Annotated in this window: 46 protein-coding genes (1 of these 46 cut by a window edge); 16 read left to right on the plus strand and 30 right to left on the minus strand. The window is 43.0% G+C overall.

The features are described from left to right. On the minus strand, positions 1 to 696 hold the start of the coding sequence (katG, locus tag LZT22_RS10715) for a catalase/peroxidase HPI (RefSeq protein WP_233925221.1). Its footprint begins 1,500 nt before the window's first position; 696 of the gene's 2,196 nt are visible here — the first part of the coding sequence; the start codon lies at positions 694 to 696; its stop codon lies off the left edge, out of view. 45 nt (positions 697 to 741) lie between these two features. Continuing rightward, positions 742 to 1,248: a DUF1993 family protein gene (locus LZT22_RS10720; protein WP_233925222.1), complete on the minus strand. Its 507-nt coding sequence runs from the start codon at positions 1,246 to 1,248 to the stop codon at positions 742 to 744. A gap of 155 nt (positions 1,249 to 1,403) precedes the next feature. Between LZT22_RS10720 and phnD the strand changes: the two genes are divergently transcribed. From phnD to LZT22_RS10750, 6 genes are read left to right on the plus strand one after another with little or no spacing between them, the layout of a single operon-like run. Further along, a complete protein-coding gene (gene phnD / locus LZT22_RS10725) occupies positions 1,404 to 2,411 on the plus strand; it encodes a phosphate/phosphite/phosphonate ABC transporter substrate-binding protein (protein WP_255696516.1) in 1,008 nt (335 codons plus the stop codon). After that, positions 2,412 to 3,179 carry a phosphonate ABC transporter ATP-binding protein gene (gene phnC / locus LZT22_RS10730; RefSeq protein ID WP_233925223.1) on the plus strand — a complete coding sequence of 256 codons (768 nt, stop codon included), beginning with the start codon at positions 2,412 to 2,414 and terminating at the stop codon, positions 3,177 to 3,179. A 29-nt stretch (positions 3,180 to 3,208) separates the two neighbouring features. Beyond that, positions 3,209 to 3,967: a phosphonate ABC transporter, permease protein PhnE gene (phnE, locus tag LZT22_RS10735; protein WP_233925224.1), complete on the plus strand. Its 759-nt coding sequence runs from the start codon at positions 3,209 to 3,211 to the stop codon at positions 3,965 to 3,967. Next, positions 3,964 to 4,773, plus strand: coding sequence for a phosphonate ABC transporter, permease protein PhnE (gene phnE / locus LZT22_RS10740; protein ID WP_233925225.1), 810 nt, complete (start codon positions 3,964 to 3,966; stop codon positions 4,771 to 4,773). The genes phnE (LZT22_RS10735) and phnE (LZT22_RS10740) overlap by 4 nt, the downstream gene beginning before the upstream one ends. A gap of 19 nt (positions 4,774 to 4,792) precedes the next feature. Then, entirely contained in the window at positions 4,793 to 5,635 is an 843-nt protein-coding gene (locus LZT22_RS10745) for an HAD family hydrolase (protein WP_233925226.1), read from the plus strand. 1 nt (position 5,636) lies between these two features. Next, the gene (locus tag LZT22_RS10750; protein ID WP_233925227.1) at positions 5,637 to 6,629 is read left to right on the plus strand and encodes a tripartite tricarboxylate transporter substrate binding protein; all 993 of its coding nucleotides are present in this window, start codon (positions 5,637 to 5,639) and stop codon (positions 6,627 to 6,629) included. Positions 6,630 to 6,788: 159 nt separating this feature from the next. Here the strand turns inward: LZT22_RS10750 and LZT22_RS10755 are convergent, their stop codons facing one another. Both LZT22_RS10755 and LZT22_RS10760 read right to left on the minus strand, forming a co-directional pair. Next, entirely contained in the window at positions 6,789 to 7,763 is a 975-nt protein-coding gene (locus LZT22_RS10755) for a tripartite tricarboxylate transporter substrate binding protein (protein ID WP_233925228.1), read from the minus strand. An 8-nt stretch (positions 7,764 to 7,771) separates the two neighbouring features. After that, a complete protein-coding gene (locus tag LZT22_RS10760; RefSeq protein WP_233925229.1) occupies positions 7,772 to 9,085 on the minus strand; it encodes a sulfatase-like hydrolase/transferase in 1,314 nt (437 codons plus the stop codon). A gap of 224 nt (positions 9,086 to 9,309) precedes the next feature. On the opposite strand from LZT22_RS10760, the gene LZT22_RS10765 reads away from it, so the two are divergent. Together LZT22_RS10765 and LZT22_RS10770 are read left to right on the plus strand one after the other, a co-directional pair. Beyond that, complete coding sequence (locus LZT22_RS10765) at positions 9,310 to 9,786, plus strand: fasciclin domain-containing protein (protein ID WP_233925230.1); 477 nt, start codon at positions 9,310 to 9,312, stop codon at positions 9,784 to 9,786. Between the two features lie 54 nt (positions 9,787 to 9,840). Beyond that, positions 9,841 to 10,737 (plus strand): histone deacetylase, encoded by an 897-nt coding sequence (locus LZT22_RS10770; protein WP_233925231.1) that lies wholly within the window; start codon positions 9,841 to 9,843, stop codon positions 10,735 to 10,737. 129 nt (positions 10,738 to 10,866) lie between these two features. On the opposite strand, the gene LZT22_RS10775 is transcribed toward LZT22_RS10770, so the two are convergent. The 3 genes from LZT22_RS10775 to LZT22_RS10785 all read right to left on the minus strand — a co-directional run bounded on the left by LZT22_RS10775 (position 10,867) and on the right by LZT22_RS10785 (position 12,993). After that, the gene (locus tag LZT22_RS10775) at positions 10,867 to 11,421 is read right to left on the minus strand and encodes a DUF427 domain-containing protein (RefSeq protein ID WP_233925232.1); all 555 of its coding nucleotides are present in this window, start codon (positions 11,419 to 11,421) and stop codon (positions 10,867 to 10,869) included. 11 nt (positions 11,422 to 11,432) lie between these two features. After that, positions 11,433 to 11,831, minus strand: coding sequence for a VOC family protein (locus LZT22_RS10780; RefSeq protein ID WP_233925233.1), 399 nt, complete (start codon positions 11,829 to 11,831; stop codon positions 11,433 to 11,435). 94 nt (positions 11,832 to 11,925) lie between these two features. Then, entirely contained in the window at positions 11,926 to 12,993 is a 1,068-nt protein-coding gene (locus LZT22_RS10785) for a TauD/TfdA family dioxygenase (RefSeq protein WP_233925234.1), read from the minus strand. Positions 12,994 to 13,113: 120 nt separating this feature from the next. Here LZT22_RS10785 and LZT22_RS10790 point away from each other — a divergent pair, with 120 nt between their 5' ends. Next, positions 13,114 to 14,763 carry a thiamine pyrophosphate-binding protein gene (locus LZT22_RS10790; protein ID WP_233925235.1) on the plus strand — a complete coding sequence of 550 codons (1,650 nt, stop codon included), beginning with the start codon at positions 13,114 to 13,116 and terminating at the stop codon, positions 14,761 to 14,763. Positions 14,764 to 14,840: 77 nt separating this feature from the next. Continuing rightward, the gene (locus LZT22_RS10795; RefSeq protein ID WP_233925237.1) at positions 14,841 to 15,128 is read left to right on the plus strand and encodes a hypothetical protein; all 288 of its coding nucleotides are present in this window, start codon (positions 14,841 to 14,843) and stop codon (positions 15,126 to 15,128) included. Between the two features lie 6 nt (positions 15,129 to 15,134). Here the strand turns inward: LZT22_RS10795 and LZT22_RS10800 are convergent, their stop codons facing one another. Genes LZT22_RS10800 through gspG form a run of 12 tightly spaced genes read right to left on the minus strand, consistent with a single transcriptional unit; the run spans position 15,135 to position 26,900 of the window. Next, positions 15,135 to 16,028, minus strand: coding sequence for a M23 family metallopeptidase (locus LZT22_RS10800; protein ID WP_233925239.1), 894 nt, complete (start codon positions 16,026 to 16,028; stop codon positions 15,135 to 15,137). A gap of 18 nt (positions 16,029 to 16,046) precedes the next feature. Continuing rightward, on the minus strand, positions 16,047 to 17,267 hold the full coding sequence (gspF, locus tag LZT22_RS10805) for a type II secretion system inner membrane protein GspF (protein ID WP_233925241.1): 1,221 nt from the start codon (positions 17,265 to 17,267) through the stop codon (positions 16,047 to 16,049). 23 nt (positions 17,268 to 17,290) lie between these two features. Continuing rightward, the gene (locus LZT22_RS10810) at positions 17,291 to 18,727 is read right to left on the minus strand and encodes a GspE/PulE family protein (protein WP_233925243.1); all 1,437 of its coding nucleotides are present in this window, start codon (positions 18,725 to 18,727) and stop codon (positions 17,291 to 17,293) included. Next, the gene (gspD, locus tag LZT22_RS10815) at positions 18,727 to 21,045 is read right to left on the minus strand and encodes a type II secretion system secretin GspD (RefSeq protein WP_233925245.1); all 2,319 of its coding nucleotides are present in this window, start codon (positions 21,043 to 21,045) and stop codon (positions 18,727 to 18,729) included. Before gspD ends, LZT22_RS10810 begins: the two co-directional genes overlap by 1 nt. A 29-nt stretch (positions 21,046 to 21,074) precedes the next feature. After that, complete coding sequence (gspN, locus tag LZT22_RS10820; RefSeq protein ID WP_233925247.1) at positions 21,075 to 21,863, minus strand: type II secretion system protein N; 789 nt, start codon at positions 21,861 to 21,863, stop codon at positions 21,075 to 21,077. Further along, complete coding sequence (locus tag LZT22_RS10825; RefSeq protein WP_233925249.1) at positions 21,860 to 22,513, minus strand: hypothetical protein; 654 nt, start codon at positions 22,511 to 22,513, stop codon at positions 21,860 to 21,862. The genes gspN and LZT22_RS10825 overlap by 4 nt, the downstream gene beginning before the upstream one ends. Then, complete coding sequence (gene gspL, locus LZT22_RS10830; RefSeq protein WP_233925251.1) at positions 22,510 to 23,865, minus strand: type II secretion system protein GspL; 1,356 nt, start codon at positions 23,863 to 23,865, stop codon at positions 22,510 to 22,512. Before gspL ends, LZT22_RS10825 begins: the two co-directional genes overlap by 4 nt. Then, positions 23,862 to 24,836 carry a type II secretion system minor pseudopilin GspK gene (gspK, locus tag LZT22_RS10835; RefSeq protein WP_233925252.1) on the minus strand — a complete coding sequence of 325 codons (975 nt, stop codon included), beginning with the start codon at positions 24,834 to 24,836 and terminating at the stop codon, positions 23,862 to 23,864. Before gspK ends, gspL begins: the two co-directional genes overlap by 4 nt. 1 nt (position 24,837) lies before the next feature. Further along, positions 24,838 to 25,560: a prepilin-type N-terminal cleavage/methylation domain-containing protein gene (locus LZT22_RS10840; RefSeq protein ID WP_233925253.1), complete on the minus strand. Its 723-nt coding sequence runs from the start codon at positions 25,558 to 25,560 to the stop codon at positions 24,838 to 24,840. Next, entirely contained in the window at positions 25,557 to 25,970 is a 414-nt protein-coding gene (gene gspI / locus LZT22_RS10845; RefSeq protein ID WP_233925254.1) for a type II secretion system minor pseudopilin GspI, read from the minus strand. Before gspI ends, LZT22_RS10840 begins: the two co-directional genes overlap by 4 nt. Further along, positions 25,967 to 26,503 carry a prepilin-type N-terminal cleavage/methylation domain-containing protein gene (locus LZT22_RS10850; protein ID WP_233925255.1) on the minus strand — a complete coding sequence of 179 codons (537 nt, stop codon included), beginning with the start codon at positions 26,501 to 26,503 and terminating at the stop codon, positions 25,967 to 25,969. Before LZT22_RS10850 ends, gspI begins: the two co-directional genes overlap by 4 nt. Further along, complete coding sequence (gene gspG / locus LZT22_RS10855) at positions 26,445 to 26,900, minus strand: type II secretion system major pseudopilin GspG (RefSeq protein ID WP_255696520.1); 456 nt, start codon at positions 26,898 to 26,900, stop codon at positions 26,445 to 26,447. The genes LZT22_RS10850 and gspG overlap by 59 nt, the downstream gene beginning before the upstream one ends. Positions 26,901 to 26,983: 83 nt before the next feature. On the opposite strand from gspG, the gene LZT22_RS10860 reads away from it, so the two are divergent. After that, positions 26,984 to 27,751, plus strand: a complete 768-nt coding sequence (locus tag LZT22_RS10860) for a hypothetical protein (protein WP_233925256.1) — start codon at positions 26,984 to 26,986, stop codon at positions 27,749 to 27,751. Between the two features lie 51 nt (positions 27,752 to 27,802). Continuing rightward, positions 27,803 to 28,273: a hypothetical protein gene (locus tag LZT22_RS10865; RefSeq protein WP_233925257.1), complete on the plus strand. Its 471-nt coding sequence runs from the start codon at positions 27,803 to 27,805 to the stop codon at positions 28,271 to 28,273. Here LZT22_RS10865 and LZT22_RS10870 read toward each other — a convergent pair. Continuing rightward, complete coding sequence (locus LZT22_RS10870) at positions 28,270 to 28,917, minus strand: TetR/AcrR family transcriptional regulator (RefSeq protein ID WP_233925258.1); 648 nt, start codon at positions 28,915 to 28,917, stop codon at positions 28,270 to 28,272. The genes LZT22_RS10865 and LZT22_RS10870 overlap by 4 nt on opposite strands. A 196-nt stretch (positions 28,918 to 29,113) precedes the next feature. On the opposite strand from LZT22_RS10870, the gene LZT22_RS10875 reads away from it, so the two are divergent. The 3 genes from LZT22_RS10875 to LZT22_RS10885 all read left to right on the plus strand — a co-directional run bounded on the left by LZT22_RS10875 (position 29,114) and on the right by LZT22_RS10885 (position 32,954). Beyond that, positions 29,114 to 31,183 (plus strand): glycoside hydrolase family 5 protein, encoded by a 2,070-nt coding sequence (locus LZT22_RS10875; protein WP_233925259.1) that lies wholly within the window; start codon positions 29,114 to 29,116, stop codon positions 31,181 to 31,183. Between the two features lie 82 nt (positions 31,184 to 31,265). After that, a complete protein-coding gene (locus LZT22_RS10880) occupies positions 31,266 to 31,715 on the plus strand; it encodes a DUF2844 domain-containing protein (RefSeq protein WP_233925261.1) in 450 nt (149 codons plus the stop codon). A gap of 30 nt (positions 31,716 to 31,745) precedes the next feature. Beyond that, positions 31,746 to 32,954, plus strand: a complete 1,209-nt coding sequence (locus LZT22_RS10885) for a DUF3443 family protein (protein ID WP_233925263.1) — start codon at positions 31,746 to 31,748, stop codon at positions 32,952 to 32,954. Positions 32,955 to 32,993: 39 nt separating this feature from the next. Here the strand turns inward: LZT22_RS10885 and LZT22_RS10890 are convergent, their stop codons facing one another. From LZT22_RS10890 to LZT22_RS10915, 6 genes are all read right to left on the minus strand, one after another. Beyond that, positions 32,994 to 35,105 (minus strand): alkyl/aryl-sulfatase, encoded by a 2,112-nt coding sequence (locus tag LZT22_RS10890; protein ID WP_233925264.1) that lies wholly within the window; start codon positions 35,103 to 35,105, stop codon positions 32,994 to 32,996. A 76-nt stretch (positions 35,106 to 35,181) separates the two neighbouring features. After that, entirely contained in the window at positions 35,182 to 35,487 is a 306-nt protein-coding gene (locus LZT22_RS10895; protein ID WP_233925265.1) for a hypothetical protein, read from the minus strand. A gap of 8 nt (positions 35,488 to 35,495) precedes the next feature. Then, the gene (locus tag LZT22_RS10900) at positions 35,496 to 35,750 is read right to left on the minus strand and encodes a MoaD/ThiS family protein (protein ID WP_233925266.1); all 255 of its coding nucleotides are present in this window, start codon (positions 35,748 to 35,750) and stop codon (positions 35,496 to 35,498) included. Positions 35,751 to 35,768: 18 nt separating this feature from the next. Beyond that, on the minus strand, positions 35,769 to 37,028 hold the full coding sequence (locus tag LZT22_RS10905) for an NAD(P)/FAD-dependent oxidoreductase (protein ID WP_233925267.1): 1,260 nt from the start codon (positions 37,026 to 37,028) through the stop codon (positions 35,769 to 35,771). Between the two features lie 8 nt (positions 37,029 to 37,036). Further along, positions 37,037 to 38,884 (minus strand): aldehyde ferredoxin oxidoreductase family protein, encoded by a 1,848-nt coding sequence (locus tag LZT22_RS10910; RefSeq protein WP_233925268.1) that lies wholly within the window; start codon positions 38,882 to 38,884, stop codon positions 37,037 to 37,039. A 20-nt stretch (positions 38,885 to 38,904) separates the two neighbouring features. Next, positions 38,905 to 39,381 carry a 4Fe-4S dicluster domain-containing protein gene (locus tag LZT22_RS10915; RefSeq protein WP_233925269.1) on the minus strand — a complete coding sequence of 159 codons (477 nt, stop codon included), beginning with the start codon at positions 39,379 to 39,381 and terminating at the stop codon, positions 38,905 to 38,907. Between the two features lie 177 nt (positions 39,382 to 39,558). Between LZT22_RS10915 and acsF the strand changes: the two genes are divergently transcribed. Beyond that, positions 39,559 to 40,635 (plus strand): magnesium-protoporphyrin IX monomethyl ester (oxidative) cyclase, encoded by a 1,077-nt coding sequence (gene acsF, locus LZT22_RS10920; protein WP_233925270.1) that lies wholly within the window; start codon positions 39,559 to 39,561, stop codon positions 40,633 to 40,635. A gap of 2 nt (positions 40,636 to 40,637) precedes the next feature. On the opposite strand, the gene hemN is transcribed toward acsF, so the two are convergent. From hemN to LZT22_RS10940, 4 genes are all read right to left on the minus strand, one after another. Further along, a complete protein-coding gene (gene hemN, locus LZT22_RS10925) occupies positions 40,638 to 42,074 on the minus strand; it encodes an oxygen-independent coproporphyrinogen III oxidase (RefSeq protein ID WP_233925271.1) in 1,437 nt (478 codons plus the stop codon). Positions 42,075 to 42,128: 54 nt separating this feature from the next. Beyond that, positions 42,129 to 43,400, minus strand: coding sequence for a DEAD/DEAH box helicase (locus tag LZT22_RS10930; protein WP_233925272.1), 1,272 nt, complete (start codon positions 43,398 to 43,400; stop codon positions 42,129 to 42,131). A gap of 51 nt (positions 43,401 to 43,451) precedes the next feature. Further along, positions 43,452 to 44,045, minus strand: coding sequence for a hypothetical protein (locus tag LZT22_RS10935; protein WP_233925273.1), 594 nt, complete (start codon positions 44,043 to 44,045; stop codon positions 43,452 to 43,454). Between the two features lie 38 nt (positions 44,046 to 44,083). Next, positions 44,084 to 44,484, minus strand: a 401-nt coding sequence (locus LZT22_RS10940; RefSeq protein ID WP_233925157.1) for an IS30 family transposase, incomplete at its 5' end; no start/stop codon positions are given.

Here is a 44,484-nt window from a genome sequence, read left to right on the forward strand (position 1 = left end):
AGCTAGTGGATCAGGGTTACCATCAGGGCCCTCAGGATTTACATAGATCAAGCCCATTTGTACTGCAGCGAGTGGCTTTTCTAATTCTCGGTCACCGCTATAACGCTTATCGGCTAGCCACTGTCCTTCTGAACCCCAATAAATGTCTTCACCTTCCCAGACATCTTCGCGCCCACCGGCAAAACCAACAATCTTTAAGCCCATTGACTGCAGCGCAATCGTACCGGCAAGCACCATGAGGTCAGCCCAAGAAATTTTACGACCATACTTTTGCTTAATAGGCCAAATCAATCTGCGTGCCTTATCGAGATTGCCATTATCAGGCCAGCTATTTAGTGGCGCAAAACGTTGTGTGCCAGAACCTGCGCCTCCACGACCATCGCCAATGCGATAAGTGCCTGCACTATGCCATGCCATGCGAATAAAGAATGGGCCGTAGTGCCCATAGTCAGCGGGCCACCATGCTTGTGAGTTTGTCATCAAAGCATTGAGATCTTTGATAACAGCATGTAAATCTAGGCTTTGAAATTCTTTGGCGTAATTAAAATCCTTAGGCATCGGATTCATTAGCGGTGAGTGTTGATTTAAAAGCTTGAGATCCAATTGATTGGGCCACCAGTCGGCATTCGTGGTGTGTCTGGCTAAGGCACGATCATCCGCGCTATCAGAAAACGGGCAAGTGGCTGCAGGTGACATGAAGCTTTCCTAAGAATATGAAATAAAAAAGGGTTGAATGCGCAGTTAAATGCTACCTAAATAATCGCGTTTACCAATCTCAACGCCGTTATGACGCAAAATATTGTACGCAGTGGTGACATGAAAATAGACATTAGGTAAGGCATGCCCTAATAAAAACTGGAGGCCTTTGTAATGGGTCTCTTTATCGCCTCGCTTGGTAATAATATCTTTATCTTCGGTGCCATCAATCTGCTCAGGTTTAATGCCTTCGATGAAAGCAATTGTTTTAGCAATACGTAACTTCAAATCTGCAATAGATTGCTCATTATCTTCATACACCGGAATTTCTACTCCAGCCAATCGGCCAACTAAGCCCTTTGCTGTATCAGTTGCAATTTGGATTTGTCGCGTGAGGTTAAGCATATCGGGAAATAAACGAAACAAAGTAAAGGCGGTGACATCTAATTTTTTAGCCTCGATATGGGCTTGAGTCTTATCTAATATAGCCGATAGATTCTTTAAAACATGGATGAATCGTGGTGCGCTAGCTTGGTACATTGAAATCGTCATCATTAGCCTTTAGGAAGAGAAAAATAGTAATAAGGATTCTGATGTTACTCTTGTAATATTAGTTTTGCAGAACTACCAGCGGCCATTTAGATCGGCTATATTTAGGGGTCTAAAATAAGATAATTACACTAACTAGACTTACAGGGAGAATTAGCATGAAGCGCATTATATTTAGCTTGCTAGTGTTGATGTCATACGCTGTTTTTGCCCAAACTGCATGCAAAAGCAGTGGGGATCTTGACCCCCAATATTGCGACCAAAATGGCGATATGGTTGCCGATACCCCAACCGACCCTAAATTACTTAAAACCCCATCTACGATTGTTTTCACCTATACCCCCGTTGAAGACCCGGCGGTATATGAAAAGGTGTTCAAACCCTTTACCGACCATTTAGCCCAATGCACCAGTAAAAAAGTCATTTTTTACCAAGTGCAGTCGAATGCTGCAGAAATCGAAGCTATGCGCTCAGGCCGCTTACATGTGGGCGGGTTTTCAACAGGCCCAACCGCCTTTGCTGTCAATATTGCCGGCGCTGTTCCTTTTGCTGTTAAAGGTACCGAAAAAGAATTTCAGGGATATAACTTGCTAGTGGTTGTTAAAAAATCTAGCCCTTATCAAAAGCTGGCCGATTTGAAAGGCAAAAAATTTGCCCATACATCCCCATCCTCAAACTCTGGCCATATGGCTCCAATGGCTTTATTTCCAAAAGAGGGTCTTGCGCCAGGAACCGACTACAACATTCTCTTTTCTGGTAAACATGATCAATCAATTTTAGGGGTTCGCTCAGGTGATTATGATGGTGCAGCAGTTGCCTCAGATGTATTTCATCGCATGGCAGTGAGAGGTCAAATAAATGAAGATGACTTCCGCATTATTTATAAAAGCCCTAAATTTCCAACTTCTTCTTTTGCATATGCTTATAACTTAGAGCCAAAGTTTAGAGATCAACTACTTAAGTGCTTCTTCGATTACCGTTTTACGGATGATATGAAAAAAGCCTTTGATGGTGCCGATCGTTTTTTCCCGATAACTTATAAAAAAGATTGGGCCATAGTACGCCAAGTTGCTGAAAATGGCGGGGAGAAATTTAATCGCTCTGCTTACGATAAAGAGACTTCCCGCGAAGAAGAGGCTCGCAAAAAAGCTGCTGCTAAAAATTAAATGAGTTTAAGTGTCACCACGCTAAAGATTGAAAATCTTTATAAGGAGTATGTCCCAGGTAAATTGGTATTATCAAATATCAATATTTTTGTGCAGGGAAGTGGGCTCATAGCCATCATTGGCCCTTCTGGTACAGGTAAGTCAACCCTGATTCGCTGCATTAATCGTCTAGTTGAGCCCACTCGAGGAATAATTAATTTTTGTGGTGAGAATTTAGTCACACTTAACTCTAGCTCGCTTAGAAAGGCACGGCGTCAAATTGGGATGGTTTTCCAGGAATTTAATTTAGTAGAGCGTCTGACCGTAATGGAAAATATTCTCTCTGGACGCCTCGGCTATATTTCAGCATTAAAAGCCTGGCTCAGAATTTACCCGCCGACCGATATTGAGCAAGCCTATCAATTATTAGATTTGATTGGCTTACGGGGTTTTGAAAATCAACGGGCTGATTCTCTATCTGGGGGTCAGCGCCAACGGGTTGGTATTGCTAGATCAATTATGCAAAGCCCAAGATTATTATTAGCCGATGAGCCTACATCTTCTTTGGATCCAAAAACTTCTGTAGAGATAATGAAATTGATGCAAGAGTTAGGTAATAAGCTCAATATTCCAGTAATAGTCAACATGCATGATGTTGAATTAGCAAAACGATTTGCTACCAGAATCATTGGCATGTCTGAAGGCAAAATCATTTATGACGGCTCGCCAGAACAATTGAATGATTCGGTTTTAAGGTCTATATATGGTGGCAAGGATTGGCTTCAGTAGCATTCTCCCCATCCTATAAAACAAAAATCATGTGGGCGATTTTTTTTGCTTATGTGATTTACGCTATGTCTAGGCTTGACTTTACTTGGGATCGCTTTGTCCTCGGCATCCATAATGGTGCACAATTTTTAAGTCGGATGTTTCCCCCACATGTAATGCAACCAGAGTCGATGTTTAAAGGCTTACAAGAAAGTCTGGAAATTGCTATATTGGCTTCCTTTTTCGGGGTGATTCTTTCATTACCACTTAGCATTCTAGCAGCGCGCAACTTAATGCCCAAATGGGTAACGTGGATTGCGCGTACGGTGATTGCCCTTTGTCGCAGTTTTCATCCTTTAATCGTTGCTATTCTCTTTGTTAAAGCAGTTGGCTTTGGTGCATTAGCAGGCATCTTGACCCTAATTGTGGCTTCAATTGGATTTATTGCCAAACTCTTTGCTGAAGCAATTGAAGAAATATCGCCAAAACAAGTTGAAGCCATTAAAGCAACAGGTGCGCCATTTTTAAGCGTGCTAGATTATGGCGTCTTCCCCCAAGTGATGTCCCGCTTTATTGGCTTTGTTACTTACCAAATCGATTCTAATTTAAGAAACTCAACAATGGTGGGAATTGTGGGTGCTGGAGGTATTGGAGGTACTTTATTTGCCGCCTTCCAACGCTTCGACTATGACTTTGTATGCGCTATTTTGCTCGCCATCATCGCAATGATTATGACTGGCGAATTATTAGCTAAATTGATTCGTATTCTACTTACCGGAAAACAAAGTCGAATTGAAAACGAATCATGATTACATCCCAAAAAGAATACCCTAGTACTTGGTCGCGTTATAGCTTTATTCAAGTACAACTTCGATTTTTTTTATCGCTTATAGCCATCGCACTAATTATTTTCTCAGCTAAAAATGTTGAAGTTATCCCCGAGTTTTTATTAGATGCTCCAGAACAGGTGCAGGATCTATTTTTGCGTATGTGGCCAATTGATTTTGACTACTACCCAAAGGGAATTCATGAAGCCTTGTTGGATACAATCCATATTGCAACTTTAGGCACTATTATTTCATTAGCAATTGCCTTTCCCATTGGGCTTTGCGCCTCTTATCGCTTAATACCTTTTCGCATTATTAATTTAATCGCACAATTTATTTTAGTTGCCTCAAGATCAATTAATTCAATTATTTGGGCCTTATTATTTGTGGCGATTTTTGGTCCAGGAGCTCTAGCTGGCACTCTTGCAATTGCTTTTCGATCAATTGGTTTTGTTGGTAAGTTACTGGGCGAGTCAATTGATACTGCTGACATGAACAGCATTGAAGCATTAAAAGCCTGTGGTGCACCTTGGCTTTCAATTTTTACCAAAGGCTATTGGCCTCAGATTGCGCCAAGTTTTTGGTCAATTGCCTTATTTCGTTGGGATATTAATATTCGCGAATCTTCAGTCTTGGGCCTAGTTGGTGCTGGGGGTATTGGGATGGCACTCGATTCTGCACTAAATCTATTTCAGTGGACTCGTGTTTCATTAATACTATTATGTATTTTTATTATCGTTGTAATTGCTGAAATTATCGTGACACAAATCCGCAAAAAATTAATTTGACTTTTTGAGCAATTATTCCTTGAGCCGATTAATCAATCCCAAGCCAATTGCTGATCTACCTACAAAGGTTGTCGCAGAAATTGAGTATGTATTTACAGATATAGATGACACTATTACAGACGGGGGGAAATTACTTCCTGAAACTTTTACTGCAATAGCCGCCCTTCAAAATGCGGGTTATAAAGTAATCCCAGTTACAGGAAGACCGGCTGGATGGTGTGACCTAATTGTCAGACAGTGGCCAGTAGATGCTATTGTTGGCGAAAATGGAGCCTTTTATATGTGGCAGGATAAAGTCTCAAAAAAACTTTGCACCCATCATGTTCTCCATCAAAACCAAAGGAATATTTATGCTCAGCGCCTTTTAAAAATAAAAGAGTTATTAATTAAAGAATATCCAGAAATTATTTTTGCTTCAGATCAGTTTTCACGCCTTTACGACTTAGCTATTGATGTTAAAGAGGATGTGCCACCATATTCAGCTCAAGACTTAGAAGCACTTCTACAATTTCTTGCTTCCTATGATGTAACAGCTAAATTAAGCTCGATTCATGTCAATCTTTGGTTGGGTCAATGGGACAAGCTAAGTACCACTAAACTAATGATGAAAACCCTCTTTCATAAAGACTTGGAAACTTATAATCAAGCTTGTCTCTTTATAGGCGATTCTCCAAATGATGCTCCAATGTTCTCTTATTTCAGACATTCCTTTGGAGTTGCTAATGTATTAGACTATCGGGATAGAATAGAGTTTATGCCCAAATGGGTTACTAGATCTAAGGGGGGCAAAGGTTTTTCTGAGTTAAGTGAAGTCCTGATCAGATTAAAATCTTCTGCATCAACTATCGTGAATGGATCTTGAGATGATTACTAGAAAAATTTTTATTGTAAAAATTGCATTAATGTTGAGTACGGGTCTTTTTTATTTGCCTAGTAACACTAATGCCCAAGCAAACCCGGTACCCGACTACCCTTCCAGACCAATCAAATTAGTCATTCCCTTTCCTGCAGGCGGCAGTTCTGATGGCATTGGCCGGCAAATTGCTGATAAATTATCGGGCGTATTAAAACAAACTGTAGTAGTTGATAACAAAGGAGGTGCAGGAGGGATTATTGGCACCGATTACGTCGCTAAAGCTTCGCCCGATGGCTACACCTTAGTTCTAGTCGATGTATTCCATACTAGTACGCCCATCTATACCCGTAAGATGCCTTATAACGCACTTAAAGATTTCACACCGATTTCACTAATTGGTCGATCGCCAGCATTTTTAGTTGCAAGCCCCTATTTTCAAGTTCAAACTGCTCGTGAAGCTATTACTTTTGCAAAAGCCAATCCTGGCAAAATGACCATGGCAATTGCTGGAACTGGTAGCGTTGTCGTTGATCTTTTTAAAGCACGCTCTGGGCTTGATTTTATTAGTGTTCCCTATAAAGGATCTTCACCAGCGATGATTGATTTAATGAGTGGGCAAGTAAACGTCATGATTACCACCATGGCTAGCGCAGGAACCCACATAAAAGCTGGAAAACTACGCCCATTAGCTGTGACTGGTAACAAGCGGAATAGTGATTTTCCCGAAATACCTACCTTTGCTGAATTGGGAATTAATGGCATGGACTATGAACAGTGGTTCGGCATTATGGGGCCAGCTAATCTACCAAAACCCATTATCGATAAAATCTCTTTAGCAATGAAGCAGGTATTAAATATGCCTGATGTCCGAGAGCGCTTGAGTGGAATGGCGCTTGAGGTTGCATCCCCTACCCCAGAAGAAATGAAGCGTAAGGTTGAAGAAGACAGCAACCGCTGGCAAAAACTAGCTGTAGAGCTAGATATAAAGCCGATTGATTAATTAATCTCGGTATTTTCTAACAAAGTGCGAATAAAAACTAGGTTTAACAAGCTAAAATTTCTATTTATTAATCTAATCTCAGTAGTGCTTTCTTTCAAGATGATCTTTTATGGGTATAACCCTAGATTCATATACTGAGCCGATTAAATAAGCTACTACTTACTGAGCCTCGATACCAGCAAACTGTGCGATCTTTTCATATTTTGTCATTTCTGTACGCACAAATTTTTTAAACTCATCTGTTGTCATTTGCCTTGAGCGAATGCCCGCCTTTGCATACGCGTTCTGTACTTCTTTATCTTGCATGGCCAAATTAATATCAGAATTAATTTTTTGAATGATTGCTACCGGTGTTGCGCTAGGGGCCCATAAGCCAAACCACAGACTCATGTCATAGCTAGGGTAGCCCTGTTCAGCAATCGTTGGAATATTAGGAGCAGCCTCTGAGCGTGTTTGGGTCGTTACCCCTAAGGCCTTTAATTTGCCAGAGTTAACTTGTGTAATTGCGGTATCAAAAGCAATCATAAAAAAGGCAACCCGATTACTCATCAGATCTTGCATGGCATCTGGCCCACCCTTGTATGGCACATGGACCATTTTAATGCCGGCAATTTGATTGAAATATTCTGCCGCTAAATGGGTTGAACTGCCAATGCCTGCAGAGGCGAAGGGAATTTCTCCTGGCTTGGCTTTGGCTGCCAAGACCAGATCCTTAAGAGATTGATACGGCCCACTAGGAGAGGTGGACATTAAATAGGGGGTAATTCCTAAAATATTGACATCTACTAAGGCCTTTAAAGGATCGTAAGGTAATTTTTTATAAATTGCGGGATTAGCCGCATAAGAAGCGGACTGAACTAAAAGTGTATAGCCATCAGGTTCCGCGTTCACTACTGCGCCCGTTCCAATTAAACCGCCAGCTCCAGGGCGATTTTCAACTACTACCGGCTGCTTCCAAGTTTCACTTAAATTCTTGGCCACAATACGCGCCACAATATCAACCCCAGAACCAGGCGTTAGGGGCACAATTAATTTAACTGGTCGATTTGGGTAAGACTGTGGCGACTGCGCCATACTGTACGAACTAAATAAAATAAAAATGCAACACAATATTATTTTGATTTTTTGCTTCAAGTTTTCACCTATCTCTGGGGCATATTTTGAATTGAATAACCTATGCTGATATTAGCACCCTGCGGAATTTCTGGCATCGTTAAATTCCAACTTAGCCAAGATTCTCGCATTGACCTTAACTGCTCAGGAAAATATTCGGCTAAATTTGCCCGCTCACGCTCATCTGCTCCAATATTAAAAAGGTACTCATTTTCATCGACCTTAAGATACTTCCATTCATCTACACGATAAGCCCGCTGGCCTCGATAATTCATGCGCCAAAACAGAGGCCTTTCAAATAGGTGATTAGCATTTTTTAAAATAGGCAGCATTGAGACGCCATCGAGGGGATATTCTGGGTCTATATGAGCGCCAGCAATATCCAATATCGTTGCCGTCCAGTCCATCGTGATACCAATTTGCGTACTCACTTTATTTTGAGGAATGAGGGCTGGCCAATGCACAATCCAGGGAACGCGAATGCCCCCCTCAGTCAAATCCATTTTCCCGCCGACTAAAGGCCAGTTATCAGAAAACCGCTCGCCACCGTTATCGCTAGTAAAAATAATCAAGGTGTCATTCAACAAATTTTCTGCTTGAAGTGTGGCAACTATTTTGCCAATACCTTCATCCATATGATGGATCATTTGCTGATAGGTTTTTACATTACCGCCATGCAGATGAAATAAATTATTCTTTACTTCACTTGCCAGATGGGCATCATCTCTTGTTTCCCAGGGCCAATGTGGGGCAGTGTAATGAAGGCTAATAAAAAAAGGGGTTCCTGCCCTTGCCACAGCAGATTTTTTCTGAATATATTCAATAGTTTTATTGGAAAGCAAATCTGTTAGATACCCTTCTTCGGCGGTCTCCTCGCCATTGAGCCAAAGATCATGAATTCCCTGTGAGTCACAATGGGTAAAGTAATCAACCCCACCTGCCATTGGACCAAAAAATTCATCGTAGCCCGAAAGTAAAGGTCCAAATTGTGGCGGAAAGCCTAGATGCCATTTACCAAATAAGGCAGTTTGGTAGCCCACCTCGCGGAGCATCGATGGCAAAGTGGGGATATCCACTGGCAATCCTAAAGTTGTATTGCCTCTACTTTTAAAATTAATTGGCTCCTCTGCTGCCCCACGCAAGCGATACTGATATCGTCCAGTCATCAAAGCAAAGCGCGTTGGCGAGCAGACTGGAGAATTCGAGTAACCCTGAGTAAAAAGGAGACCATTGAGTGCTAACCGATCAAGCGTGGGTGAAGCGTTTGACTTCGCGCCATAACAGCCTAGGTCTGCATAACCCAAGTCATCAGCAACAATAAAAATAATATTAGGGCGATTCACAGATTCTTTACCCACCAAATAATGCAAAAGTTAAGGGCAAATAGTATCAATAAAAAGGGGTTAATCAAGCCTAAAGCGGGAACTACAGCCTTAAAGATCAGGATTAATTGGTAAAGCTATTTTAATAGTAGGGTAATTTCACCTTTCAACAGCCTTATTCCAAAGGGCGTATATTTATTTAGGGTATTCCCTAACTTTTTTTATCAATCCATTCTTAACTGTATTTGCAACTACAAAATAAGGTTCTAAAGATGAGCTCTAGCACTTATGAGCATTTTGAAGGATGCGTTTTATGTGGGCTAATTGATACTGCAATTAGCTCTGGAATTTTTAAAATCTGGACAAAACTAATCAAAAAATCAGAATGGTTTCAGTTACTCGATAACGGTGGATTTTTTACACTTTTTATCCCTACTGATGCTGCCTTCAGTAGAGTCCCCCCAGAATATCTTCAAGCGCTTGAATCTAATCCCGAGGAATTAAACGATTTTATTGATCACTTTATTGTTCCTGAGTTTGCCTCAACTAAAGTTCATAATTCCCACTATTCCTCCATTGCTGGTGATGATCTTTTAATTGAATCCAATCTGAGTGGCCCGAGTGTAAATCGAGTCAGCATAAAAATAGAAAATATAATTGCTACAAATGGCATGATTCATGCTGTTGATTCAATTGATATTTTTAATACGAAGAAGAATTAATTCATAACTTTTTCAGTTTTTAGTAAATACCTTACTAATCAGGGCTAATTTCTGGTGAAAGCGTTTTATAGCGATCACTTTGTCTTGCCACTTCCAAAAGGGCATCGCTTCCCAATGGAAAAATATGCTCTACTGCGACAATCAGTCCAATCATTAGCCGATTTAGAGCTGCTTGAGGCTCCAAGCGCTACTGATGCGCAGCTACTTCTTGCTCATGACACAAAGTATGTTGAAAAAATAATTAGCGGGCAACTTAATGCAGCTGAACAAAAAGAGATTGGCTTTCCATGGAGTCCGCTAATGGTTGAGCGCTCTAAAAGGTCAGCTGGAGCAACTGTAGCAGCTTGTAATGCTGCACTTATGGACGGAGTCAGTGTAAATTTAGCTGGCGGAACTCACCATGCTCATCGCGACAAAGGAAGTGGGTTTTGTGTTTTTAATGATGTTGCAATCGCTGCTAAAAATTTACAGGCCATCAAGGGCAATCATTTCCGTGTTGCTATTATTGATTTTGATGTTCATCAAGGTAATGGTACCGCTACCATCATGCAACACAACGATTCAATTTTTACTTTATCAATTCATGGTGAAAATAACTTTCCCTTTAATAAAGAGCAGAGCGACCTTGATATTGGCTTAAAAAATCAATGTGCAGATAGCGAATATTTAAATGCTGTTGCTTATGCACTTGATGAGCTTGAAAAAAGATTTAGTGCAGACTTTGTGATTTATTTAGCTGGTGCAGATCCGCATACTGATGATCGCCTAGGTAAATTAAGCCTGAGTAAAAAAGGTTTGTTATTGCGTGATCAGGCAGTATTCGATTTTGCAAAGATTAATGGAATTCCAATTGCGGTTGTAATGGCAGGTGGTTACGGAAAAAAAATCGAGCAATCTGTTGAAATTCATCACCAAACTATTGCCCTAGCGATCAAATATTCTCATAATTAAATGATTAATTCCAATCTACTGTTAATTGCAGCATTTATCATTCTGTTTGTCAGTATTGGTTTGGGATTAATGTATCAAGAATTCAAACAATGGCTAGCCGACCTCTGGTCGGATTAAAATCAACTTTACTCACCATGATTCACTTCCGGGCTCACCTTTAAATGGTCCAACTAGCTCTGGAGTAACCCAGCCACCATAAAAGCCGCTAGGCTGAGGTAAAACCTGTTCTCCATCAACAGTACAGTGCAGCTGAGTAGGGTAAAAAGCAATGTGATCGGCAATCATCTTTGCTTCATCAAAGGGTTGGGCATAGCTCCATGCAACTTTTTTGAGTTGATTAACACCATCATTTATATCCCAGTATTGAGCGGGGCCTTTCCACTCACAAAAAGAATTGCCGGTAGATGGCTTCAAAAATTTGAAGTTGATATCCTTTGGTGGGATATAAAAACTCGGTGGATGAGAAGTTTCTAATACCAAAATAGCATTTTTTGTGCGCGCAATTTCTTGCCCATTAAAGCAAATAACAACCTGCCTACAATCCTCAACATACTTTGGGGGACGTGGAAAATCCCATACCGAAATTTGTGACGCATTGGGTACAACTGCAAATGGTGGTCTTGTGGCTCCTCGCCAATTCCATTGCTCTTGTGCAAGCTTGACCCAATCCGGTAACTGACTCATAAACAATGAAATTAAATATACTCAGACACCTCTACCAAGTTCCCATCAGGATCGCGTAGATAGACTGACCGAATTGGGCCCAAGGCACCCCGTCTAGCAACGGGCCCAACATCAATCGCAATATTATTAGCTGTCAAATGGGTGATCACATCATCAAGCGGAATGGCAGCAATCAGACAAAAATCACCAGCACCAATCGTGGGTACTTTTGCTTTGGTCGGTGTTTCAGTGGCACGATCTTGTAAATTAATTTTATATTGCCCAAAGCGCAAGGCGTAACGCGGCTGCCCTTCAGGTCCAGTGAAAAATTCACGTTCAAAGCCAAGGGCCTTTTCATAAAACTGGGTAGAAGCCTCAATATCGGTAACAGTTAATACTAGATGATCAATGCGATCGATAATACTTTTCATTTTTTTCCATTCAACTTTTTAAAAAATACTTAATTTTTATCTGTATTAGGAGACCTTAAGCCCTAAACAATCTCGCTCTATTGGGTCTCAAGCTCTACTGATAATCAAGCTCTACTGATAATTTAGTGCCAGGCACAATAATACCGCCTCGCTCACCTGCTTGGGTTGAGCCCCAGCGGGCTTTAAAATAATCAGGTAATGGTCTACCCTCTTTAGGGGCCATCCATAGCCGTAATAAATGCCGCTGACGCTCCCGTTCGGGCCAATTTTCAAAATCATTACGGGAATGCAAGATTTGATGATTATGCAAAAGTTGCATATCACCAGGCTCAAAAGCCATAGGCAAAACAAAGCCAGGCTCAGCTAAAATTTCATCGATTAAATCCATGACTGCAAGTTGATCGGTAGTTAAGCGCTTCGCTTCAGGAAAATTATTTTGTGCCGCTTCAATATATTGACGAATATAAACACAAGATAAATGATTTTCATACCAAGTAAAAATAGGCATATCAAACCAAGGGTGCAGTCCCTCCGGCACTTCGCCACGCCGATCCGTTGGATAAGGCATAAATAACGCCTCAACTAAATCAGGGCGCCGGCGCACCACTTCGTTATACAACTTCATCGAGCTAGCTATAAAAGATTCACCGCCCGCTTTAGCCTTTTGTAAACATAGCAAGCCCACAAGATCAGCTGAATCTGTATGAAAATCAAGTTTTTTATTCGTTTGATAAAAACGTCCACCCGTCTTAGTAATGTCGACACCTTGGTCGCAAACATGACCCAATAAGTGGCCTTTGCCATTACTACTTCGCAAGGTACCTAAATGAACGCCTAAGCCCATATAGATGATGGCAGCAAGCTCAATACCCAAATCTTGTACTGGTATACCGCGTAGCAATACAAACCCTCTGCCATGCAGTAATTCAGTCAATAAACGACCCAAAAATGGCTTAAGTTGTGTAAGCGGAAAATTATCAGGTGAAATTTGCTCAAAAGGCAAATTGAGTGCCTGAAAGTGCAAAGCCGCGGCACGCATTTCAGCTAGCTGCTCTGGTTTCCAAGGGACAATCCATAACGGCTCAGCCAACATCTCGGCCCCAGTCCAGACGCTTGGTCCCTCAACAGCTATCGGCGGTGGCTCTAAAGCGAATATAGACATCCAACCCTCAAATGATTTTTACCTCAATTAAGATTAAACTCTTTATACCTTTTAAGCCCTTAGTGTTATCCCTTAATTGATCAATCGATAGCTAGTAATTCACCAGAAAGTACTGTTTTTATGCCAAATAATTCCTCACCAGTGCTAGGTGCCAATGCTTTAGTCGCAGCCTTAAAATTAGCTAAAGTGAAAACAATTTTTACGCTTTCGGGCAATCACATCATGCCAATATTTGATGCGATTCTCGATAGCGATATCAAATTAATCCACACCCGTCATGAAGCTGCCGCAGTGCACATGGCAGATGCTTATGCGAGACTGACAGGTGAAGTTGGTATCGCACTCGTTACTGGTGGCCCAGGCCACGCGAATGCAATAGCAGCGCTTTACACCGCACAAATGGCTGAGTCGCCGGTAGTCTTAATTTCGGGTCATGCGCCCCTTGCACAATTGGGTACTGGTGCTTTTCAAGAAATGGCGCAAGCTGATTTGGCTGCGCCGCTTGTCAAAGCAGCCTTGACTTCGAACTCGATTGAAGCAATTCCTTTTGACCTAGCCAAAGCAATCAATCTCGCGAAATCGGGGCGTCCAGGGACTGTGCATTTAAGCCTGCCTTCTGACTTATTAGAAGGCCCCTACCCCAGTGTAAAAAATTTGCCTACAGAGCAGACGTTTACCGCTAAAGAAACATCGGCGGCAAGCGAGGCTATTGAAACGATCTTGCAAGCGCTACAAGTTGCCCAACGCCCCATCATCTTAACTGGGCCACAAATGCAATCACAAGCGGGAAGAAAACAACTGGCGACTCTAGAGCAGGCATTAGGAATTCCCGTGGTGGGCATGGAAAGCCCTCGCGGCATCAATGATCCGTGTTTGGGCGCCTTTCCGGAAGTGCTGGCAAAAAGTGATTGTGTGTTACTCCTTGGGAAAAAATTGGATTTCACTTTAAAGTTTGGGCAATTTCCAAGCTTTGCTAAAGATTGTCAATTTTTACAACTTGATCCAGAGGCTGCTGAAATTCAACGCGCAAGTGTTAGCTTAGGCAAAAGCTTGCAACTCTCTGCACTTGGTGATGTGCACTCCAGTATTACTTTGCTAATAAATTCAGCGCGTACTATAAACTTTAAAAGTAGTTCCCATCAAGTCTGGTTGCAAGAAGTTCAGACCGCAATTAACTATCGCCCTAATGATTGGCAATCGGCGACTGTTGAGCCTGGCCGGGTTCATCCAGCGCAAGCATTTGCCGTATTACAAACAATTCTCGATAGTCACCCAGATTCAGTCCTCATTAGCGATGGTGGCGAGATTGGACAATGGGCTCAAGCTTGTCTGCAAGCGCCAAACCGAATTATTAATGGTGTGGCTGGCTCAATTGGTTCTGGCCCACCCTTTGCAAGTGCAGCTAGCCTTGTCAAACCGAATGTGCCTATCGTGACAGTGATGGGAGATGGTAGTTTTGGCTTTCATTGCGCAGAAATAGATACTGCAGTTCGTTATAAATTGCCCTATCTTTTGGTCATCGGTAATGATGCTTGCTGGAATGCCGAACACCAAATCCAATTGCGCGACTATGGTCAAGAACGGCTCATTGGCTGCGATCTGCTACCAACTCGATACGATAAAGTCTGTGAAGGATTTGGTGGTCATGGAGAATTAGTTACGGAACTAGGCGCCTTACTGCCCGCTACAAAAAGAGCGCTCGCGAGTAACTTACCGGCCTGTATTAATCTGCTGATTCCGAGTTTAGCGGCGCCGAAGATGCAGAGATAAGCAATGACATAAATAGGTTAATATTTACTATGAACATCACAATTCTGTACCGAAAATTATTTTTACTGCTTTGCCTCATGTCAGCTTTTTCTGCGCATGCCCAAATTGGTACCGCTTGGACACCTGGCAGCTGTCAGTGCCCTAACGGGTTTATTTTTGCGCAAGCTACTGCACCCAATTGCACGCAGACATTTAATTATGAGGGTTGCATTAACCCGAACGTTGGTGCGAATGGTACTTGTTTCGAGTGTGGGCAAGGCGGCACGCGTGCGCTCAATACCTATGGTTGCATGGGCGGCCTACAAAACCAAGAATGGCGCCCCGCATTTAATGCTGGTACCGTCGATTGCGCTGCCCAAAACTAAGTCTTGCTAACTAGCAGGCGCGCCATCGCGCAAAATTTCATAATGCAAATGTGGGCCAGTCGAGCGCCCCGTAGAACCAACCTTAGCTAAGGGTTGGGATTTTTTCACTTTTTGCCCTACTTGTACCATCAGCTCTTGAGCGTGGGCATAGCGCGTTACGGTGCCATTGCGATGCTGCACATCAACTAAATTACCGTACTCACCACTCCAACCTGCTTTAATCACAATACCGTCGGCGGTTGCCAAAATAGGCGTACCATAAGCAGCCGGAAAGTCGGTGCCATCATGCCAAGCAATTTGTCGCGTAAAGGGGTCAATGCGATAACCGAGGCCACTCGATGGCGCAACCTCAAAGGGTAATGGTGATCCTGCAGGGACCCCACTCATTGAAACTTGGGTTTCAGCAAAAGCCCGCTGTAAAGTCAAAACTTGGGTTTGCAAACTAATGGAGTCTTGCAAGGTCCGATCAAGGCGAACGCCATAAGTCTCATCGGGTGAAAAAATCTCGCTTGATAGTTTTAGTGGGCCACCTAGTGCAAGGGGCGTCTCTGGCAGTAGCTCTTTTTGAATAACTTTGGGTGAACTATTTAATAGTAATAATTGGTTTCTGAGGGAATCTAATTGTCCCAAACTTTGCTGGGCTTGCGCTAAACGCGCTTGTAACTCGTGCAGCTTATATTCATAATCAGCCTCGGCTAAAGTGACAATTTTTTTCTCCTGTAGCTCTGCTTGACCTAGAGTAAATAGAGTATCTCGAGTTAAATTAACGCTAGCAGCTACTAGCCAGTTCACTGCCACCAAAGCCAGGAATACTGCCATTGCGCCAAGCAAAAGATGCATTTTCGATATATGAAATTCTTTGACGCGACTGGTTGGACTAGTAATAATTAAAATTTGCATGTTTACCTCACTAAAAAATCAATGAATTCCAGAATTCATTTCCAAAATTGGTTGCATTACTGCCATCACAATACCTAAAACCATCAGCCCCATAAATAATATTAATACAGGCTCTAATAAGCTGGTAAAAATTTTTGTTTTTTGCTCAGCTTCTAACTCGGCATTTTCAGCGCCATATTTAAGCATCTCAGCAAGCTGACCAGAAGCCTCTCCAGAACGAATTAAATGGATCAAAATAGGAGAGAAAACCCCTTGACTTCCTAATGATCGAGACAAGCTAGAGCCTTCTCGTAAGCGCGCTTCAGTGGAGTCAATGGCCTCCTTCAAAACTTCATTGCCCAAGGTACTACGCGCGCTATGTAAGGCAGTTAAGATCGGCACATTGGCGGCAACCAGCATCGCCATGGTGTTGGCAAAACGGGCAGTTTCAAAACCCAATAACAAGGGACCCAAAAAAGGTAAATTAAGGATGAAGCGATCAAAGCGCAGCCGTATTTCGATTTGCTTTAAAGCCCGGCGACCAAAATAAATACCTAGAGCAATAACTAAAGCCAACAACCAACCCCAATCAACTAAAAAATTAGATAAGCCCAAAATAAAACGCGTTGTAAAAGGTAAAGTTTGTTTAGTACTTTGAAAAACGCGGGCAATTTGTGGTACTACATAGGTCATTAAAAATAGAATGACCATAAATGAAACCGCAGTCAACATCGCTGGATATGCTAAAGCGCCTAAGGCTTTTTGTTTTAACGCTTGCCGCTTTTCTAAAAATTCAGCCAATTGGGTTAAGACTTGACCCATGCGGCCCGATTGTTCTGCAGCACCAACCACTCCTTGATATAAAGGGTCAAAGGTTTGTGGTTGCGTAGCGACTGCGCGCGATAAAGATAAGCCGGCGCGTAATTCAGCAACTACTGACTGTAAAACATTTTTGATGTGGGGTTTTGAGCTTTCATCCGATAAAACAGTGAGGGCTTCATCAATTTGTACACCAGAACGCACTAGCAAAGCAAATTGCTTGGTAAGTACCGCTAATTCATTACGGCTCAGTGGCCTATCTTCAGAGAATAAACGCTGCCAAAATTGTTGCTTAGTCCATTGGTTCTCAAGCTCAATGCGCACGGGTACGAGCTGCTTCGCCATTAACTGCTGCCGAATAGCACGCTCATTCTCGCCATCAACACTACCCCGCTCACTCTTACCGCCATAGGTTAAAGCTTCAAATCGGTAGCGTGGCATAGCTTAGTTGCTCGAAGGCAGAATTAATCAATTTCAACAGCACCAGTGACGCGCATCATTTCTTCTACCGTCGATTGACCTGAATCAATCCACCGCTGGCAATCTTCTGCCAAATTGCGCATCCCATTTGCAGTCGCCTGCTTACGGATTTCACTTTCAGCAGCACGGTTATGAATTAATTCACGAATCGTTTCATTAGTGGCCATTAATTCATAAATGCCTGCTCTGCCGCTATAGCCAGATTCGCCGCAGGCTGGGCATCCCTTACCGCCACAGGCTTTACAAGTAAGGCGAATTAAGCGCTGTCCTAATACCCCTAAAAGCGTTGAAGAAAGTAAAAACGGTTCAATTCCCATATCAATTAAACGCGTTACCGCCGATGGCGCATCGTTGGTATGTAAAGTTGCCAACACCAAGTGTCCGGTAAGAGAGGCTTGAACCGCAATTTGTGCGGTTTCTAAATCGCGAATTTCGCCAATCATCACAATATCTGGATCTTGCCGCAAAATCGCCCTCAAGGCTCGTGCAAAATTCATATCAATCCGCGCGTTCACTTGTGTTTGACCAATCCCATCCAAGTTATATTCAATTGGATCCTCAACCGTCATAATGTTATTGGTTTTATTGCGTAAGCGTAATAAGGCGCCATAAATCGTGGTGGTCTTACCGCTACCCGTTGGTCCAGTAACCAATACAATGCCGTGTGGGCGATGAATCAATTGATCAAAATTAGTAAAGGTATCGTCAGCCATTCCCAGTGCTTTGAGATCAAGGCGATCGTAATTTTTCTCTAATAAACGCATTACCACCCGCTCACCATGGGACGTAGGCAGAGTAGAAACCCGAATGTCAATGGCTTTACCGCCTACCCGCAAAGAAATGCGACCATCTTGCGGCATGCGTTTTTCAGCAATATCAAGCGACGCCATAATTTTGATCCGCGATACTAAAGCAGCATGTAAATCGCGGCGCATATCAACCACATCGCGCAAATTTCCATCGACCCGAAAACGTACTATCGATTTACGCTCAAATGCTTCTAAGTGAATATCAGAAGCGCCATTACGGCTAGCTTGTTTTAATAAACTATTAATCATCCGAATTACTGGAGCGTCATCATTCATTTCCAAGAGATCTTCTGAAATGGGTATCTCTTGCAATAAACGGGATAAATCAATCGTGTCTTCAACCTCATCAACCACTTGCGAGGCGTCTAAATCGCCTTGTGAATAAGCTGCATTCACTGCTTGCATCACCTCATCGCTGGATTTTTCTACTCGCTTTACAGGGCCAACTAGACGACAAATTTCTTGGAGTACTGTTAAATCGGTAGTGGGGCTATGAATGACAATCAGATCATCTTCTTGTCCACCATCTAAAAATTGCTGGCCTTCAGTTACAGGCGCTTTCATTAACAGCACCTGATTATCCCGCGCGTAAACAAAAGGAATACGTAGCATTATTTATTCGCCGGTAATGCGGGGGCTATTGGAGCAATAGAAGGTGGACTTGAGGGTTTTATCGCAGGGCTGGTATTGATGGTGTCAGAGGGTAATCTTGGTGGAACCAGCGGCACTTCGGCATCTTTAACGTTTGGCATATTCTTTTCTGTAGGCAATAACATCGGTAATTGCTTAAACTGATCTTCTTTGGTTTGCATTAGGTCTAAACGATTTTTAGTCATTTGCTCATTTTCATCTTTATCCCGCAAAACATAGGGGCGAATAAAGACTAATAAATTACTTTTGATTCTTTTTTTATTGTCATAGCGAAATAAATTGCCAATAATGGGAATGCTGCTTAAAAATGGAATACCGCTTGTTTGATCTCCGTATTCATCTGTGATCAAACCGCCCAACACAATCATTTGGCCGTCATCAACCAATACATTCGATTCAATATTGCGTTTATTTATAATCGGCCCTGAAGGATCATAAATTGGGACAACAGATGAGACTTCTTGGAAAATTTGCATTCTAACAATACCGTTAGCTGAAATTTGTGGCCGAACCCGTAAAGTTATTCCCACGTCTTGCCGCACAATTGTTTGAAACGGCGTGACCGTTGAGGTGGTCCCCGTTTGCGCATAGGAACCGGTTAAGATCGGGATATTTCGACCGACAATAATGCGCGCTTCTTCATTGTCAAGTGTAATTAAATTCGGTGTTGAAAGAATATTGGTGCCAGTAGCAGTTTCTAGTGCTCTAATTAAAGCCGACATGGCATAAACACCATTAAACCTACTTATCATACCTAAATTTAAGCCAGGCGCTGGTGGTATTTGTACGCCAGTAGCAGGCGTACCTGGATTTGCAATTATGCTCGTATCTCGCCCCAGACCTATAATATTTGCACCAGGGCCTTGATTGGGAACATTAAAGTTAGTGCCACCAAAACCCACGTTTTGATTACCCGAGCCCAATAAAAAATTCCATTGAATACCCAACTCTGCAGCAGTTTCAGAACTCACCTCAACAATAAGTGCCTCAATGTAGACCTGAGTACGTCTTCGATCTAATTCTTCAATGACTTGTCGTAAATTACGATAGAGCGGTTCGTTAGCCGTAATAATGAGCGAATTCGTTGCTGGCTCAGCTTGAATAAATCCGCCTACATTGGGAGTGCTAGTACTAACTAATGCAGAGGTGGCTAAGCTCGTGCCAGAACCCGTTGCCGCAGGATTGGCAGCCGGATTTTGCTGTGGATTTGCTGCTGCGGGATTAGCAGCAGCATTACCGCCAGCAACTTGCGCAGATAAAGCAGCATCAGCTGCCACTATAGCGCGTAAGGTTATTGCTAATTTACTAGCCTCAGCATTCTTTAGTGGCACTACCCAAATATTGCCGTTTTTATTACCTGGAATATCAAGACGGGCCACTAAAATACGAACTTGTCTTACGCGCTCTGCACTCGAGCTACGTACTAAAATCGAATTACTCCGTGGCTCAGCCAAAATAATGGTTTTTAATGCAGGGTCTGCGGTACCCGCTGCGCCTGTATCCAACACCTTACTTAAAATTGCTGCTATATCACTGGCAAAAGCATGTTGTAATTTAATCGTCTGCACTTCAGTTGTAGTTGGTGCATCAATTGCATCAATTAAAGTTGCAATTCGCTGAATATTGCTCGCATAATCGGTTACCACAATCGTGTTATTGCCTGGATAAGCGTTAATCGTATTGTTCGGTGAAACTAAAGGCCGTAAAACTGGTAATAAATTATTGGCTGATTCATAGCTCAACCTAAAAACTCGTGTAATAATTTGATCGCCCTCTTGCTTGGTTTTCCCTGTTGAAACCGATGTACTGACTAATTTTGCATCTGCTTGGGTAACAACCCGATATACGCCGTTAACTTCCACTAAAGCAAAACCCGCTGTTCGCAGGGCGGTAGAAAAAGAATCTAAGGCCTTGGCTTTACTCACTGGTTTATTACTAATGAGATTAATCGTGCCCTTCACTTGTGGGTCAACCAAGATGGTCTGTCCAGTTGCTTTGGCAACTACACTTGCAACTGAGTCAATGTCCGCATTCATGAAAGATAGGGTGACAGTGCCAACCTCACTATTACTAGCAACGTTGGGGGTGGTTTGTGCCATTACCATAGCTGGGGCCAAAACAAAATCACCCATTAAGCAGCAAAGTAAAAATTGTAAACAAGCTTTACGTAAGCTAGTACGCGAAAAAAATGAATAGCCTAATCCGTCACTCGCTCCCTGTGGAGCTAGCTTAGTTTGTTTCAGTGACCCAATTTGCTGAGTCAATTTACTTAGCCGCATACGTCTTCTATTCCGCAGTTCATTGCTATTCAATATTGCATGCGGTAAATTTCACCGTCTTTTTTGCCTAATAAAGACAATAACCCAATCAACGATTCTTCAGCCTCAGCTGAGGCGGTAGCTGCGCCTAAAAAATGTAAGCCTGGGCTAGTGCCAGTACCCATATTACCTTTGCCACTCAACAACAAAGGCCCCACCGTAGTGCTGAGGTTAAACACTGTACCAGCTTGTGCCAAATTAACCTGTATTTCATAGCTACCCAAGGGTTTTACTGGACTAATTGGACTGCTTAGGCTGCTCATCATAAGGCGTATTGTTCCCGCAGTTTCTTTGCCTATTTTAAGCTCAGTCCAGCGGGCAGATAACTGCCCACGGGGTCGCAGCGTACTCCAAGGGTTGCCAACCCCTTCCAATATAGTGGCTGGCAGGCTAATTTCGCCACTGGCAACCGCTACTTGCCCTAATTTCAACAGTATTTGCAGCGGTTGATCGAGCGCTGAAAAACTTATCGACAAGCCACACTCTCCATTAACTGCATTACACTGCGCAGTCCAATGAAAACGTTCGGTTAAAGCGCTGGCCTCGCGGCAGCCTCCCCCTGCTACATTCGACTCCGAAAAGCCAAGCGCTGCACTGCCTTGCCAGATTGTGCCAATTGGTTGATGCAATGTAACCCGACATGCTGTTTGGCTACTAATAAAGCTAGTAAACCAGCTAGCGGGAAGTTGCCTAACAATGACGACTAATACAGTCAATAATAAGGCAACCCAAAGTAACTTTGGTAAATGTCCACGTGTAGAATCTAGCAGTATTTTCATTTTGATAAAGCGCCTGCAAGCAACGAGACATTGCTGGAATAACTAGAGGCACTCGTTTGTACCAGACTAGCGCTTAAGTTAACTACTGCCGTAGCTGGAGTGGCCACCAACTCAATGCGCTCTGGATACAAGCGCCAAGTCATACGTAATTCTTCTAAGACATCAACGACCACAGCAAACATCACATCACTTGCTTGCAATTCAATGCGGGGAGGGTTTTCCACGCCGAGTCTAAGAACACTAGGCTTTAAGCCTCGTGCGACTAAGATATTACGAATTTTTTGTAGCTCTGCCTCATCCACTAAGACTACGGTATTAAGTTGCATAGGCTTGCTTTTAGACAATTTGATTAAATTCTCTAATTGAGCCCACTGCATAGGGCGCAATGAAATTTGCCCCTCTAAGCGGTGCACATAAGGAGTCGCCCAAAATTGCATTAAAGCCCACAGCGCGCCAAGAACAGCTAAGTTTAGTAATAACTTACGCTTAGCGTGAGCAAAGTTCAAGGCGCTAGCAAACCCCCATGCAGCACTAGCTTGTGAGGGTTTTTTTTGTTGTAGTGCGTTGAGCGTCATTTGGCTTGAGCCCATCGCTTGATTTAAAGCAGCGCGACATTTTTTTACTAGCTCTTTTAATGAAAAAGGGGTCATAAGCTGGCCTCCTTAGTATTACTTCCCAATCCCGCATAAGGCTCTAAGCGATAACGATTGTTGCCTAAGTCGATCACCATCATCCCTAGTAATTCTGCTTTTTTAATGATCTCGCTTGCACTAAGAGGAATCGCGCTTGGTTTGAATTCAAAATCTATGCGGTAGCCATCATAAGTAATTTTTTGTAATGTCTCTTTGCCTAAGGCGGCTTTTAATTGCTGTACTTTTGCAGCCATCGGTACAAAATCAGCATCTGTAGTTTGCCCTTTTCTTCGCTCTTCTTGCGTCAACTGTTTAATAAAGGCGCCTGTCACTGAATCATTTGTTTTATTTTGCGCTAGTAACGCAATAGAAGTTGGTGAAATAAATTGCGCTGCAGTTATTTCAAGATTTCTGCCCCAGCGCCAATCATCAACTGCAAGCCAAGCTGCATGCAAACTAAAGCCAATAAAAATACTGGAAATTGCATAAATTGCCCAGCGTGAAGGTGCTACCCATAAATTTTTATCAACCCAGGATTGATATACATTAGCTAGTCCGTTGATGCCTTTAGCTTGCGCCGATTGCCAACGCGCATTTAATTTCAACGGAGTTTTTTTCGCGTTTGGCGCTGCCAATAATAAATTAAGGCTAGCGGCTGCTATATCTGTGCGCCGACTAAATGCTACGGCACTTATCATCAGCCAATTCCATGACCACTCAACTGGTTTGCAGTTCTCCACCATACTAGGTAATTGCTCGCTGGGATTCTGCTCAACCCATGCTAGGCCTAATTGCTCACTCTTACGCCATGTATAAATAATTTCATTTTCAGCAGTTTTAAAAGCAAGGCTAGGAATAGCAATTTCAGGATATTGATCTGCAGTTAATGGCTCTTCTGCCTTAGCGTAAGATAAAAGTAAACAGTCGGGAATAAAACGTATCCGCGGTGCGAGCAAAGCACTCAGTTGTTGATTAAGCCAATAAAACCAAACCCGATCAATAATTGCTAAGGTTCTTTGCGAACCCATTTGTCCGAGAAATGGCGGTAATGCATGCACTAAAACACTATCAGCACCAGCCAATAAATATTCCTCAACTAGGCTCGGTAAAACCTGTTGTAATTTTTTTGCCTTCACTAGAGGAACTTTAGTTTCAATCAGCCGTACATCTAAAGTTGGAATTAATACTAAAACCTCATCTGCGTAAGGCATTGATTCTGTACTGCCAATACCCTGCCGTCCCGCGGTCGGGTCTTCAGCAGGATTTTCGCAAAGACACCAGGCAAATTGGTCGGCGCGCGCGCTCTCCTCACTTTTACTGGATGAACCAGCAAAAGGTTTGAGGGGGCAATGAATTACTAATAAACTCATTCTGGCAACATCCTGACTGATTTATTCCAAATTACTTGGGTAAAAATACCGCTTGGTAATGGCACTGGGGAACGCTGTATTAATGCCGAGTTCACAAATATACCGCTTCCTAGGTGAATTTCGGATTGCGCCAGCCAAAACTGTGACTTTACATTGACCAAAGAGCCGTCAACTGCCACCCCTGCACCCGCACCAGCTTTAGTCAATAAGGTGGTGATTTCATCAAGCGCCTTCATAGGTGCCGCCGTTCGGTATTGCACTAAATTATTTGCTGCACTGCGAGATAAGCCTGCAAATGCAGCCATTAGCACCTCAGCACTTGCTGTATTGACATTAATAGCAGTATTAATAGGCAGGACTGCTACATGAGGACGTAATTTCTCAATTAAGGCGGGGGTATAACCAGGGATGCTGGCTAACCCATCTAAATCAACCAGAGGGATTTGAGTTTGGAGCACGGCTTGGGCAGTTTGCTGTGCTAAATTCGCATCTAGTCCTAAGGCGGCTAATAGGCGACCATAGGCGGATACTCCGCCTGCATTAATGCCTTGAAATTGATTGTTCCATAAATTAGTTAAATTAAATAATCCTTGTGCATCAGTTAGCCTACCCTGTACAGTGACGCTTTGTAATTCGTCTGGAATATCAGCATTTTTCAAAAAATCAGCAACTTTACTATCAGCTAACGGTAAGGCCCAAGATTCTCCCAAGTGATCATATTGACTGGTGCGGCCATCTTGAGCTAAAACCAACCTAGCAAAATCAAGAATGCCGTGCTGCAACCAAAGTACTTGCGTGCGATCGCGTAAATTTTCTAAAGTACGCACCTGCAATTGCTGGCGCCACATTAAGCTAGCCATCAACACCACTGAAACGCCAACCACAATGAGCGCAGTAATTGTCGCCGAGCCGGTTTGCGCGCTGACGCCAGATCGAGCAAGTACATCATTTGTCGGCTTTACATTTTTCATCTTATAAACTAGTTCCCGCTAAACAAGATCTAGTAATAGGAAAGGGCATAGTTTTAAGGCCCCAGCGCATAGCAATACCATTTAATAATTCGTTTTTTTCTGCTGGGTCAGTTGATGTAGTTTGGGTGCCTGGTGGATTAGCACTGGTTGGCGTACCCGACCCACCAGGTGTAGTTGGTGTCGTTGGAGTGGTTGGTGCTGCTTGATTTCCTTGTCCCGCTTGGGTGGCACTTGGGTTACTAGTTAAGACTTGGGCTTGCTGACTAACTACTTCTGGTATCTCAAGACTTACTTTCATTTCGGTTGAAAGTAGATCGGGATCACTCAAAATAGCTTGCCATACCGTCAACGCATCTGCTCTGCCTTTCAGAGGCCTACTAGTCCAACGTTGCAAACCCGCTGGAGTCATGCCAAAACCCACGATCATCCAGGCATCAATATTATCGAGTCGATAGCGGCGTACCCACCAAACATTTTTTGTACCTGCGGCATATGGCTTAACACCCAATTCTGAATTGCTTAACATTTCTTGGCAATCTCGCTCAAACTGCCGAACCAATTGCACATAGCCAGCATCTTGAGTAGATCGACGATCAATCGTCTCGCGTCCGCGAATCATGGCATCCATGCCGCGCCATGCCATTAAGCCAACGACGGCCATAATGATTAGCGCTACCAATACTTCTACTAGCGTAAAACCTGCATCATTAACGCGCAGTTTCACAAGACACCGCCAGTTGGGTTGGCCACCACCGTAACTAACCAAGCTAAGCGTGGGCCATTAGACTCGGTAGCGCTTGCCTGGCTGGCTAGGTAAACCGTAATTTCAACTCGTCGAAAGGCTGGATTGGGGGTGGCCAATACTTTGCGCTGACAAACCAAGATTATTGATACTTGTGGGCAACTAAATGAGCTAGTGCCCAAATCAGGCCAAATTTTTTTCATACGAATTTCGTTTAGTGCATCATCAGCACTCCATAGGGCCATGGTCCGTTGTGAAATTGCCAGCTGCGTATCGGCACTGTATGCCACTGCTCGTAAGGCTGCAATTAAGGCGACGCTTAAAATAATTAAGCCTACCAATACCTCAACTAATATAAATCCATTTTGCTTAGGTGAACTTTGCTGGTTCATGGCGACTCCCAACTAAAACGCCCGTTACTGGCGCGCACTAAGGTCGCAAAACGCCTATCTTGTTGAATTGGAATACGCATGGCTGTGGTCACAGACTCAGCGCCTAAAGTTAGTTGGATTGGACTGACGATCACTGGTTTAGCCCAAACCTTCGCCTTATAGGCATCCGGAATAAATGTGGCAGGAGTATTCGCTTCAGCCATTGGATTTACATTTAGTGGTCGGCTAAAACGCCAACCGGTTTCATCAATTTGCGCCAACATGGAAGACCCACTCATCAGGCTTTCATCCTGAGCTGCATTCAGTGAGGCCACTAATTGATCGAGGTTATCGCGCCAATAACGTTCATCATGATTCGGAATTGTCAGCACTGCAATTCCTAACATCACCGCCACAATTGTGAGGGCTAGCAACAGCTCGATTAAAGTAAATCCACTTTCAGCAGAAGAACACTTAATTAAGCCCCTACTTTTTTTACCAATTCCCAATATCCGCATCGGTTCCGGTTCCGCCCGGCTTGTTGTCTGCCCCATAACTCAAGATATCAACTTCACCTTTAGTCCCAGGGTTACTGTACTGATAAGGATGGCCCCAAGGATCATTTGGTAATAAATCTAAATAGCCACCCGTTTTCCAATTTTGTGGCACTGGCTCAGCACTAGGGCGAGTAACGAGTGCCTTGAGGCCTTGCTCGGTAGTGGGATAGCGGCCAATATCTAAGCGATATAGTTTTAGTGCTTGGGATAAGGTGCCAATATCATGTTTAGCAGCGGTCACGCGCGCCTCATCAGGACGCCCCATAATGCGGGGCACTATTAAAGTAGCCAAAATACCAATAATGGCTATAACAACCATAATTTCAATTAAAGTAAAGCCGGCCTCGCGCTTTTTGCAATCAATACGCGCCTTGTTTAGATTGGGGCTGACCAGTGCTGTAGGTAGTTTAAGTAGGTATTTCAAAAGGGGCTCTCAATCAATTAAACTGAATGAATATTATAAGGATTAATTCTAATTTGAGCGAATTTCTGCATCGTCTTCAAGAGCGTCTAAAAAAGCGCTCTGCTAGCGCTACTGATAGCTCTGGCACAGGGCGCTTACCCTTGTCTTGGGCAGAGCGTTGGGCGTCTTTTAATCACTTCGCCCAGCAACTACTGACCGCAAGCAAACAATCTCTGACTAAAAATGGTTTTAATTCTGATTTAAATAAATCTAGCATTATTTTACAGTTAAAGCTGTTTGCTAAAAATTATCTTAAACCAAGCCCAGTTATTCATAGCCTTACTTATCTGGGCATGTTAATTACTATTGCTTCAGTGACTTATTGGCTGATGCATTTATCACAAATTCCCAGCCCACCAGAGGCTCTAAGCAAAAATGCTAAAGGGGCTGTACTTTATAGTAATCAAGGTAGTGCTGAGAGTTATGCACTGTTTGGTAGCAAACCTATCGCAACCGACAATATCATCTTACGCGGTGTTGTTGTCACTGATAAAAATAAAGATGGTTTACTGCAAGGCTTTGCCCTCTTTGAAATTGATGGCAAACCGACTGGCGCTATTGCAGTTGGTGAAAGTTTAGGCAAAGGACTGATGTTGCAAACTATCACCACAGAAACTGCAACTTTGCTCTATCAAGGCAAGCGGCTCAACTTTAGTCTGAATAAATCAAATAAAGATAAGCAAGCGAATAATTCTAGTAACGGATCTAATAGTGGTACAGCAGCAGTACCCAAGGCTCGTGCAATTCCTAATGTCTCACCAAAAACAGAATTACCAAAATAGCTAGCCCGCTTAATGATCTGTTTACGCTTCGCTATATCTTTTATATTAAGCATGTTAGGCCTATTAGCCTGTAACTCAGTCTATGCGCAAGCCGATACTTTTATTGGACTACTTGAGCCAAGTGCAAAAAACGAATTGTGGCTTAACCCAGGTATGGTCACTTACCACTTTCAAACTGATCAAAACCTCAATGGCGCGAACTGGGGCGCAGGGGCTGAGTATCGCTTCTCTACGGTATCTTCAATCACAGCCGGCCGTTTTTATAATAGTAATAATGCTTATTCTAATTACGCTGGCATCTACTACCAACCCCTAGCGATTGGGCCAATTAAAGTTGGCGCTGTTATTGGTGGCTTTAGTGGTTATTCATCAACGAATAATGGCGGATGGTTTCCAGCTGCAATTCCCGCGCTCACTTGGGAAGGGGATTGGGTTGGGGCTAATGTTTTTATTATTCCTACTATCGGTGATCGAGTGCATGGTGGAATTTCTCTGCAACTGAAATTTAAAGTGTTTAGCTAAGCCTGTCCTATAGCCTTACCAAATAAACCAATTCCAAATTCACAGACATATTTTTTATGCTCTGCTGAACCTGCAATCGGATCATTCTCTAAAAATGGACTCCGAATAACAGCCTGAAATGCCCTAAGGGCTAAGCGGCATTCATTTTCATTCATTATTCTGAACGTATTGGTTACATTATCTTGCGCCAACTGCAGAAGCGCGGGAATGACAGAATCCATCACTTTATTTAATTCTTCAGGTTTTTTAGATACTTTTAATAAAAGTCTCATCAAGAGCTTATATTTTTTACCCGTATGTTTTTTTTTGTTCAGGCGCGCAAAAAGTAGATCAACAATAGTGCCTATAACTGGGCCAATCTCTTCATACGGGGTAAATTGCTGGATGATTTCTTCCGCATGAAGGGCGACCTTACGCAAATGGCGATCAATAAAAATAAATGCAAATAGTGAGTTGAGTGCGCCAAAATAACGGTAAAAGGTGCCAATAGAGTAACCCGACTTAGAGGCCAATTCTCTTGCAGTAGGCATCCCATCACTGTCTTTTTGCATCAAGTCATCAGCGGCTTGAGTAATGTCGATAAAGGTTTTTTCAGCACGTAACTGCAGTGATTTTTTATACTCAAATTCCTGAATTTCTTTCATATTGAGCCATCATAACCAAAATTACGCATATTTGAAGATGAACATGCTGCAGATTAGTGCAAAGAAAGGATGAGAGCCATATATATATTGGGTCTCAGGCCATCAAAAAAAAATGGAAAGTGAACTAGAAAAGCGTTGAAACGCACAAAATTGTAGGTAAATTCGAGGCTAGCATCAATTTTCTAAGGATAAAATCATGAAAAAAACGATCGGTCTTTTGATGTCTTTAGCAGCCTCGCTATTCTTGGTTGCTTGTGGCGGAGGCGACATGGGTTCGGCATCAACAGGTAATTCAGCAACGCCTACCTCAGTTTCAGCAGTTTCTGCGGCAGCAACTAATAGTTGTTTCAGCATTACAGCTCCAAGCACTAATCTGGGTCAATGGTGGACCAGCGGCTCATTTAATGTCACCAATACTTGCGCTACCGTACAAAGTGCTAGTGGTTTGCAAATTAAAATTGCTAGCAGTGGCACTGCTTTGGTAGGCTCTAAGTTTCAGCTGGACTCGATTAATGGCTTATATTTTCCGCCGCCAATCTATTGGGCCCAATCTACAGGGACGTTTATTACCAATAGTGTGGCCGGTAGTAAAGATACGGTCACCTTAACCTTAAATACGACTGGGTCGATTCAACCCAATACTTCAGCCACCGTATTTTATGGCTATAACCCCAATGGTACGACGCCAGGCGCAATCAGCTATACGGTTAATGGTGGTAGTACTCCGGTGACGCCAACCGGTGGTTCAATTGCTTTTAGTATTGATGCCACAGCGTTAAAGGCGGTTTGTGTTAGTGGTACAACCTGCAATATTCCGGTGATGCTGAGCGGGCCTAATAGTTATGCATCGACGGTTGCGACCATCGATAATAATAATGCCGGCACGGTTATTACGAACAATAATTTCACTCGACTAGCTACGGGCTCTTATACCCTTACTGTTGCTAGTAGCGCTTTACCTGCTAATGTCAGCTTTAGTGCTCCCGCAATTAACGTTACTGACAATAATACGGTGAATGAAGCTGCCCTCTTCACGGTTGCTAGTACACCCGTAGTTATCGGTTCTTATAGTGTTGGTGGTACGCTAAGCGGCTTGAATACAGGCTTAACAGTGGCGCTGAATAATAATGGTGCTAATTCACTGAGTCTTAGCTCAAATGGCGCATTTAAGTTTAGTACGCTAGTAGCCAATAACGCTAACTATGCAGTGACAGTTGGCACACAACCTAGCGGGCAAACGTGTACCGTTTCAAACGGTGCAGGTAAGGTAACTGCTAATATTACTACCGTTACTGTTTCCTGCACCACCAACTCAACGGGCTCTACCGGCGCAATTAAATACCGCGGTGTTAATTTAGCTGGCGCTGATTTTGGTGAAAGTAATTTACCTGGCACCTATGGTGTGGATTACACCTATCCAACCAATGCTGAAGCGACTTACTTTAAAAGTAAAGGCATGAATGTCATTCGCTTGCCATTCCGGTGGGAGCGTTTACAGCCCACTTTAAATGCAGCCCTTGACCCAACTGAACTAAATCGGATGCAGACTTTTGTTAACCAAGCAATTGCAGCAGGCCATACAGTTGTTTTAGATCCGCATAACTATGCGCGCTATAAAAACAATATTATTGGCGCCAGCTCGATTACAAATGCTAACTTTGCTGATTTTTGGGGTCGTTTAGCAACAGTGTATAAAAATAATCCAGCTGTCTTATTTGGTCTCATGAATGAGCCTAGCGAGATGTCCACTGAAACTTGGGTGGCAGCCGCCAATGCTGCAATTGTCGCAATTCGTAATGTTGGGGCTAATAATGTGATTCTGGTTCCTGGCAATGGCTGGACTGGTGCCCACAGTTGGGCGCAAAATTGGTATGGCACCGCAAATGCCGTTGCCATGCTATCGATCAAAGACTCTGCCAATAACTTGATGTTTGAAGCCCATCAATATCTAGATTCCAATAGCTCGGGAAATTCAGATATTTGTGTTAGCTCCACCATTGGGGCTGAGCGCTTAGTTACTTTTACCAATTGGCTACGCGCCAACGGCAAGAAAGGCTTTTTAGGGGAATTTGCTGGCGGCAATAATGCTACCTGTAATCAAGGCATTGCTAATATGCTCGCTTATATGGAAGCTAACGCGGATGTCTGGGCTGGCTGGACTTGGTGGGCTGCAGGCCCATGGTGGGGAGGCTATAAATTTACTATTGAGCCGAGTAATGGCGTAGATGACCCCAAACTAACCAATCTATTACCGTATTTGAAATAAGTTGTAAATTCAGCATAAAATCTTAGCCTAAGATCTCATCCTTAGGCTAAGATTAGTTTTTATCTCATTTTGAAGTAATCCTATGAAAATCATACGAACTGCTTTAGTTACTATTTTTAGTATTTTTCTTTTAGTTTTACCGATGGTATCCCAAGCAGAATTAGGCGGTAATCTTGCTAGCATTAATCTAGAACAAAAAACTTTTGGGTCAACTCTGACCTCTTCACCGCAAGCTGGCTACACTATTTATTCGCAAAATATTAACCCCGGCTTAGTCATTAAAGAATATTTAACTAACAATGGCAATGTTTTTGCAGTGACCTGGAAAGGCCCCAACCTACCTAATTTTCAAGTAGTATTAGGGTCTTATTATTCAAACTACCTCACTGCATTGCAAAATAACCCGCGAGCGATTTTTTTTCAAGATGACAACATCGTGATTGAATCGGGCGGCGTGATGGGAGGATATGTAGGGCGTGCCTATTTACCTAAGCAATTTCCAGCGGGTATGACATCTGCAAATATTCAATAGGCCATGCATTTAATGGCTATGGCTTTCCTATTGAGATGGCAATTCATGCGTGGCATGGCAATAATGGTATTTGCAGTCGTTTTAGTTGCCTGTGGTGGCAGTAGTACTAGTAGCTCATCCTCTAGTAGTAATCAAGATTCTCTGCCCAGTATTAACTTAGCGGCTAATTCAATTAGCGTTAATGTTGGTGCTGGGCAAGCAAAAAATATTAATACGCCTTATGTTAGTGTGACTATCTGCCAGCCTGGTACAAGTATTTGCAAGACCGTTGATAACATTCTGCTCGATACTGGCTCAACCGGCTTACGAGTTTTGGCTTCTACCATCACCTCTTTACAGCTCACCCAAGTAGTTGTCAATAATGCCCCTATTCTGGAGTGTGCCTCTTTCATCAGTGGTGATGCGTGGGGGCCCGTAAAGCTGGCCGATGTCAAAATGAGTGCAGAGGTAGCTAGCTCAATTCCGATTCAAATTTTGGCAGACCCTAGTTACAGCACCATTCCAAGTTCGTGTGGCGGTTCACAAGCCACCCAAATTTCAAACACCCTTAAAACTAATGGTATTTTAGGGGTTGGTTTATTCATTAGCGATACCCAAAGCTACTTTAATTGTGTGCCAACCACTTTAAATAATTGTCGAATCAGCCTAAGTCTCAGCCCTAATTTACAAGTTCAGAATCCGGTTTCTGCCTTCCCGGTCGATAACAATGGAATCATTATTAAACTTCCTTCAGTTAGTGCCAATGGCGCAAGCCTCATTACCGGATCACTCACTTTTGGAATCGATACCCAAGCCAATAATTCCTCGAGTGGGTCTTATGTCATCCCCACTAATAGTAGCGGCCTATTTACTACTATTTTTAATAACACTACGTTTACTAGTAGTTTTATCGATAGTGGCTCAAATGGTCTTTATTTTCCATCTGGCAACTTAAGTTCTGTTTTGGTGAATTGCTCCTCGTATTCGTTAGCAGGTTTTTACTGCCCTGCCACCACTCAATCGTATTTGGCCGCCCTCACCTTAAAAAATAATATTCAGGGTAATGTCAGTTTTTCTGCTGCTAATGCGAAAACTTTAGTCGCTAGTGGCAACTATGCTTACAACAATATTACCGGTCAAATTGGTAATAATTTATTTGACTGGGGCCTGCCTTTTTTCTTTGGCCGCAGCGTCTATATTGGCATTACTGGGCGTACGAGCAACGCTGGTATAGGGCCTTATTACGCATATACGTATTGATTGCTACACTCAATTCGCAACATACTTTTAATAAATGGCCTAATCATTTCCAGTAATTGCTAGGTCCTGGACCGCCAATGGATCGATAACCAATGAAGCAGTTGACGGCCGCAATTTAGTGCCAGGCATTAATTCAAAATCGGGGCTAAAAATGGTGAGCGCACTGCGCAGTTGATCGAATGGCTTGCGATCACCAATGAACTGTGCCTTACCCTGTGTCAATAATTGGTCAAAACTAGCCTTACCACCCATTACTAACTCAAGATCACTGCGATTAATGATAATGGTCAGGTGTGGATTGTTGGCTTGCTGACCTTTAATATTAGTTAAAGCGGAATTACTCAACTCAATTACAAATTGCTCACCGTTATCAGGGGTATTTAAATTAATTACAAAATTCATGCCCTTGGCTTTTTTGCTATCAATGCTAATTGCTAAAGCATTTAACCAAAGTTCAGTTGTCATGGCTTTAATCATATCGGGGCCATTTGATTTGGGTGGTACCCCAGCCGGCATGCCATGCCTTAATTCATAGGCTGCACCTAGAAAACTATTGCGCACACTAGGACTTTCTTTTTGATAACCAATTTGCTCAAAAACATTAGCCAGTAAATCTTTAGCCGCCGTATTATTGGGTTGCGCATACACTAATTTATTCAAAATCTCCATGGCCTCGCGATATTTTCCTTGGTTATAGAGCTTTTTGCCTTTAGCCAAAATTTTGCTCGAGCCGCCCATCATTTCCACATACAAGGGTGCAGAATCCTTGGGGGATAATGGCGCCAAGGTAGCGGGGTTCGCATCCCAATAGCCTAAATATCGATTGATTACAGCTCGGCTATTGTGCTCTTCAGAGCCATGGTAGCTATGGGCAGCCCATTGTGCTTTTAGGCTTTCAGGTAATTGATACACATTTTGAATTTCATTAATCGTCACACCCTGATTTGCCAAATGGAGTACCTCATTATTTAAATGTGCATAGGTATCTCTTTGGGTGCGCATCACTTCTTGAATGCGTGCATTACCCCAGCGCGGCCAAGTATGTGATGCAAACATGACTTGGGTCTGAGCGCCATATCGATAAAGGGCTGTATTAATGTGCTTCGACCAAGCCAAGGGATCGCGTACTAAAGCGCCACGTAAGGTATAAATATTATGGATTGTTCCGGTAATGTTTTCTGCCGCCCAAAAGGCTTTAAATTGCGGAAAATAGGTATTCATTTCTGCTGGCGCTTCAGTGCCGGGAGTATTTTGAAACTCCATTGTGACTCCATCGATTGTGAGTTCTTCAAAATCTTTGGTGATATATTTTGTGGGCTCAATTAAGCCTAAATTACCAGCCGCAGTATTTTTACCAATTGATTGATCAACGTGACCAAACGGGCTGCGCGGTAATAAAACGCCATACTGAAAAAACATTCGACGAGTCATCGCATTTCCAGCATAAACATTCTCAGCTACTGCATGCTCCATAAAACCACTAGGTGCAATAATCGGCACCCTTCCACTCTTCACGTCAGCCTCATCTATGACACCACGAACTCCGCCAAAATGATCAGCATGCGAATGTGAATAAACTACTGCGACAACGGGACGTTTGCCAAGCCTTGCGCTTACTAATTCCAAAGCTGCGCGGGCAGTTTCTTTAGCAGTTAATGGGTCAAATACGATCCAACCAGTATTACCCTTAATAAAACTAATATTCGCTAAATCAAAGCCACGCACTTGATAGATTTTATCGGGTACTACTTCATATAGACCATAGGCCATGTTAAGTATGGCTTGACGCTGTAATGAAGGATGTACGCTATCAAAATCTTTACCCTGCAATAGAAAATCATAGCTGCCCATATCCCAAGCTACGTTACCCTCATCAGCCATAATTTTATTAAATGGTGGAGCAGCAATAAAGCCTTTTTTAGCCTCTTCAAAGTCACGTTTATCGGCAAAGGGAAGAGTTTTACGTAATCCATTTTGTAATTCAATCGTAAATTGGGATGGCTGTTGCCCCTTAGGATCGAAATGCTTCCCCTGTACCGCACCCGGATCAGCAATAATTGCACCAGCTCCAGCGGCAAGCACAAATTGGGCGAATGCTAGCGATACTATTAGTGCAATAACACTAATTCGCATCAAACGTAAGCAAGACATTTTTTTCTTTTAAAGGATTAGTTTTTATGAGTTTTTATTATTTTAATGCAGAAATTAAAAGTCCTAATAGGACTCATTAACCCCCACCCCTACGGGTATATAAATCAAATTTAGCCATTACCTGCGCTACTTGCTCTGCATTAAAAGCGTTCATTGCAAATGAAAAATTTACCACCAACACAGGAATTTTCAGTAAGGCAATTTGTTGGGAAGGTTTTGTGTGGGCGGCAATCAATAATCTGGGGCCGGGAACTTCATAATGCGTTTTATTATCGATTGCTACTGCAGTTGATTGTAGCAACTCACCCAAAGCATCTGGTAGCCAGCGAATTAAATCATCGGCAGAACAACCCATCACTCTTTGCACTTGAATTACAGTCACACTGAAAATTAACCGCCAGCAACGGGTGGGCAAATAGCTAAAGCATCATTTTCTTGCAAGACTGAACCGAGTCGCTCTTGGGGTGGAATATATTTACCATTAATCATTACTAAGTGGGCTTGAGGATGAGGAATGTGATGCAAGTCCATCACTTCACTGACTGTAGATCCATCAGGCACTTGAATAATCGCCTCAATTGTATTGATTTTATTGGCGGGCAAATAGCGATTGAGGCTGGCAAAAAGCTTGAGGGTAACTTGCATACGTAAAGCTTAATTCATTCAAGCAGATTGTGCTTGTCCTTTAGCTAAATATGCCTCTACTAGCTGGGTGGGGTCTTCTAGTAAAGTCTCTTTCCAGGCGCCTAAGGCAAGCTTCGTTTGAATTAGGCCCCGCAAGACTCCGACATGCTCGGTAAACCCTAAGCTAGTTGCGCCAATCAAAACATCACCTAAAAATTCTAACCGCAGGTATTTAAAACGCTGGGGATCACAAAGCTCTACGTGATCACCGCCTTTAGCGCCTGACCATAAGCCAAATGAAGAAGCAATTAAACCGAGGGTATCTAATACATTCACTTGCAAGATGCCAATACTTTGCACCATCCCTCCAGTCATATTGATCGCAGCAACTCCGGCTTGTTCAGCAGCATTAGGTTGAATGGCATTAATCATGCGCTCACCAGTGAGAAAATCAACACTTTCAGTTACATCACCCGCTGCATAAATATCGGCAATCGAACTTTGCATTTGCTCATTTACTACAATTCCAGTTTTGATGTCTAGTCCCGAGTCTTTCAAAAAGGCAATGTTCGGGCGTACGCCTGCTGCTGAGATCACTAAATCAACTTCAAGTGTCTGTCCATTTGAAAGTTTTACGGCTAAACCTGCTTTGCCTTGGGTAATAGCCTCAACCTTAGTATCGGTAAATACGGTGATACCTTTAGCTTGCACCCATTTTTTGATGAGAGCGCCCGCCATTTCCGTCATCATGCGCGGCACCATCCGGTTTCCCATTTCAACTACGGTTAGTTCAACTTCTCTACTGGCCAATGCCTCTAGAATGATGCAACCAATAAAACCTGCGCCCATTTGTAATACTCGTGCCCCAGGCTTGGCTAAGGCATGAATCGCCCGTGCATCCTCTAGTGTCCAACAATGGTGAACCCCTGGAAGGTCAATACCAGGTACAGGCGGTAGCACAGGCACTGAGCCAGTGGCAATCAGCAACTTATCAAAATTGATTTTTTGTGGTTTTTTATTACCTTCTTCAACTTGCAGTGATTTACTTTTGGCGTCGAGTGAAAGCACTCTGCCCTGTACTTGCTGTATTTTGAGCCGTTCAAAATGATTGGCAGTTTTCCGCAAATACGTTCCCGATTCGTCAATATTGCCAACCAATAAATAAGGAATTGCCATGCGAGAATATGGTGGCGAGAGCTCATCACCAATTAGGATAATCTCGTCCGCAGGACAACGCTTGCGAATTGTCTCTGCTGCAATTACGCCAGCTGGCCCATTGCCAATAATGACATGCTTCATGGGGCTACTTAAAGACCTAAACGCTTGCGAGTATCGGCATTAATTTGCCCATCGCTATCCCAGCCACGAATCTTGTAATACTGCGGTAACATCTTGCCCAAGCCGCTGACTGAACCCTTACCAGGTCCAGTTTTTGCAGCTTCAGACATTAAACGCTTGGGTAGCTTATCGTCTTTACTAGTAAAGCCAGCACGATTATTAAAATCACGCTCCATATTCCAAATTCGCTCGCCAATTAAAGTTAAATTTTCAACTGTAAATTCATCTCCACAGGCTGCTTGAAGTTGGGGCGCAACATCGGCTAGTGTCCAAGCAAAGCTAGTAAAAATACAGAGTCCAGCAGAATCAAAGGCAGCAGTAGCATCTTGAAAGGCTTTTACCAACTCAGGCTTACCATCCGTATCAGCAGGCTCTGTTTTAACAGGAATGCCTAAAACTTCAGAGGCGATAGTGTAACCACGTAAATGACATGCGCCCCGATTCGAAGTGGCATAGGCCAAGCCAATACCCTGAATCACCCGCCCATCGTAAGCGGGAAACTCTTGCCCTTTGACGCTCATCGATAAATCGGGTTGGCCATATTTCGCTGTCAGCCGAGCAGAACCTAAGGCAATTTCTTTACCAAAGCCAATTCCTTGCGCAGTAATTTCAGCAAAGTGGCAAAGTGCTTTGACCGAACCAAAAGGCGCTTCAATACCGAGTTGCTCTTTGGTCAAGACCCCCATTTCATACATTTCCATCACTGCGCCAACCGTAGCGCCAAAAGTAATCGGGTCAAAACCGTCTTCATTACAAATCATATTGGCATACTGCAAAGCCTCAAGATCATTGACCCCATTAGCTGCGCCCAAAGCCCAAGCAGCCTCATATTCAAGGCCGCCCGAGGTATTCTTATATTGCGGTTTATTTTCAATCGTGAAATGAGATTCATCTATTTGCGAAATACGACCACAGGCAATCGTGCACGCAAAGCAAGCTTGAGTTGTTACCAAATGTGATTTTCCATCTGAGTCACGTTCAACTGCCATCGCTTCAGCTGAAATATCTTTTGCGCCTTCAAATTGCACATCTTGATGATTACGAGTTGGTAGGGCTCCCACCTCATTAATTACATTCATTAATACTTGGGTGCCATAAGTCGGTAAACCTTGGCCGGTTACAGCGTGCCCGGCTAAAACCGCTTTACCAGCATTTACTGCCGCCATAAAGGCTTTGGGGTTTTTAATATTGCCAACCCCTTTGGTACCACGCACTGCCAGCGCTTTCAAATTCTTGCTACCCATCACAGCGCCAACGCCAGAGCGGCCTGCAGCGCGATGCAAGTCATTGACGATAGCGGCAAAATATACTTGATTTTCACCAGCACGCCCAATGCAGGAAACCCGAATTTGGGGATCTTGATGTTTAATTTTGATCGCTGGCTCGGTTTCCCAAACCGTCTTGCCCCACAAATCACCTGCGTCTACTAATTCAGCGCGATCATCTTCGATATATAAGTAGACAGGCTTAGGCGACTTGCCTTCAAAAATAACCATGTCCCAACCAGCCATTTTTAATTCAGCACCTAAATACCCGCCTGAATTAGAACAAGCAATTGCACCAGTTAAAGGACCCTTGGTAACCACCGTAAAACGCCCACCAGTAGAGGCCATGGTGCCTGTTAACGGCCCAGTTGCCCAAATAATTTTATTTTCAGCTGATAAAGGATCGACCTTCGGATCAACTTCATCGACAAAATATTTTGTGGCTAAGCCCCGTGAACCTAAATAGGTTTTAGCCCACTCCATATTCAAAGGCTCAGACTTGCAAGTGCCTTTAGTTAAATTAACGCGTAGTAGTTTCCCAGCCCAAGACATAGTATTTTCCTATTCAATAATTAGTTAGTACTAGCTTGATTGCCAAGCTTATCGGCCCATGCGCGCATGCGATCGAGCCCTGTCCAATCGGCATCTACATAAGTAATAGCTTCGGTTGGACACGCTGTAGCGCAAGCTGGGTCACCAGAACACAAGTCACACTTTTGTACCTTACCAGTATCCTGCACATAATTAATCGTGCCAAAAGGACAAGCAATTGTGCAAACTTTGCAGCCCACACAGGTGTCCTCAGAGACTACTTTTGCGCCCGTTACTAGATCAATGGAAATGGCATCTACCGGGCAAGCCTTTAAACACCATGCCTCATCGCATTGAGTACAGGTATAGGGTACCTTTACCCCAGTGTTGTGAAAATCAAAGACCCGAATGCGGGATTTAGAAGGATTAAAGATCCCATAATGTTCATAACTACAGGCCATTTCACACTGGAGGCAACCCGTGCATTTATCAGCATTAATCAGTAAAGACTTTTGCATTTCTAATCCCTTGTTTATTTGAAAAATAAGCTATATATGCAATATTCTGCCAATATAAAACAAATGGGAAGCTAGTAGTAACCCTAGTAAAACAAGCCCTATCTTTTTGACCTACATCAAACGCCTCCAATAGCGTATTAGCTACATTAAAACCTCGTCCTTAGTAGCTAGGAAGACATGCAAACTGTAAAAGAAATTGAATCGGCAGCTGACGCCGCCCGAAGGGCGGAGGTGAATAACTTAATTAGCCCTCGTTTTTATAAGACCGACTATGCGTATATGGATAGGCTGAATATCGAACCCGTTCGAGCAGAGTGGGACATGATGATGAAAGAATATGAAGGTGACAATAATCAAGATCATTTTCAGCGCGATGAGCAGTTTGTCGCCGAAGTTGCTCGATTAGTTCCCCAACTTAATCCCGAATTAAGGCGTGAATTTCTTGATTTTCTGGTAACGTCCCTAACCTCAGAATTTTCTGGCTGCGTGCTGTATAACGAGATTCGCAATCATGTTGATAACCCCGATATTAAACAATTAATGGCGTATTTAGTGCGCGATGAATCACGTCATGCAAGCTTTATCAATTCGTCACTTAAAGATTTTGATTTAGGTGTAAATCTAAGCGAATTAAAGAAAAATAAAGCTTATACCTACTTTAAGCCGAAATATATATTGTATGCAACATATCTATCTGAAAAAATTGGGTATGCGCGTTACATTACGATCTTTAGGCAACTAGAAAAAAATCCAGATAAACGCTTTCACCCTATTTTTCGCTGGTTTGAACGCTGGTGCAATGATGAATTCCGTCATGGCGAATCATTTGCCCTCATCATGCGTGCTGATCCAAAATTATTGCAAGGTACTAATTTATTATTCATTCGCTTCTTTTTATTGGCGGTATATGCCACGATGTATGTCCGCGATCACACGCGCCCTGCACTAAAACATGCAATGGGGCTTGATCCTACTCAGTACGATTACGCAGTATTTAAAATTACTAGTGAAATTTCGAAACAAGTATTTCCGATCTCTTTGGATATTGATAGTCCTGCATTTCGCCAAGGGATGAATCGACTATTTCGCATTGCTGAAAAATATTATGCGGCACGGGAAAAGGGAGGGATCTACGCATATTTCCAGCGAGGTGGATATGGGTTAGCGGGCTTTATGACCTTCGTTGGCATGTATTTCATTCCAGTGAAACGTCATAATCTACCTCAGCAAATTCGGATAGCGGCAGCCTGGTAATTTCAGACTACTTTTGAATAGGACCCCATGGTCAGGGATTCACGCAAATGTCGATCGAAAGCCATTGCCACCCGCCGTACCAATAAGCGCCCGCTCATGGGCACCATTAAAGAATCGCCATGCCATTCAATTAAACCAGAATCTTCGAGATAATTTAGGTCGGACTCTTCATTGACAAAATACGCGTCGAAATCAATTGCATGTTTTTGCGAAAATTGACTAGCATCGATCTTAAAGTGGCACATGAGTTGCCCAATTAAATCGCGTCGCACTATATCATCTTCGGATAAACGCATGCCCCGCAATGTAGGCAGGCGATGTTGATCAAGCAAAGCGTAATACTCATCTAAAGTTCTTACGCTCTGAACATAGCAATCGTCAACTTTACCTATAGCTGTTACTCCAAATGCCAACATATTGCACTCGGCTTGTGTAGAGTAGCCCTGGAAATTACGATGTAAACGACCTTCTTTTTGCGCGATTGCTAGCTCATCATTCGGTTTGGCGAAATGATCCATGCCAATAAAGATATAACCTGCTTGCATTAACTGGTCAATGGTACTCGACAAAATTTGCAGTTTATCTACCGCATTCGGTAAATCACCTGCGACAATACGGCGTTGCGGCTTAAAAATATGCGGTAAATGGGCATAACTATAAACTGATATGCGCTCTGGATTCAGCGCGATTACGGCTTGCACTGTTGCTACAAAACTGGCAGGCGTTTGCTTTGGCAGGCCATAAATCAAATCAACACTACGCGAAGTAAAGCCATATTTACGCGACCAATTCAGCACCGACTGAGTCTCTTCTAGGGTTTGAATCCGATGAATTGCCTGCTGAACCTCGGGATTGAAATCTTGCACTCCCAGACTAATGCGGTTAAAGCCTAACTCAGCAAGCAATTTAATATCGGCTTCAGTTACTCGACGCGGATCAATTTCAATTGAGTATTCCCCGTTTTGCTGAAATTCAAAATGGTTTTTAATCGAGGTCATTAATTCCCGCATTTCAGAGTGAGACAAAAAGGTCGGTGTGCCACCGCCCCAATGCAGTTGACTAATAGGTAATTTTTGCTCGGGAGCCAGCTCCATCGCCTCACAAACAGCAGCCATTTCTTTGGCTAGATATTTAATGTACTTAGCGCTACGCCCATGATCCTTCGTAATAATTTTGTTACAAGCACAGTAATAGCAAATATTAGGACAAAATGGTAAATGCATATAGAGCGAAAAAGTCTGCTCGTTTAATGAAATTCGCTTTAATGCTAAACGATAATCAACCTCAGTAAAATCTTTATGGAAACGATCGGCGCTAGGATATGAGGTGTAGCGCGGACCATTAATATCAAATTTTTTTAATAGCGCAGGCTCTAATAAACTAGTTCTCGCACTAGCTAAGCCAACTACTTGATGAGAAGCTGTTATTAATTGGTCCATCCCATTCTTTGTAGCAGAATAAGAGTGGGTTGATTTTGATTTAAATCAAAATTCTTATCTCGATGTCGGCCTTTTTTGCCGTCCTTTTGATTGGGTGATCTGCGAGTTAGGTGAATTTTTAGGCTTCGCTTTGGCTTGAGGTCTCGCTTGGCGCGTAGCCTTTATGGGCTGCACACCAATACTGGGATCAACTTCAAAGCCTGTAATAATTTCTTGCGGAATAGTTTGTTTTGTTAATTTCTCGATATCTTTTAGCAGCCCCAATTCATCGATACAAACTAATGAAATCGCCACCCCATTCGAGCCAGCGCGGCCCGTTCTCCCTACTCGATGGACATAATCTTCAGGAACATTGGGTAAATCGTAATTAACTACATGGGGCAGTTGATCAATATCAATACCCCTTGCTGCTATATCGGTTGCTACTAAAGCAGTAATTTTTCCAGACTTAAAATCAGCCAAAGCTTTAGTGCGGGCGGATTGACTTTTATTTCCATGAATAGCCATGCAAGTAATGCCATCTTTCTCAAGCTGCGTGACGAGCTTGTTAGCACCATGTTTTGTCCGCGTAAAGACTAGCACCTGCTGCCAATCATTCGCTTTAATGAGGTGGGCTAATAGCGCCTGTTTTTTATTTTTATCGACTGGATAAATTTTTTGCGTAATCGCTTCGTGGGTACTATTACTGCGGGCAACTTCAATTAAGGCTGGCGACTTTAGTAAGGTATTGGCTAGCGCTTTAATTTCGGTTGAAAATGTAGCAGAAAATAATAGGTTCTGACGTGCTTTTGGTAAGGTTGCCAAAATGCGTTTAATATCGGGTAAAAATCCCATGTCTAACATGCGATCCGCTTCATCTAAAACAAAAATTTCTATTGCCTTTAGTGAGATATGACCTTGTCCCATTAAATCGATTAAGCGACCAGGCGTAGCCACTAAAATATCGAGGCCATTCTTGATTGCATTAATTTGTGGATTAGCACCGACACCACCAAAAATAACCGCTGATTTCAGTCCAGTGTATTTGCCATAAGTTAAAACAGATTGCTGTACTTGCGCCGCAAGCTCACGCGTTGGAGTCAAAATTAAAACTCGGATTTGACGCCGTACGCTCGCTTGAGGTAGCTTTGAATCCATCAGTCTTTGCAAAATAGGTAAGGTAAAGCCTGCAGTTTTTCCTGTGCCTGTTTGAGCTGCCGCCAGCAAATCGCCGCCTTTTAAGACAGCTGGAATTGATTGAATTTGAATTGGGGTAGGCGTTGTATAGCCTTCTTCTTGTACCGCGCGCAAAATGGGAGCAGATAAAGCAAGTTCATTAAATAACATGGGGGCCGATAAGTGATTACTGCAATTGAATTGGCCATTTTAAGCGATTAACTAATTTGGCCAATCAGCTGCAGGTAATCCTGCGAAGGGAGCGGTAAATATTTGGCGCTTCATCAAAAATGATTGGGGCACTGGATTGCCGGTTTGGTACTCAATAATCCAAAAATAATCATAAACATCATCTGGCCAAGTAGTAGGTACCCCCACCATTTGATCTAAATTAAGTAATTGCCGCAAAGTGACTTTTTCGCCAGCAAACTCAGCTTCTAGGGCGGCGCTGGCAATATGAAAATGCTCCCAAATCATCAGTACCGTTTTATCTTCATACTGAGCGCTAAATAGTAAGTCCTTTGCTACTGCCTGATTGCGCACATTCTGTACTGCCATATGCGCTCGATCTATGCCTGCTTCTGCCCAATAAGCTAACATCGGCATATTCCAACTAGCAGCAATTGGCGCCATTGTTTCAATTGTATGTAAGGTCATTACCATTAATGCAGCAGGCCGTTCTTTTCCAATGAATAATGATTGTTTGGCATTCTGACCTAGATATTGCGCTGCAAGCGCTTGGGCGCGTAATTTGCCTATTTCAGAAAGGCTAGGGGCATCTAATTTTTCCGAATGACGCGCAATAATAATTTTCATAATAAGTAAAATAGTATCAAAAATTGAGATTGGTGAATTCAAACACGAAGTGCAACACGGTTTAAAGATTGCATAAAGACTTCACTCGGTGTTTTAAATCCTAATCGTTTTCTGGGTCGGTTGTTTAATCGGTCTTGGATCATTCTAAGCTCCTCGTCAGTCACAGTCGATAACAGTCTTTTCTTGGGGATGTATTGCCTAAGCAAGCCATTGAAGTTTTCATTCGATCCGCGTTGCCAACTAGCAAAAGGATCAGCAAAGTAAGTAGTGGATTTGAGGGCAGTATCAATTCTGCTGTGTTCGGCAAATTCCTTCCCGTTGTCAAAAGTCAGGGTTTTAACGAGTGGGGTCATGGGGTTTAATTTAGTAATGATGGCCTGGCTCACCAGATCCGAGGTTTTGTTGCTCACCTTAGCGATCAACGCATAGCCGCTCTTGC

This window comes from Polynucleobacter sp. IMCC 29146, assembly GCF_021395195.1.
In the GTDB taxonomy this organism is placed as follows: domain Bacteria; phylum Pseudomonadota; class Gammaproteobacteria; order Burkholderiales; family Burkholderiaceae; genus Polynucleobacter.

What these genes read in the sequence shown, in the direction of transcription:
- LZT22_RS10720 (WP_233925222.1), bottom strand. Translation starts at nt 1,248, where the DNA reads ATGACGATTTCAATGTACCAAGCTAGCGCACCACGATTCATCCATGTT.
- phnD (WP_255696516.1), top strand. Translation starts at nt 1,404, where the DNA reads ATGAAGCGCATTATATTTAGCTTGCTAGTGTTGATGTCATACGCTGTT.
- phnC (WP_233925223.1), top strand. Translation starts at nt 2,412, where the DNA reads ATGAGTTTAAGTGTCACCACGCTAAAGATTGAAAATCTTTATAAGGAG.
- phnE (WP_233925224.1), top strand. Translation starts at nt 3,209, where the DNA reads ATGTGGGCGATTTTTTTTGCTTATGTGATTTACGCTATGTCTAGGCTT.
- phnE (WP_233925225.1), top strand. Translation starts at nt 3,964, where the DNA reads ATGATTACATCCCAAAAAGAATACCCTAGTACTTGGTCGCGTTATAGC.
- LZT22_RS10750 (WP_233925227.1), top strand. Translation starts at nt 5,637, where the DNA reads ATGATTACTAGAAAAATTTTTATTGTAAAAATTGCATTAATGTTGAGT.
- LZT22_RS10775 (WP_233925232.1), bottom strand. Translation starts at nt 11,421, where the DNA reads ATGAGTCAGTTACCGGATTGGGTCAAGCTTGCACAAGAGCAATGGAAT.
- LZT22_RS10780 (WP_233925233.1), bottom strand. Translation starts at nt 11,831, where the DNA reads ATGAAAAGTATTATCGATCGCATTGATCATCTAGTATTAACTGTTACC.
- LZT22_RS10785 (WP_233925234.1), bottom strand. Translation starts at nt 12,993, where the DNA reads ATGTCTATATTCGCTTTAGAGCCACCGCCGATAGCTGTTGAGGGACCA.
- LZT22_RS10790 (WP_233925235.1), top strand. Translation starts at nt 13,114, where the DNA reads ATGCCAAATAATTCCTCACCAGTGCTAGGTGCCAATGCTTTAGTCGCA.
- LZT22_RS10795 (WP_233925237.1), top strand. Translation starts at nt 14,841, where the DNA reads ATGTCAGCTTTTTCTGCGCATGCCCAAATTGGTACCGCTTGGACACCT.
- LZT22_RS10800 (WP_233925239.1), bottom strand. Translation starts at nt 16,028, where the DNA reads ATGCAAATTTTAATTATTACTAGTCCAACCAGTCGCGTCAAAGAATTT.
- gspF (WP_233925241.1), bottom strand. Translation starts at nt 17,267, where the DNA reads ATGCCACGCTACCGATTTGAAGCTTTAACCTATGGCGGTAAGAGTGAG.
- LZT22_RS10810 (WP_233925243.1), bottom strand. Translation starts at nt 18,727, where the DNA reads ATGCTACGTATTCCTTTTGTTTACGCGCGGGATAATCAGGTGCTGTTA.
- gspD (WP_233925245.1), bottom strand. Translation starts at nt 21,045, where the DNA reads ATGCGGCTAAGTAAATTGACTCAGCAAATTGGGTCACTGAAACAAACT.
- gspN (WP_233925247.1), bottom strand. Translation starts at nt 21,863, where the DNA reads ATGAAAATACTGCTAGATTCTACACGTGGACATTTACCAAAGTTACTT.
- LZT22_RS10825 (WP_233925249.1), bottom strand. Translation starts at nt 22,513, where the DNA reads ATGACCCCTTTTTCATTAAAAGAGCTAGTAAAAAAATGTCGCGCTGCT.
- gspL (WP_233925251.1), bottom strand. Translation starts at nt 23,865, where the DNA reads ATGAGTTTATTAGTAATTCATTGCCCCCTCAAACCTTTTGCTGGTTCA.
- gspK (WP_233925252.1), bottom strand. Translation starts at nt 24,836, where the DNA reads ATGAAAAATGTAAAGCCGACAAATGATGTACTTGCTCGATCTGGCGTC.
- gspI (WP_233925254.1), bottom strand. Translation starts at nt 25,970, where the DNA reads ATGAACCAGCAAAGTTCACCTAAGCAAAATGGATTTATATTAGTTGAG.
- LZT22_RS10850 (WP_233925255.1), bottom strand. Translation starts at nt 26,503, where the DNA reads ATGGGGCAGACAACAAGCCGGGCGGAACCGGAACCGATGCGGATATTG.
- LZT22_RS10865 (WP_233925257.1), top strand. Translation starts at nt 27,803, where the DNA reads ATGTTAGGCCTATTAGCCTGTAACTCAGTCTATGCGCAAGCCGATACT.
- LZT22_RS10870 (WP_233925258.1), bottom strand. Translation starts at nt 28,917, where the DNA reads ATGAAAGAAATTCAGGAATTTGAGTATAAAAAATCACTGCAGTTACGT.
- LZT22_RS10875 (WP_233925259.1), top strand. Translation starts at nt 29,114, where the DNA reads ATGAAAAAAACGATCGGTCTTTTGATGTCTTTAGCAGCCTCGCTATTC.
- LZT22_RS10880 (WP_233925261.1), top strand. Translation starts at nt 31,266, where the DNA reads ATGAAAATCATACGAACTGCTTTAGTTACTATTTTTAGTATTTTTCTT.
- LZT22_RS10890 (WP_233925264.1), bottom strand. Translation starts at nt 35,105, where the DNA reads ATGTCTTGCTTACGTTTGATGCGAATTAGTGTTATTGCACTAATAGTA.
- LZT22_RS10900 (WP_233925266.1), bottom strand. Translation starts at nt 35,750, where the DNA reads ATGCAAGTTACCCTCAAGCTTTTTGCCAGCCTCAATCGCTATTTGCCC.
- LZT22_RS10905 (WP_233925267.1), bottom strand. Translation starts at nt 37,028, where the DNA reads ATGAAGCATGTCATTATTGGCAATGGGCCAGCTGGCGTAATTGCAGCA.
- LZT22_RS10910 (WP_233925268.1), bottom strand. Translation starts at nt 38,884, where the DNA reads ATGTCTTGGGCTGGGAAACTACTACGCGTTAATTTAACTAAAGGCACT.
- LZT22_RS10915 (WP_233925269.1), bottom strand. Translation starts at nt 39,381, where the DNA reads ATGCAAAAGTCTTTACTGATTAATGCTGATAAATGCACGGGTTGCCTC.
- acsF (WP_233925270.1), top strand. Translation starts at nt 39,559, where the DNA reads ATGCAAACTGTAAAAGAAATTGAATCGGCAGCTGACGCCGCCCGAAGG.
- hemN (WP_233925271.1), bottom strand. Translation starts at nt 42,074, where the DNA reads ATGGACCAATTAATAACAGCTTCTCATCAAGTAGTTGGCTTAGCTAGT.
- LZT22_RS10930 (WP_233925272.1), bottom strand. Translation starts at nt 43,400, where the DNA reads ATGTTATTTAATGAACTTGCTTTATCTGCTCCCATTTTGCGCGCGGTA.
- LZT22_RS10935 (WP_233925273.1), bottom strand. Translation starts at nt 44,045, where the DNA reads ATGAAAATTATTATTGCGCGTCATTCGGAAAAATTAGATGCCCCTAGC.